This window comes from Streptomyces sp. NPDC020780, assembly GCF_044334475.1.
In the GTDB taxonomy this organism is placed as follows: domain Bacteria; phylum Actinomycetota; class Actinomycetes; order Streptomycetales; family Streptomycetaceae; genus Streptomyces.
This window is the reverse complement of the sequence record NZ_JBIRTB010000011.1, coordinates 169,449-226,809: the sequence shown is the minus strand read 5'-3', so window position 1 is coordinate 226,809 and position 57,361 is coordinate 169,449. Positions and strand designations below refer to the sequence as shown.

Annotated in this window: 46 protein-coding genes, 2 pseudogenes and 2 CRISPR repeat arrays (2 of these 50 only partly in view); of the genes and pseudogenes, 25 read left to right on the top strand and 23 right to left on the bottom strand. The window is 70.4% G+C overall.

What is annotated here, in order from left to right; genetic code table 11:
- From ACH4VO_RS22785 to ACH4VO_RS22750, 8 genes and pseudogenes are all read right to left on the bottom strand, one after another.
- Positions 1–898 carry the 5' portion of a LacI family DNA-binding transcriptional regulator gene (locus ACH4VO_RS22785; RefSeq protein ID WP_360995311.1) on the bottom strand. The gene continues 110 nt to the left of window position 1, outside the view, so only the first 898 of its 1,008 coding nucleotides appear in the window; its start codon is at positions 896–898; the stop codon falls past the left edge of the window.
- Positions 899–1,211: 313 nt separating this feature from the next.
- Positions 1,212–2,036 carry an ATP-grasp domain-containing protein gene (locus tag ACH4VO_RS22780; protein WP_360995314.1) on the bottom strand — a complete coding sequence of 275 codons (825 nt, stop codon included), beginning with the start codon at positions 2,034–2,036 and terminating at the stop codon, positions 1,212–1,214.
- Positions 2,037–2,118: 82 nt separating this feature from the next.
- A complete protein-coding gene (locus ACH4VO_RS22775) occupies positions 2,119–3,345 on the bottom strand; it encodes a cytochrome P450 (protein ID WP_398441254.1) in 1,227 nt (408 codons plus the stop codon).
- Positions 3,342–4,628 carry a cytochrome P450 gene (locus tag ACH4VO_RS22770; protein WP_360995317.1) on the bottom strand — a complete coding sequence of 429 codons (1,287 nt, stop codon included), beginning with the start codon at positions 4,626–4,628 and terminating at the stop codon, positions 3,342–3,344. Before ACH4VO_RS22770 ends, ACH4VO_RS22775 begins: the two co-directional genes overlap by 4 nt.
- Positions 4,629–4,960: 332 nt before the next feature.
- Positions 4,961–5,131, bottom strand: a complete 171-nt coding sequence (locus ACH4VO_RS22765) for a Clp protease N-terminal domain-containing protein (RefSeq protein ID WP_360995430.1) — start codon at positions 5,129–5,131, stop codon at positions 4,961–4,963.
- A gap of 186 nt (positions 5,132–5,317) precedes the next feature.
- Positions 5,318–5,506: pseudogene (locus ACH4VO_RS22760) on the bottom strand (Clp protease N-terminal domain-containing protein); the annotation flags it as partial.
- A 2-nt stretch (positions 5,507–5,508) separates the two neighbouring features.
- The gene (locus tag ACH4VO_RS22755; RefSeq protein WP_360995320.1) at positions 5,509–5,754 is read right to left on the bottom strand and encodes a hypothetical protein; all 246 of its coding nucleotides are present in this window, start codon (positions 5,752–5,754) and stop codon (positions 5,509–5,511) included.
- 529 nt (positions 5,755–6,283) lie between these two features.
- The gene (locus ACH4VO_RS22750) at positions 6,284–6,886 is read right to left on the bottom strand and encodes a hypothetical protein (RefSeq protein ID WP_360995323.1); all 603 of its coding nucleotides are present in this window, start codon (positions 6,884–6,886) and stop codon (positions 6,284–6,286) included.
- A 404-nt stretch (positions 6,887–7,290) separates the two neighbouring features.
- On the opposite strand from ACH4VO_RS22750, the gene ACH4VO_RS22745 reads away from it, so the two are divergent.
- Positions 7,291–8,148, top strand: coding sequence for a family 16 glycosylhydrolase (locus ACH4VO_RS22745; RefSeq protein ID WP_398441249.1), 858 nt, complete (start codon positions 7,291–7,293; stop codon positions 8,146–8,148).
- 189 nt (positions 8,149–8,337) lie between these two features.
- Here ACH4VO_RS22745 and ACH4VO_RS22740 read toward each other — a convergent pair whose 3' ends face one another.
- The gene (locus tag ACH4VO_RS22740; RefSeq protein WP_360995329.1) at positions 8,338–9,957 is read right to left on the bottom strand and encodes a M4 family metallopeptidase; all 1,620 of its coding nucleotides are present in this window, start codon (positions 9,955–9,957) and stop codon (positions 8,338–8,340) included.
- Between the two features lie 237 nt (positions 9,958–10,194).
- On the opposite strand from ACH4VO_RS22740, the gene ACH4VO_RS22735 reads away from it, so the two are divergent.
- The 9 genes from ACH4VO_RS22735 (at position 10,195) to cas2e (ending at position 21,797) form a co-directional block, all read left to right on the top strand.
- Positions 10,195–10,461 (top strand): hypothetical protein, encoded by a 267-nt coding sequence (locus ACH4VO_RS22735; protein ID WP_360995332.1) that lies wholly within the window; start codon positions 10,195–10,197, stop codon positions 10,459–10,461.
- Positions 10,462–10,548: 87 nt separating this feature from the next.
- Positions 10,549–12,163: a CRISPR direct-repeat array (repeat unit 29 nt; unit sequence CGGTTCACCTCCGCTCGCGCGGAGAGCAC).
- A gap of 172 nt (positions 12,164–12,335) precedes the next feature.
- Positions 12,336–15,200, top strand: coding sequence for a CRISPR-associated endonuclease Cas3'' (locus ACH4VO_RS22730; protein WP_360995335.1), 2,865 nt, complete (start codon positions 12,336–12,338; stop codon positions 15,198–15,200).
- Between the two features lie 160 nt (positions 15,201–15,360).
- Positions 15,361–16,971 (top strand): type I-E CRISPR-associated protein Cse1/CasA, encoded by a 1,611-nt coding sequence (casA, locus tag ACH4VO_RS22725; protein ID WP_360995339.1) that lies wholly within the window; start codon positions 15,361–15,363, stop codon positions 16,969–16,971.
- Entirely contained in the window at positions 16,968–17,708 is a 741-nt protein-coding gene (gene casB, locus ACH4VO_RS22720) for a type I-E CRISPR-associated protein Cse2/CasB (RefSeq protein WP_360995342.1), read from the top strand. Before casA ends, casB begins: the two co-directional genes overlap by 4 nt.
- 59 nt (positions 17,709–17,767) lie before the next feature.
- Complete coding sequence (gene cas7e, locus ACH4VO_RS22715; protein ID WP_360995345.1) at positions 17,768–18,955, top strand: type I-E CRISPR-associated protein Cas7/Cse4/CasC; 1,188 nt, start codon at positions 17,768–17,770, stop codon at positions 18,953–18,955.
- Positions 18,952–19,812, top strand: a complete 861-nt coding sequence (cas5e, locus tag ACH4VO_RS22710) for a type I-E CRISPR-associated protein Cas5/CasD (RefSeq protein WP_360995348.1) — start codon at positions 18,952–18,954, stop codon at positions 19,810–19,812. The genes cas7e and cas5e overlap by 4 nt, the downstream gene beginning before the upstream one ends.
- Positions 19,809–20,471 (top strand): type I-E CRISPR-associated protein Cas6/Cse3/CasE, encoded by a 663-nt coding sequence (gene cas6e, locus ACH4VO_RS22705; protein ID WP_360995351.1) that lies wholly within the window; start codon positions 19,809–19,811, stop codon positions 20,469–20,471. The genes cas5e and cas6e overlap by 4 nt, the downstream gene beginning before the upstream one ends.
- Positions 20,472–20,542: 71 nt before the next feature.
- Positions 20,543–21,460 carry a type I-E CRISPR-associated endonuclease Cas1e gene (gene cas1e, locus ACH4VO_RS22700; RefSeq protein WP_360995433.1) on the top strand — a complete coding sequence of 306 codons (918 nt, stop codon included), beginning with the start codon at positions 20,543–20,545 and terminating at the stop codon, positions 21,458–21,460.
- Positions 21,461–21,485: 25 nt separating this feature from the next.
- Complete coding sequence (cas2e, locus tag ACH4VO_RS22695; protein ID WP_360995354.1) at positions 21,486–21,797, top strand: type I-E CRISPR-associated endoribonuclease Cas2e; 312 nt, start codon at positions 21,486–21,488, stop codon at positions 21,795–21,797.
- Between the two features lie 18 nt (positions 21,798–21,815).
- A CRISPR array of direct repeats spans positions 21,816–23,499; the repeat unit is 22 nt; unit sequence CCGCGCGAGCGGAGGTGAACCG.
- A gap of 221 nt (positions 23,500–23,720) precedes the next feature.
- Here cas2e and ACH4VO_RS22690 read toward each other — a convergent pair.
- Positions 23,721–23,924 (bottom strand): DUF397 domain-containing protein, encoded by a 204-nt coding sequence (locus tag ACH4VO_RS22690; RefSeq protein ID WP_360995356.1) that lies wholly within the window; start codon positions 23,922–23,924, stop codon positions 23,721–23,723.
- Complete coding sequence (locus ACH4VO_RS22685) at positions 23,921–24,805, bottom strand: helix-turn-helix transcriptional regulator (protein ID WP_360995359.1); 885 nt, start codon at positions 24,803–24,805, stop codon at positions 23,921–23,923. The genes ACH4VO_RS22690 and ACH4VO_RS22685 overlap by 4 nt, the downstream gene beginning before the upstream one ends.
- Before the next feature lie 307 nt (positions 24,806–25,112).
- Here ACH4VO_RS22685 and ACH4VO_RS22680 point away from each other — a divergent pair, with 307 nt between their 5' ends.
- On the top strand, positions 25,113–25,412 hold the full coding sequence (locus tag ACH4VO_RS22680) for an NIPSNAP family protein (protein WP_360995362.1): 300 nt from the start codon (positions 25,113–25,115) through the stop codon (positions 25,410–25,412).
- Between the two features lie 93 nt (positions 25,413–25,505).
- Here ACH4VO_RS22680 and ACH4VO_RS22675 read toward each other — a convergent pair whose 3' ends face one another.
- Entirely contained in the window at positions 25,506–26,432 is a 927-nt protein-coding gene (locus tag ACH4VO_RS22675) for a serine aminopeptidase domain-containing protein (protein ID WP_360995436.1), read from the bottom strand.
- Positions 26,433–26,615: 183 nt separating this feature from the next.
- On the opposite strand from ACH4VO_RS22675, the gene ACH4VO_RS22670 reads away from it, so the two are divergent.
- Complete coding sequence (locus ACH4VO_RS22670) at positions 26,616–27,008, top strand: MerR family transcriptional regulator (protein ID WP_360995365.1); 393 nt, start codon at positions 26,616–26,618, stop codon at positions 27,006–27,008.
- Positions 27,009–27,488: 480 nt separating this feature from the next.
- Here ACH4VO_RS22670 and ACH4VO_RS22665 read toward each other — a convergent pair whose 3' ends face one another.
- A complete protein-coding gene (locus ACH4VO_RS22665) occupies positions 27,489–27,983 on the bottom strand; it encodes a GNAT family N-acetyltransferase (protein ID WP_360995368.1) in 495 nt (164 codons plus the stop codon).
- 71 nt (positions 27,984–28,054) lie between these two features.
- Between ACH4VO_RS22665 and ACH4VO_RS22660 the strand changes: the two are divergent.
- The 3 genes and pseudogenes from ACH4VO_RS22660 to ACH4VO_RS22650 form a co-directional block, all read left to right on the top strand.
- A pseudogene (locus ACH4VO_RS22660) lies at positions 28,055–28,252 on the top strand (VOC family protein); the annotation flags it as partial.
- A 458-nt stretch (positions 28,253–28,710) separates the two neighbouring features.
- Positions 28,711–29,814, top strand: a complete 1,104-nt coding sequence (locus ACH4VO_RS22655) for an FUSC family protein (protein WP_360995371.1) — start codon at positions 28,711–28,713, stop codon at positions 29,812–29,814.
- A gap of 522 nt (positions 29,815–30,336) precedes the next feature.
- Positions 30,337–31,482, top strand: coding sequence for a MarR family transcriptional regulator (locus tag ACH4VO_RS22650; RefSeq protein ID WP_360995373.1), 1,146 nt, complete (start codon positions 30,337–30,339; stop codon positions 31,480–31,482).
- Positions 31,483–31,642: 160 nt separating this feature from the next.
- Here ACH4VO_RS22650 and ACH4VO_RS22645 read toward each other — a convergent pair whose 3' ends face one another.
- Both ACH4VO_RS22645 and ACH4VO_RS22640 read right to left on the bottom strand, forming a co-directional pair.
- Entirely contained in the window at positions 31,643–32,665 is a 1,023-nt protein-coding gene (locus ACH4VO_RS22645) for a hypothetical protein (protein WP_360995376.1), read from the bottom strand.
- The gene (locus ACH4VO_RS22640; RefSeq protein ID WP_360995378.1) at positions 32,665–33,936 is read right to left on the bottom strand and encodes a hypothetical protein; all 1,272 of its coding nucleotides are present in this window, start codon (positions 33,934–33,936) and stop codon (positions 32,665–32,667) included. The genes ACH4VO_RS22645 and ACH4VO_RS22640 overlap by 1 nt, the downstream gene beginning before the upstream one ends.
- A 479-nt stretch (positions 33,937–34,415) precedes the next feature.
- Here ACH4VO_RS22640 and ACH4VO_RS22635 point away from each other — a divergent pair, with 479 nt between their 5' ends.
- Positions 34,416–34,892, top strand: coding sequence for an ATP-binding protein (locus ACH4VO_RS22635; protein ID WP_360995381.1), 477 nt, complete (start codon positions 34,416–34,418; stop codon positions 34,890–34,892).
- A gap of 393 nt (positions 34,893–35,285) precedes the next feature.
- On the opposite strand, the gene ACH4VO_RS22630 is transcribed toward ACH4VO_RS22635, so the two are convergent.
- The gene (locus tag ACH4VO_RS22630) at positions 35,286–35,885 is read right to left on the bottom strand and encodes a hypothetical protein (RefSeq protein ID WP_360995384.1); all 600 of its coding nucleotides are present in this window, start codon (positions 35,883–35,885) and stop codon (positions 35,286–35,288) included.
- Between the two features lie 679 nt (positions 35,886–36,564).
- Here ACH4VO_RS22630 and ACH4VO_RS22625 point away from each other — a divergent pair.
- On the top strand, positions 36,565–37,482 hold the full coding sequence (locus ACH4VO_RS22625; RefSeq protein ID WP_360995387.1) for a hypothetical protein: 918 nt from the start codon (positions 36,565–36,567) through the stop codon (positions 37,480–37,482).
- 345 nt (positions 37,483–37,827) lie between these two features.
- Here the strand turns inward: ACH4VO_RS22625 and ACH4VO_RS22620 are convergent, their stop codons facing one another.
- Both ACH4VO_RS22620 and ACH4VO_RS22615 read right to left on the bottom strand, forming a co-directional pair.
- Positions 37,828–43,641, bottom strand: coding sequence for a family 78 glycoside hydrolase catalytic domain (locus ACH4VO_RS22620; RefSeq protein WP_360995390.1), 5,814 nt, complete (start codon positions 43,639–43,641; stop codon positions 37,828–37,830).
- A 1,095-nt stretch (positions 43,642–44,736) separates the two neighbouring features.
- Entirely contained in the window at positions 44,737–45,117 is a 381-nt protein-coding gene (locus ACH4VO_RS22615) for a hypothetical protein (protein WP_360995393.1), read from the bottom strand.
- A gap of 532 nt (positions 45,118–45,649) precedes the next feature.
- Between ACH4VO_RS22615 and ACH4VO_RS22610 the strand changes: the two genes are divergently transcribed.
- A complete protein-coding gene (locus ACH4VO_RS22610) occupies positions 45,650–46,540 on the top strand; it encodes a septum formation family protein (RefSeq protein ID WP_360995396.1) in 891 nt (296 codons plus the stop codon).
- A gap of 375 nt (positions 46,541–46,915) precedes the next feature.
- A complete protein-coding gene (locus ACH4VO_RS22605; protein WP_360995398.1) occupies positions 46,916–47,557 on the top strand; it encodes a YceI family protein in 642 nt (213 codons plus the stop codon).
- 342 nt (positions 47,558–47,899) lie between these two features.
- Here the strand turns inward: ACH4VO_RS22605 and ACH4VO_RS22600 are convergent, their stop codons facing one another.
- Positions 47,900–49,411: a hypothetical protein gene (locus ACH4VO_RS22600; protein WP_360995401.1), complete on the bottom strand. Its 1,512-nt coding sequence runs from the start codon at positions 49,409–49,411 to the stop codon at positions 47,900–47,902.
- 382 nt (positions 49,412–49,793) lie between these two features.
- Here ACH4VO_RS22600 and ACH4VO_RS22595 point away from each other — a divergent pair, with 382 nt between their 5' ends.
- Positions 49,794–49,997 (top strand): hypothetical protein, encoded by a 204-nt coding sequence (locus ACH4VO_RS22595; protein WP_360995404.1) that lies wholly within the window; start codon positions 49,794–49,796, stop codon positions 49,995–49,997.
- A gap of 39 nt (positions 49,998–50,036) precedes the next feature.
- On the opposite strand, the gene ACH4VO_RS22590 is transcribed toward ACH4VO_RS22595, so the two are convergent.
- Positions 50,037–50,546 carry a DinB family protein gene (locus tag ACH4VO_RS22590; protein WP_360995406.1) on the bottom strand — a complete coding sequence of 170 codons (510 nt, stop codon included), beginning with the start codon at positions 50,544–50,546 and terminating at the stop codon, positions 50,037–50,039.
- Positions 50,547–50,717: 171 nt separating this feature from the next.
- Here ACH4VO_RS22590 and ACH4VO_RS22585 point away from each other — a divergent pair, with 171 nt between their 5' ends.
- The 5 genes from ACH4VO_RS22585 (at position 50,718) to ACH4VO_RS22565 (ending at position 55,226) form a co-directional block, all read left to right on the top strand.
- Positions 50,718–51,284 (top strand): hypothetical protein, encoded by a 567-nt coding sequence (locus ACH4VO_RS22585; RefSeq protein WP_360995409.1) that lies wholly within the window; start codon positions 50,718–50,720, stop codon positions 51,282–51,284.
- Complete coding sequence (locus ACH4VO_RS22580; protein ID WP_360995412.1) at positions 51,269–51,994, top strand: response regulator transcription factor; 726 nt, start codon at positions 51,269–51,271, stop codon at positions 51,992–51,994. Before ACH4VO_RS22585 ends, ACH4VO_RS22580 begins: the two co-directional genes overlap by 16 nt.
- Positions 51,978–54,023, top strand: a complete 2,046-nt coding sequence (locus ACH4VO_RS22575) for a HAMP domain-containing sensor histidine kinase (RefSeq protein ID WP_360995415.1) — start codon at positions 51,978–51,980, stop codon at positions 54,021–54,023. The genes ACH4VO_RS22580 and ACH4VO_RS22575 overlap by 17 nt, the downstream gene beginning before the upstream one ends.
- A gap of 101 nt (positions 54,024–54,124) precedes the next feature.
- The gene (locus tag ACH4VO_RS22570) at positions 54,125–54,490 is read left to right on the top strand and encodes an LPXTG cell wall anchor domain-containing protein (protein ID WP_360995417.1); all 366 of its coding nucleotides are present in this window, start codon (positions 54,125–54,127) and stop codon (positions 54,488–54,490) included.
- A gap of 79 nt (positions 54,491–54,569) precedes the next feature.
- A complete protein-coding gene (locus ACH4VO_RS22565) occupies positions 54,570–55,226 on the top strand; it encodes a class F sortase (RefSeq protein ID WP_360992160.1) in 657 nt (218 codons plus the stop codon).
- On the opposite strand, the gene ACH4VO_RS22560 is transcribed toward ACH4VO_RS22565, so the two are convergent.
- The 3 genes from ACH4VO_RS22560 to ACH4VO_RS22550 all read right to left on the bottom strand — a co-directional run.
- Complete coding sequence (locus tag ACH4VO_RS22560; RefSeq protein ID WP_360992162.1) at positions 55,201–56,001, bottom strand: alpha-L-glutamate ligase; 801 nt, start codon at positions 55,999–56,001, stop codon at positions 55,201–55,203. The genes ACH4VO_RS22565 and ACH4VO_RS22560 overlap by 26 nt on opposite strands.
- Complete coding sequence (locus ACH4VO_RS22555) at positions 55,998–56,936, bottom strand: hypothetical protein (protein WP_360992165.1); 939 nt, start codon at positions 56,934–56,936, stop codon at positions 55,998–56,000. The genes ACH4VO_RS22560 and ACH4VO_RS22555 overlap by 4 nt, the downstream gene beginning before the upstream one ends.
- A gap of 213 nt (positions 56,937–57,149) precedes the next feature.
- Positions 57,150–57,361 carry the end of a questin oxidase family protein gene (locus ACH4VO_RS22550; RefSeq protein WP_360992167.1) on the bottom strand. 799 nt of this gene lie beyond the right edge of the window, so only the last 212 of its 1,011 coding nucleotides appear in the window; the start codon falls outside the window, past its right edge; its stop codon occupies positions 57,150–57,152.

The following is a 57,361-nucleotide window of genomic DNA, read 5'->3' as shown; positions in this document are numbered from 1 at the left end:
GGCGGCCCATCTCCTGGGCGGGGATGGCCACGGAGGTGAGCCGCACCGAGGCCTGGGTGGCCACCTGCTCGGGACAGACGGCCACCACGGACACGTCCTCCGGAACCGCACGCCCCTGCTGCTGCAGCAGGTTGAGCAGAGGCTCGACCGCGGCCTCGTTCTGCACGACGAACCCGGTGGTGCCCGGCCGTTCGTCGAAGATCCGGGCCAGGGTGCCGGCCATCGCCGCGTACCCGCCCTCGCATGGCCGGTGCAGGACCCGGACGCCCGCCTCCTGCGCCTTGGCGCGGATGCCGTCGACGGTTCGTTCGGCGAAGCCGGTGTGCCGTTCGTAGACGGCGGCGGCTTCGCCGATCACCGCGATCTCCCGGTGTCCGAGGCCCGCGAGATGGTCGACGCAGAGCGCGCCGGTCGCCTCGAAGTCGAGGTCCACGCAGGTCAGTCCGGTCCGGTCGGCGGGCAGACCGATCAGGACCGCCGTGCGCCCCGACTCACGCAGCAGGGGCAGCCGCTCGTCGTGCAGTTCGACGTCCATGAGGATCATCGCGTCGGCGAGGGAACTCCCGGCGATCCGCCGTACGGCCGCGGGACCCTCCTCGCCGGTGAGGAGCAGCACGTCGTAGCCGTGTGTTCGGGCGGTCGTGGCGACGGCGATGGCGATCTCCATCATCACCGGCACGTACATGTCGGTGCGCAGGGGCACCATCAGCGCGATGATGTTGGACCGGCTGCTGGCAAGGGCCCGCGCCCCCGCGTTGGGGTGGTAGCCGAGTTGCTGGATGCTGTGCTCCACCCGTTCCCGGGTGGGGGCGGAGATCGACCGCTTCCCGCTGAGGACGTAGCTCACCGTGCTCGCGGAGACTCCGGCGTGCTGGGCGACCTCGGCAAGCGTGACCATTCAGCTCTCCCTTACGGATGAGAGGAGGAGGGGGAAGGGTGGGTGAAGTGGTGAAGCGCTTCAACAGGGCCTGTTGCCCACACCCTTACACTCTGACATGCACAGACATCGTGAACCTTAGACTCGCCCGCAGGCACTGTCCAGAGTGGCACCGAGCATGCAGTCGAAGCGCTTCGACCGAGGTCGGGCCCGCCCTCGCACGGCGCTCCGGTCGCCCCCCGGGGCCGGTGGAGCGGGCTACGCCGGCGCTTCGCTGCCATGTCCTGATCCATTCCGTGGGGGAAGTGCGGGGTCCGGGCAGTGGTCGCCGCCGTCACGGCAAAGGTTGCCGGGGTGCCGGCCCGCGGAACCGCGTGTCCCGCGCGCGCAGCGCCGTGCGGGGCCCGGCCGAACGGAGCACCACGTCCAGGGCGCGGGCGGGCTCGGCGGCGTACACGTTGCTGAACCACGCCATGTTGGCCTCGACGACCGCCCACTGCTCGGCGTCCGGGCTGCTCGGCCGGCGCAGGACCCCGATGTCCACGACGACCCCACTGGGCAGGTCCTCCCCTGCCGCGTCCCACAACCGGCGGGCGAAGTCCCGGACGGCGGGCTCGTCGCGGTGCCCGCTCAGCGGGGCGGCGTCCAGCCGTCCGAAGGTCGCGTACTGCGAGCCGGTCCGTATCCGTCCATCGAGGAGGAAGAGCCGGAATTCCCTGACCCAGACGACCACTTCGCTGAGCTGGACCAGCGGATCACCGGAAGGAGCCGGGAGGGCACGGTCTTCGGGGAGGGCGCTGCCGTTCTGGTACACCGCCGCCGGGAAGCTCTTGTCGGTGGGAGGCTTCGCGAAGAACGGGCCGTCGGCGCGGCGTGCCACGGAGAGGGAGACGCTCCCGATGCGGCGCCCCGTGAACGTGTGGGGCAGGCCGTCCAGCCAGTCCGCGTCCGGCTCCAGCAGGGCTGTGCCGAGAGGGCCGACGACGCCGGACGCGAAGTGCGGGCCGCCGAAGTAGTGAGCGCCGCCCCTCTCGCGCAACCGGTCGGGGACGCCGCGGCGCGGCAGAACCACGACGTCCATGCCGCGCTCCCGCGCCGCTCCGGCCAGCAGCCCGGCCGTGGTGGAGCGGTGGGGGGCGAGAGCCAGGAGGGGGCGCATGGCACCCCAGCGTACGGGGCCGTTGCCCGCACGCCGGGGTGTGCACACGCGACTCTGCCGCAGCGACCGCCGCATGACCGCCTCAGCCGTGCAGGAGCACGGGGAACGCCTCCATGTCGTTCTGCGTCATCACCGGCAGCCTGCGGATCTCCTCGTCGGGTATCGCGAGCTTGAGGCCGGGGAAGCGGCCGAACAGCGCGGGCAGCGCGATGCCGGCCTCCACCCGTGACAGGGCGGCTCCGGGGCAGATGTGGGGGCCGTGGCCGAAGGTCATGTGCCGGATGGGCGCCGGCCGGGTGACGTCGAAGACGTCGGCGTCCTCGCCGTGCTGGGCGGTGTCCCTGCCGATGGCCCGGTAGGAGATCACGACGCCTTCCCCCTCGGCGATCACCTGATCCCCGACCTGCACGTCCTCGGTGGCGAAACGCATCAGCAGGTGGGTGGTGGGGGTGTCCCAGCGCAGCGTCTCCTCGACCACCGACTCCCACGGCACCTCGCCGTCCAGAACCTTCTTCAACTGGTCGGGGTGGGTCAGCAGCGCGCGGACGGCGTTGAGGACGAGCCCGATCGTGGTCTCGTGTCCGGCGGCCACCATGGCCTTGAGGTTGCCGACGACCTCCTCCTCGGTGAGCGGCTCCCCGCCCTCCTCGGCGAGGATCAGGGCGCTGGTGAGGTCGTCCGTGGGATGCGCGGTCTTCTCCCGTACGAGTGCGGTGTAGAAGACGTCCAGCTCCGCGAGCAGTGCCAGCCGTTCCTCCTGCGGGGTGAGCATGGAGAAGAACGCCTTGTACTTCCGGGTCAGCATGGGGTGCAGGGTCTGGTCCACGCCCATCAGCAGGCCCACCACGCGCATGGGCAGCGGCTGCGCGAAGACGGCCTTGAGGTCGACGACGCCGTCCGCACCCTGCTCGTCGAGCGCGTCCAGCAGTTCCTCGGTGAACTTCTCGATCTCCGGGCGGATCGCCTGCAGCCGGCGCGGGGTGAGCGCCTGGGAGGTCTTTGTACGCAGTCGCCGGTGTTCCTCCCCGTCCACGGTGAACATGGAGCGTCCCGCGTCGATCATGCCGATCAGCGGCCAGTCGTGGGTCACGTCACCGCTCCGCCAGAGCCCCCAGGCATCGAGGTCCTTCACCAGCCGGCTGTCGACGAGGAGGTGCCTGGCCTCGGCGTGCCGGGTGACGGCCCAGGCGGGCACTCCGAGGAGGTCGATGCGGGTGAGCGGCTCGGCCCGGCGGAGCTGTTCGGTCTCACCGTCGAGGTCCCGGACCATGGGGTCGATGACCACGGGGGCGGCATGCGGGCAGTTCACAGCAGGTCTCCTGTCGTTCGTACGGGGGCGAACCGGACGGGCAGCGCGTTCATCCCGCGCAGGAAGGCGGACGGCCGACGCACCAACTCAGCGACAGGAACGGACAGTTCGAGGTCCGGCAACCGGTCGAGCAGGACCTCGATTCCGGTACGGGCGATCGTCTCGGCGATCTCCTGGGCGGGGAAGGGGCAGCGATACTCGCCGTGGCTGAACGCCAGGTGCGCGCCGTTGCTCGCGTGACGGCCGGCCCCCAGGTCCTGGCGTACCAACGGGTCGGTGTTGGCCGCTCCCAGTCCCAGCAGGAGCATGTCCCCGGCCCGGATCGCGCGCCCGCCGAGCTGGGTGTCGCGGACCGCCCAGCGGCCGGCGAGGATCTGGGTCGGGCTCTCCTCCCAGAGCACTTCGTTCATGGCGTCACCGACGCTGCGCCGGCCGCCGGAGAGCGAGTCGGCGAACTCGTCCTCGGTGAGCATGAGCCGCAGGGAGTTGCTGATCCAGTCGGCGGTGGTGAGGTGCCCGGCGGCGGTGACGGCCATCAGGTCGAGGGCGTACTCCTCGTCCGTGAAGGGTTCCGGATCGGCGAGCATGTGCGAGGTGACGTCGTCCCCGGGCACGGCCCGCTTGGCGGCCACCAGTCGCCGCATGTGCTCGCCGAACCGCCCGTACGCCTCCTGCGCCCCCGGCCCCCCGTCGGCCAGGTCCTTCAGGACCCGGGCGATGTCGGCGCCTTCCTCGTCGGGGAAGCCCACGAGGCGGGCGAGGACGAGGACGGGCAGCGGCTCCGCGAAGTCCGCGACGAGGTCGGCCGTGCCCCGGCTGCACATGTCGTCGACGAGCCGGTCGGCGAGCTGCTCGCAGTGGCCCCGGATCTCGAAGGGGTCCGCGCCCTCGAGGGCGGGCACCACCATGCGGGAGTGGCGCCGGTGCTCGGCGCCCGCGGTGAAGTAGATGGACGGCATGGGCCGTCCGACCATGGGGAGCAGCGGCCAGTCCTCCGGGATGTGCTCCCACTGGTTCCACAGCCCGACGTCCCTCGGGAACAACTCGCCGTCGCTGGTGACCTGGTGGAGTTCCCGGTAGCCGACGACGAGCCAGGCGGGGAAGCCGCCGGGGAGCTCGACGGGGACCACGGGCCCGTAGGTGTGGCGCATGGTGCGGTACAGGGCCTGCGGCGCGGTGTGGAACTCCGGCCCGCTGAGCGGCACGGGGCGGGTCGCGAGGTGCGCGGGGCAGCCACCACCGGGCGCGGGCACGGGCGCGGCGGGTAAGGAGGGGGTCGGCATCGTGCGGGCTCCAGGAAGACGGCTTCGCGCGTTGCGGCCATACGATCAACGCGTCTCAACTATAGGGAGGTTGGGTGAAGCTTTGGGGAAGGATCACCGTTCCGTTACCCGCCCGGAGATCCGCGCCCCGTCCGGGTACACGGCCGCGCGGATGGTGGCGGCGGCTGCCGCACGGGATGGCTGGAGCGGCCCCGCCGACGAACCCGGCTCAGCGCTCCGGCCGCGACCAGGCTTCGGGCATACGGAGTGGTCGGGGGACCCCGTACACGCAGGAGGACGACATGCGGCGCCGCCCGGCCTTTCCGGCCGGGCGGCGCCGCATCGGGTCGTGGCTACGGAGCCTCCCCGGCGACCTTGGTGAGTACCGCCCGGCGCAGGCCGGCGGGGTCCACCGCCAGGGCTGCCAGCACCTCCAGGCCCCGCCCCTCTCCCGCTGCCAGTAGGCCCAGCAGGATGTGTTCGGTTCCGAACTTCTCGTGGCCCAGCGCGCGTGCCTCGTGCAAGGTGTGTTCGAGGGCCTTCTTGGCGTGCGGCGTGTAGGCGGGCCTCGGGTACTGGAAGGCGCCGGGGCCGAAGGCGTCGTCGGCGCGGCGCTGGATCTCCTCGACGTCGATGCCGATGGTAGACAGGGCGTCCTTCGCGTGCTGTCCACCGGTCGCGACGATCCCGGCGGCCTCCAGGATCCGTACGGTCTCCTCCCGGGCCCGCGTCAGCTCGACCCCCTGCTCGCGCAGCACATCTGCGGCGGCGCTCCCGCCGGTGCCGATCAGTCCGAGCAGGATGTGCTCCGTACCGATGAAGTCATGTCCGAGGGCGATCGCCTCGTCCTGGGACTGCACCACGGCCTGCCTGGCGCGGTCGGTGAAGAACTCGAACACCTCTACTCCTCCGTCTTTCCTGTGGCTTTGCGCCTGCTCGCATGCTTCTCGTGCACCGACTGCCTGCTGACGTTCAGCGAGGTGGCGATGCTCTGCCACGACCAGCCCTGGTCGCGTGCGTTGTCGACGTGCATCCGCTCGAGTTCTTCCAGGAGTCGGCGCAGGGCGACGACGGCCTGGAGCCCGACAGCGGGGTCCTTGGCGGTGACTTGTCCGGCCAGCGAGGCCGGTGTGTCCTCAGCTCCCATGCATGTCAGGATGCCCTGACACAGTGACGCCTGTCAAGGAATCCTGACACGTCGTACCCCTGGTGCGGTCCCGGACCGGCAGCGGGCCGAACGCGGGGGCGCGCATGCGGATCCCGGTCGCGGGCGGTCCCGTTGCCGCTGGACGGCGGGCAAGGACAGCGGTGGGGCGCGCGGAACCTGTCAGCCGCAGCCCCCAGGGCGGGGCACAGTCCCGCCCGCCCACCCGGCACCGAGAGGGGCGCTCTCCCCCTCTCACCTGATGGCGCGTCAGGCCCACATGAACGCCGTGCCCTGCCCGTCAGCGGCGCGCCGCTGAAGTCCGACGGGGCGGAGGCCACCGCGGAGAAGGGGCGACCGTCCCGTCGGGCGGGGCGTCGTCCCAGGCACCTCAACGCAGCGGCCGGGACGGCCGATCGTCAGCTCCATGGAGCTGCGGACGTCCTCGGACAGCGAGGGAGTAGGGCGGGTCCGGCTCAGGCACCGCGTCCCAGGTTCCGCGTGTGGGTCGACGTCTCGGCTGCCTCCGCGTTCACTGCGGCGTTGTGATGAGCACGGAGTTCGACACGACGGGAGGGGGCGAGGGCAGCAGAACGTAGCCCGTCCGGGGGTCTGTCGTCTTTTTCACCGACTGGTACGTGTCGCTGTTCATCAGCAGTACGGAAACACTCCGCTCGGATCCTGGTGGCGTCGTACGGAGAACGGCGTCGTAGGTGTAGGTGCCCGGGCCGCTGCTCAGGTCGTCCCGCAGCGTGTACCGCGTGTGTGGGGCGGCGGCGGGACCGGTGACCTTCCGCACCACCCAGACGAGATGGTCACCGGGCGCGAGGACACAGGACACCGTGGCGACCACGGTCGCTGCCGAACGGTTCGGCCTCCCCTCCAGGCGGAGCATGACGTCCTTGCTCGAACGGCCGCAGTGGGACGGGGAACCGGTGGACGGACCCGCCGTGGTGGGCGGCGAGTCGGAGGCATGGGGCCGGGACGGCTTCGAGTCCCCGAATTGTTCCAGCAATTCTTTCCACACGCCCAGGAACTGCCCCACCACGCCTGCTACGAGCGCCAGGAGGGTGAGCGTGGCGGTCGCCGTCGTCGTCCACCGGCCGACCGCCCCGTCGACGTCACGTGCCGGCACACGTCGCCGAGGAGGGCGGACTCGGTTTCTGCCGGAGACCGGGGTCCTCTGTCGCCTGGCCATACTGGTGGCTTCCCTGCCCGGAACGGCTTCAATCCACCCGCCGGCCCCGCCCCGGGACCGGACCGGCGACCGGACCCCGTGGGACACGTCCGGAGATGAGGCGGGGTGCGTTCGGTCTCGCGGGCGGTCGAGGCCCGGCGCGGCAGCCCGGTCGGCGGATGTGTCGGCACTCCTGTGCCTGCCGAGAGCCCCCCGTGCCTCCGCGAGCCGCCGTTTTGTAGGGTTCGTGTCCTGGGCATCGCCTCGAGTTCGCCCTGGTGCCTCGCGCCCCACACCTGGGGACCGCGGACCGTGCTCAACGGTGCGGCTTCCCTACCCTTACCCCTTTCAGGAGCAGCGTGTTGAACCGACGTGCTCGCGTGGCGCTCGTGCCGGTGCTGGTCGGGCTGCTGGGCGGATGCGGTTCGGTTCCGGCCGAACCGCGCTCTGCCTCGGCCCGCGAAGCACCGTTCTGGCAGGCGGAGTTCGACGGAGCGGCGGGCGTCCGACCCTCGGAGAGGTTCTGGAACACCGAGACGGGCAACCGGGATGCCGAGGGATGGGGCAACAACGAGCTCCAGTACTACACGGACGAGGCGGCCAACTCCGCACTCGACGGTGCGGGGCACTTGGTGATCTCCGCCCGTCCGGCCCCCGACGGTTCTGAACTGCCGTGCTTCACGCAGGCTTTCTGTCCCTGGACGTCGGCCCGGCTGACGACCGAGGGAAAGGTGGCGCTCACCCATGGGCGCGTGGAGGTCCGCGCGAAGATGCCCACCGGCACCGGACTACTGCCCGCGATCTGGATGCTGGGCGACAACGGGGTCGAATGGCCCGGACAGGGGGAGATCGACATCTGCGAGGTGGTCGGCGAAGAACCGCGGACGGTCTACGGCACCGCGCACGGGCCGACCTACTTCAACGAGAACGGCCTTGGTGGCACCACCGACCTCCCGGCCGACGCGTCACAGGCGTTTCACACCTACGCCGTCGACAAGCAGCCACGCCGTATCACCTGGTCAGTCGACGGAGAGCCGTACTTCACCTTGACGCCTTCGGAGCTGCCCGCACCGAGCGACTGGGTCTTCGAGCAGGACATGCACCTGCTGCTCAACGTCGCCGTCGGAGGCGACTGGCCCGGCCCTCCCGACGCCTCGACGCCGTCCCCCGCGTCGATGACGGTCGACTATGTGCGCCTCTACGGCGAAGGCCGCGCGTGATCTCCACCTGCGTCGCGACACCCTCGCCCTCCGATCCCGCCACGAGGCGGAAGTCTCCTGAGGCTCTGCGCGCGGTGGACCCCCAGGACGAGCCCCACGACCTGAGCCGCGGGTCCGCTGTCGGCGCGACGACGCGCAGGGGCCACGCGGCGACCCACCACCGCGCGGCCCCTGCGACACGTACGGCTGTTACTTCACGTTGACCGCCGTCCAGGTGGCCGCGACCGCCTTGTACTCGGCGCTGCCCGCGCCGTAGAGGTCCGTCGCCGCCTGGAGGGTGGCGGTGCGGGCTCCGGCGTAGCTGGTGGAGGATGTCATGTAGGTGGAAAGGGCCTTGTACCAGATCTTGTACGCCTTGACGTTGCCGATGCCGGTGACGGCGGCACCGTCGTAGGTGGGCGAGTTGTAGCTGACCCCGTTGACGCTCTTGGCGCCGCTGCCCTCGGAGAGCAGGTAGAAGAAGTGGTTCGCCGGACCCGAGGAGTAGTGGACGTCGAGGTTGGCGAGGCTCTTGGACCAGTAGTCGGCGGAGCTGCCGTCCTTGCTGGGCTTGTCCATGTAACGGAGTGGCGCGCCGTTGCCGTTGATGTCGATCTTCTCGCCGATGAGGTAGTCGCCGACGTCCGAGGAGTTGTTGGCGTAGAACTCGACCGAGGTGCCGAAGATGTCCGAGGTGGCTTCGTTGAGGCCGCCCGACTCCCGGCTGTAGCGCAGGTTGGCGGTGGAGGCCGTCAGGCCGTGGGACATCTCGTGGGCGGCCACGTCGATCGAGGTGAGCGGCTTGACGTTGTTCGCGCCGTCCCCGTAGGTCATGCAGAAGCAGGTGTCGGACCAGAAGGCGTTGACGTACGCGTTGCCGTAGTGGACGCGCGAGTACGCGCCGACGCCGTCGCCGCGGATGCCGTTGCGGCCGAGCTCGTTCTTGTAGAAGTCCCAGGTGAGCGCGGCGCCGTAGTGGGCGTCGGCGGCCGCCGACGCGCGGTTGCCCGAGGTGCCGTCGCCCCAGATGTCGGTGCTGTTGGTGAAGAGCGTGCCGGTGCCGGAGGTGGCGCCGTTGAGGTCGTACGTCTTGTGGCCGCCGCGGCTGGCGTCCGTCAGCGTGAAGGAGCCGGTACCGCTGGTGCCGAGGGTGACCTGACCGCTGTACATGGCGTTGCCGGTGCCGGTTTCGATGGCCTCGTAGGAGTAGAGCTGCTTACCGGTGGCCGCGTCGGTGATGACGTGCAGCTCGCTCGGCGTGCCGTCGGCCTGGGCGCCGGTGACGACGGTCTCCCAGGCGAGGGTGGGCTTGCCGGTCGCGGCCCAGATCACCTTGCGGGCCGAGGAGGCCGCCGGGGCCTTGGCCTGCGAGGCGGCGACGGCCGACCGGTTGGCGGTGGTGGCGGCGACGGCAGGGGTCGTGGTCGGCACGGATATCCGCGCGTCGGTCGCCTTGGTGGTGGAGCGGGCGCCGTTGTTCCTCTTCTGGTGCACGACGAGGTCGCCGCCGAGGACCGGAAGGCCCTTGTAGTTGCGCTCGTAGCGGGTGTGGACCGTGCCGTCGGCGTCCTTGACGACGTCCCGGACGACCAGCTCCTCCTGGCTGGACAGGCCGATGGCCTCGGCAGTGCCGGCAGCGGCGGCCTGGGCCTCCTGGACGGCGGCGGCGCGCTGGCTGCCGGTGAACGCGACGGCGGTGGCCCCAGCCTCGCGCTGCGCGTCGGCGTTGGCCGATCCGGTCTGGACTCCGACGACGACCACGGCCGCCGAGGCGATCAGGGCGGCGGCACGGAGCGGGGTACGGCGCTGCGAGGACTGCTTGCGTGACACGCGGGCTCCTTGGCTGGAACAGGGGGATTGTGGAGGGAGGTGGTGCGGCTGAGAGCGTGCCAGCGAACAAGCCGTTTTGACAGTCCTGCAACAAGAATTTGACCATGAGTTGTCCGAAGGGCGGTCAACTCCATCCGCTATGCGACGAGCTGACCGCCCTTCGGGCAACTGGCCGGAGATGCGAGTCTTCTCTTGATCCAGACGTCTCACCGCGCCCGTACGGGGTACACGGGCAGCATGGCTCTCGTGAAGCGTGTTGCTCTTGCTCCCCGTGCGGTACGGCAGTTGAGGCGCGTCCGCTCGGTGTACGCGGCGGGGATGCTGCTGTCCGCCCTCGCCCTGCTCTCCTTCGACGAGTCGGCGGCCGGTGGCCGGCAGACGGTCATCGCGGGCGTCTTCCTCGTGGTGTTCGCCGCGCTCCTCACGCTGACGGCGGTCCAGCTGTGGCGGCACGGGCGGGCCGAGCACTGCAGTACGGCGCGGAAGCTGACTCCGCTCACCTGACAAGACGGCACACGCCGCCCGGAGTGGCAGCGTGTCGGCCGAGCGGCAGGATGCGGCGGCGGGGTCCGAACCCAGAGGTGGGGCAACCGGTTCGCCTCCGCGCGCGCGGAGAGCACCACGAGCCCACCGCCTGCCCGGCCGTGACGCGCGGTTCACCTCCGCTCGCGCGGAGAGCACACGCGGTTCGACCACAGGACCTCGGTCCGGGCCGGTTCACCTCCGCTCGCGCGGAGAGCACAAGACGGTCGCCCGCGCGGGCCTGCCCGGATACGGTTCACCTCCGCTCGCGCGGAGAGCACTGGGCGGAGTCCCTGGACGGCCCATGGACTGACGGTTCACCTCCGCTCGCGCGGAGAGCACAATCCGCCGGCCGCCGCGCCCGCGTTCGTGAACGGTTCACCTCCGCTCGCGCGGAGAGCACCAGAAACCGAACAATCTGCAAGCGCCATTCCGCGGTTCACCTCCGCTCGCGCGGAGAGCACGACCAGTTCCTCGTCGAGCAGGCCGTGCTCACCGGTTCACCTCCGCTCGCGCCGAGAGCACGAGGGTCCAGGGGGACTGCATGTGGAGTCGGGCGGTTCACCTCCGCTCGCGCGGAGAGCACCGAACACCCCCACCCCGCTCACCGTGACGGGCCGGTTCACCTCCGCTCGCGCGGAGAGCACTCGCGGTAGACCCAGCACGGCCCGCCCGACCGCGGTTCACCTCCGCTCGCGCGGAGAGCACCGCGGGGGCTGCGGGAGTGCCGGGACCCGGGACGGTTCACCTCCGCTCGCGCGGAGAGCACGGCACCATGAGCGCAATCACCATCGTTGGGAACGGTTCACCTCCGCTCGCGCGGAGAGCACGACTGAAGGCCCCGGGATTCCCGCCCCGGGGCCGGTTCACCTCCGCTCGCGCGGAGAGCACCGGTCGGGGTGCCAGGCGTATCCGGCGGCGTGCGGTTCACCTCCGCTCGCGCGGAGAGCACGCGCCCCCGCCGGTGGACCCTGATCGCGTCGCCGGTTCACCTCCGCTCGCGCGGAGAGCACTCGCCCCCGTTGAACGTCACGGCGGACACGGTCGGTTCACCTCCGCTCGCGCGGAGAGCACCCGGCGAGGCCGAGCCACGGGGGGAGGTGGGGCGGTTCACCTCCGCTCGCGCGGAGAGCACCATGGGGAGCGCCCCTTGCAGGTAGGGGACGGCGGTTCACCTCCGCTCGCGCGGAGAGCACGAAGAGGCTGACGGTCATGCCTTCGCCTCCGTCGGTTCACCTCCGCTCGCGCGGAGAGCACCAGCTCTCAGCCTCGACTGGGCTGATCGCCTCCGGTTCACCTCCGCTCGCGCGGAGAGCACTTGGCGATGCGAGAGACCCCGGCGGAGCCCTCCGGTTCACCTCCGCTCGCGCGGAGAGCACCGCGGCTCCTGACCTAGGCTCAGACAGTTCCACGGTTCACCTCCGCTCGCGCGGAGAGCACGGCCGGTGTCGCTCACGTCACCGACCGCGGGGCGGTTCACCTCCGCTCGCGCGGAGAGCACCGCATGAACAAAGGCGAGAACCCGGGCCCGAGCGGTTCACCTCCGCTCGCGCGGAGAGCACTTCGTCGGCGTTGATCCGGACGAGGTCGGGGCCGGTTCACCTCCGCTCGCGCGGAGAGCACAACATTCCGAGGGCACCGCCGATCAGAAGAGACGGTTCACCTCCGCTCGCGCGGAGAGCACCCTTCGCGACCTGGCACTATCTGAGCGCTTTGCCCGTTCTTTGCCCAACGTCGTCGCGCATGCATCTCGATTCGTTGTCGTCGCGCAGCGAGTGTACGGCTCGTCCTTCATGCCAGCACGATGCCAGCACGATTTGGGGCCGTTGTCAGTGGCAGGTGCTATCCCTGGGGCCATGATGAAGGGCGACGGGGCGGGGGCCTCAGGGGACTGCGTTCTGGATGTTCGGCTGTGGGGGAAGGAGAACGGGCTGCCGCGGCCATATCCGGTGATATGCCACCTCCTCGATACGGGCGCGGTGTTCCAGGAGCTGTGGGATGTCGTTCTGAGTGACGAGTCCAAGGCAGTTGTTGCGGATGCGCTCGGCCTGAGTGTGGTGGAGGCGCGCACGGTGGTCTCGTTCTGGGCCGGGCTGCATGACGTCGGCAAGATCACTCCCCCGTTCCAGGCACAAGTCCCCGACTGCTACAGGCCAATTCGTGACGACCCTGCCTACGTCAACGCACCGGGGGCCGAGGGTGAGAAGGGCTTTCGCCACGAGATCGCCTCTCACTGGGCTCTTTACCAGCTCTTCGAGGAAGCCGGTTATCCGGGCGGCGAGCGCCTGCTTCACAAGTCTGTGAGTCATCAGGTGGCGCAGTTGCTGGGCGGCCATCACGGCCTCTTCGGCGAGGTGCTGACGGCCAAGAAGGCGGCGCGGGCCGGTGACTACAACCCTGGTCTCGGGACGCATGGCTGGGCCGACCAGCGGCGGAAGCATTTCGAGGAGTTGCGGCGGGCCATGGGTGCGTTTGCGGTTCCTCGGGGTGGCCTGCCTCCAGGGTTGGCCGTGGTGGTGTCCGGGTTGGTTGTGGTGGCGGACTGGCTGGCGAGTCAGACATCTGCGATCGAGTCGCGGATCCCTGCTCCTGGCTGGTCGGGGACCGCCGAGGAGGTTGATGCCCACTGGCATGCTGCCGTGAGGGCAGCTCCGGCGTTGGTGCGGGCGGCGCGGCTGGGCCGGGCCCGGTTCTCCACCGGGGAGTTCGGTGAGATGTTCCCGTTCGCTCCGAACAGTTTGCAGCAGGATCTCGCCGAGCATCTTCCTGCGATGGTCGGTGAGCGCGGCCCCGGGCTGGTGTTGGTGACGGCTCCGACGGGTGACGGGAAGACGGAGGCTGCTTTGTTCGCGGCCTCGTTGCTGGGGCGGGCGGCGGGGGCCCGCGGGGTGTACTTCGCGCTGCCGACGATGGGAACGGCGGACGCGATGTTGCCGCGAGTGGAGGCATTCGCCGCGAGAGCGCTGTCCGGGGAGCGGGCATTGATGCTGCTTCACTCGATGGCGTGGCTGAGTGCCCCGAACAATGGGGACAAGGCGGCTGTGTTCGATGCTTCGGCCGGCGCGGGGTCCGTGAGTGCGGCCAAGGGCACGGCGGTTGAGGCTGACGGGTGGTTGCGGGGTGCGAAACGTGGGCTGCTCGCCCCGCTGGGTGTGGGCACCATCGATCAGGCTTTGAGCGCGGTGCTGCCTGTGCGGTACAACGCGCTGCGCCTGTTCGGGTTATCGGACAAGGTGTTCGTGGTCGACGAGGCGCACGCGTACGGGCCGTGGATGCACCAGCTTCTGGTGCGGCTGCTGGAGTGGCTGGGTGCGATGGGTGCCCCGGTGGTGCTGTTGTCGGCCACGCTGACGGGTCGTTCGGCCGGGTCGCTGGTGGACGCCTACCGGCATGGGGCGGGGTTCCGTGAGCCGTCGGGTGTGGTTCCGCGGTATCCGGGCTGGCTGTTCGCGAGCGGCGTCTCCGGTGAGGTGTCGGCCGCGCGGGGTACGGCGAGCAACCGTGCCCGGACGTTGAAGGTGACCCGTCGTCCGGTGGAGTGGGACGCCTCGGAGCCGGCTGGGGCGCCGGTACGGAAGGGCGGCCGGCGTGCTGCGCTGCGGAAGGTGCTGGCTCCCGTGGCCGCCGAGGGCGGTACGGCGCTGGTGTGCTGCACGACGGTGGCCGAGGCCCAGCAGACCTACCGGGATGTGCGTGCGGCCTTTCCTGAGCTTGCGGCACGCCCCGGTGGGGTGCGGCTGTTGCACTCCCGCTACCCGGCGGACGTACGAACGGCGATCACGGCCGAGTGCGAGGCCGCGTACGGGAAGCCGGGCGAGGAGACCGTTTCGGTGCGTCCCGGCTCGGTCCTGGTGGCAACTCAGGTGGTGGAGCAGTCCCTGGACTTCGACTTCGACCTGGTGGTGAGCGATCTGGCTCCACTGGCGCAGTTGTTGCAGCGTGCCGGGCGCGGGCGGCGGCACCCACGGGGGCCTCTCGGCCGGCCGGCGTGGGCGGCGACGGAGGACGCGCCGGAGCTGGTGGTCCTCGATCCTCTGGCCGCGCCCGACGGATCCGTCCCCCGCTCCTGGGGCACCGTCTACGACGCGGGACTGCTGGTGCGCACGTCACAGGCGATTGACCAGTGCGCCCTGGGCGGCATCGCGGTGCCTGATGCAGTGCAGCGGTTGGTCGATGAGGTGTACGAGGAGGAGTTCGTCGACCGGCTGGAGGGTGCGGCCCGTGAGGAGCTGGCGCGGCTGGACGAGGAGCGACTGGCGGGTGAGGCGGCTGAGCGGCATCTTGCGGCCTGGACGAGCATCTGCGCCCCGGCGGACGTGAAGGGCGATCTCAGCAAGCTGTCGGCCCGGGACGCGGGAGTGACCGAGGAGTTGCTGACGACGCGTCTGGGTGCCGACACGGGAAGGGTGCTCTGTCTGTACGCACAGGCCGACGGGAAGGCAACACTCGATCCCGCAGGCGATGTCCCGGGCCCTGCCGGAGGCCGGCACGGCCTCCGGGCGGCGGAACTGGCAGGCGTCGCGCGACGGGTGGCGCCGGTGCCGGGGCGGTGGCTGCGCGGCGCCGACCCAGGCGGAACGGTGCCGGAGAACTGGGGGACGCATCCCTCCCTCCGCGACCTCGTTGTACTGCGTATGAGCCCTGCGGGGGACGGGGTTTGGGCGTGCTCCCATGGGCGTTACACGGTCTCCATATCAGATGTCGGCCTAGAAGCTCAGTGATCTTCACGTTTAGATCACTTACCCTTCGCGTTTCCACTACGTTTCGGATGCGGCCTTCCGCAACCGGGGTGGCACGTAGTCGCCTCACGGGTGCGTGGCGAAGGGCCGCGCTCACCCATCCCGGCCTCCAGCGCTGTCTGAATGACGACAGGACACTTCCATGCCGACCGGCACGTTCAACCTGATCGACCAACCGTGTGTCCCCGTGCGCTGGAAGCCCGGCAGCACGGCCTCGGCCACGGGCACGCTCCCGGATCTGGTGGGGTTGCGTGAATTGATGCTGCGCAGTCACGAGATCGAGTCCCTGGCCGTCGCTGACGCGCCGGCACACGCAGCCCTGCTTCGCGTCCTGTACGCGCTCACGGCCGGAGTGGCTCACCTGACAGATCAGGGCCGCGAAGGTGACTGGGAGGAACGTCGCCTGGAGGCTCTGGACGCCGGCCAGTTCCCGCCCGGCGATGTCGATACGTACTTCGAGGCGTTCAGGGACCGGTTCTACCTGTTCGCACCGGGCGGGCGTCCGTGGATGCAGGATCCTCGCCTGGCTCATCAGTGCGACGCGACGAACACCGCCGGTGTCAACAAGCTCATCGTCACCCGCCCTTCGGGCAACAATCATTCCTGGTTCAGGCACGACACGGATGCCGCCCCCGAACTCCCGACCGCTCCCGAGGCCTTCCTCAGCCTTCTGGTATGGCACTACTACGGGCCGTCAGGGCGGTGTTCGTCCCGTGAGGTGAAGGGGGTGAAGACCGCGAGCGCCACCGCCGGACCGCTCCGCACAGCCCTGTCCTATCACCCTGAGGGCGACTCCCTCTTCGAGACACTGCTGGCCGGCCTGGTCCCGCCGGAGGACAGCGTGAACGGGCAGGATGACCTGTGCCCGTGGGAACAGGAGGATCTGCCGGACCCGGACCATCCGCCCAGGGAGTCCAGGGGGCCTCGTTCACGGCACACCGGCCGCTCGCAGCACGCGCTGCTCCTGCTGCCGGACGAGACCCACACCCATGTGCGCGACGCGTTCATCACCTGGGCGTACCGGGGTGAGCGGATGCCGCGGGAGGACGACTACCTGATCTGGCAGACCAGCCAGCAGGGCAACCGCTACCCGCGTCCCGCTGACGCCGGGCGCGCGCTGTGGCGGGACCTGGACGCTCTGCTGCTGCAGCACCCACCGGAGGGCAGCGCGCACCCGCAGCAGCCCCGTGTCTTCCGCACAGCGGTCCAGGTCTCGGAGGACCTGCGGGTGCGCGCGCTCGGCTTCGACCAGGAGGGCCAGGCCAAGGACACCCAGTTCGTCGACGCGAGCACTCCGGCGGTCCTCGGCTACGCCGAGAGGAACGACCCCCGTACCGTTCCCGCCGTCGGCCGCCTGCGGCAGTGCGGGGAACTGTACGGACGCCGTCTGGACCGGGCGGTCAAGCGTGCTTGGGCCGCCTATGTCAGGGACGCCAAAGCGGACGGTGGGGCCTGGGCGGCGGAGGCCGGGGCCCGGTACTGGCCGCGTGCAGAGGCGGAGTTCTGGGCACGGTTCCGTCTCCTGGACCGCAGCGGTGACGTGGCCGACGGCGGCTTCGACCCCGTGGCGACCCGTCGAGCCTTCCTGCGCCTGGCCGAGGAGGCGTACGACACGGTGACCGCGCCCGTCACCCGCACGCTACGGGGCGCGAAGGCCGTCTCGCAGGCCCGCATCGACCTCTACGGCGGAACCCCGAAACCCCGGGCGGCCTCACCCGGACCGCGTTCGAAGACCAAGGAGCCCACTACATGACGACCACTCCCCCACCGGCCGCCTCAGCCACCACCGACCCGCAGGAAGCAGCCGGCAAGATCCCGCAGCAGAACCGTGCCCCCCGGGCGGGCCGCTCACGTGCGTTCACCGACTGGATCGTGCAGGTCAGCGGCGAGGACCCCGGCGCCCGCAGCGCACTGCGCAGCGGGCTTCGGAAGGATCTCGATTCGGTGCGGCGCATGCACCGCCTGGTCTCCCCGTGGCTGCCGGAGCAGCGCTCCGAGGATGTGGAGCGCGCGTACTACACGGTCGCTGCGATGATCGCCGCCCAGCCACGCGGCGCTGTCGCCGTGCCGCAAGGAACCGCCGGCGGGCAGGCCCGATCGGACGGGCAGGAACCGGCCCCTGCCCGGCGGCGGCGCGCCAGTCTCGGCACGGCATTCGCGGCCGCCGTCACCGAAGGGCCTGGCCGCGAGAAGGAGATGCGGGCAGGAACCGCGGAGAGCCGCCTCAACCTCCTCACTCGTCAGAGCGTCAACGGCTTGCACCGGCACCTGCCCGCCTCCGTCGGATACCTGCGCTCGCTGGGCGTGGACATCGACTGGGCGCAGCTCCTGGACGACCTGGGCAACTGGCGTAAGCAGTCCGGGCGGATCTCCCGTATGTGGCTCCAGGACTTCTACCGGGCGCGAGACACCAACCTTGTCCAGCAGGCGGACGTTGCGGACGAGAGAGAGCTCACGGCCGAGGCGACAGCCGGCCCCGCCGCTCCCTGACCCCACGCATCCGATCCATCACATACCTCACGCACTTCCGTACGAAGGAGTCACACACCATGGCCATGGCCGCCCGCTTCATCGACATCCACATCATCCAGAGCGTCCCGTTCGCCAACCTGAACCGTGACGACACGAACTCGGTCAAGACGGTGCAGTACGGCAGCGTGCTCCGCACCCGGGTGAGCAGCCAGTCCTGGAAGCGGGCCGTCCGTGGTGTGTTCGAGGACCGCATCGGCCAGGCGGCGCTGCGTACCCGCCGCATCGGCGAGCGCGTCACCCGTCTCCTCACAGAGGACCGCGGATGGCCGCTGGATCTCGCGGAGAGGGCGGGGGCGCACACGGCAGCGGCCAGCAGCATCAAGTTCGAACTCGCGAAGGACCCGAAGGACTCCAAGCAGTCCCTCACGAACAAGGTCCTCACCAACGCGATGGTCTACGTCCCCGAGACCGCGGTAGCCGAACTCGCCAACCTGGCCGAGGAACACCGCGAGGCGCTGCAGGGCGCGAAGGACATCAGGAAGCCCGCCGACAAGAGCGTCCTGCCGGCGGACAAGGTCGAGGCGGTGCTGCGCTCCCGCAACGGCGTCATCAACCTCTTCGGCCGCATGCTCGCCGAGGTCGACAACGCCGGCGTCGACGGCGCCGTCCAGGTCGCCCACGCCCTCACCACCCACGAGACCGACGTCGAGCTCGACTATTTCTCCGCCGTCGACGACATCACCGCCACCTGGGGCGACCAGACCGGCAGCGGACATATGGGCCACACCGAGTTCAGCGCCGGCACCTTCTACCGGTATGCCACCGTGGACCTGCGCGACCTCGCCCGCAACGTCGGAGAGAACCCCGCCGAGCTCCGCGAACTCACCGCCGCCTTCCTCAGCGCGTTCATCCTCTCCCTGCCCCAGGCGAAGAAGAACTCCACCGCCCCGCACACCATCCCCGACCTCGTCCACGTCTCCGTCCGCACCGACCGGCCCCTGTCCTACGCCGCCGCGTTCGAGAGCCCCGTCGCCGCAGCCGGCCAGGGCGGCTACGCCGCCCCCTCCCGCACCACCCTGTCCGAGTACGCCGAGGCCGCCAACCGTCTCCTGGGCACCAACGGCATCCTCACCTCCGGCTGGGCCGGGGTCGACGCCAAGGGCCTCGACGGACTCGGCACCCGCCACACCGGCTTCGACACCCTCATCGACGCTTCCCTCGAGAAGGCCCTCGCCACCACGCTGTCCTCCGGCGGCGCCGCATGACCGCCCCTTTCCCGGCCCCCGAGCCGGGACTCCTGCTCCGCCTGACCGGGCCCCTGCAGTCCTGGGGGCTGCACAGCCACTTCAACGAACGTGACACCGCCGCCTTCCCGACCCGCTCCGGCGTCGTCGGCATGCTCGCATCCGCCCTCGGACGACACCGCGACCAACCCATCGACGACCTCACCGCGCTGCGGCTGACCGTGCGCACCGACCGGCCCGGCGTACTGCTGCGTGACCTGCACACCGTCGGCGGCGGCCTCCCCGGCAAAGCGACCGTGACCACGGCCGAACGCAAGAAGCGCCCCGGCGACACCGGCACGCTGCTCACCCACCGCGACTACCTTGCCGACGCCGCCTTCACCGTCGCCCTCACCACCCCGCAGACCACCGCCGAGACCCACGTGCTCCTGGAGCGTTGCGCTGACGCCCTACGCGCCCCCCGGTGGTCCCTGCACCTCGGGCGCCGCTCATGCCCGCCCGAAGGCCCCGTGCTGCTCGCACGCAGCGACGACGCACTGCACCACCTCATCCACCTGCCGCTCGCCGCACGACCGGCCCGCCAACGTGCTGCCGAGGGCTCCCCGGTCGAATTCCTTGCAGACCGCCCGCTGACACACCTGCCCGCTCCGGCCCACACGGTCGGCGAGACCAACGAAGACGGCACCCACTCGTCGGGCGAACTCAACGACCAGCCTGTCAGCTACCACCCCAGCCGACGCGCCTACCGCGCCCGGCCGCTGTACCGGCGCACCCTGCTCCTGCCCCACACCCAATTCGCCGGTCTCGGAAGAGACCAGCTCGCAGCCCTGGGCCGCTACCTCGACACCCGGCTGGACACCGAAGGGAGCCGACGATGACACTCTGGCTCACCCGCATCGTTCCCGACGCCCGCTCCCAGGACGCCCGCCGCGATCTCGCGGGGGCCATCGGCATGCACCGCCGCGTCATGAGCCTCTTCCCGTCAGACGCCGGCCCCGACCCTCGTGCCCGGTTCGGCGTCCTTTTCCGCACCGAGGACACCCCCGCCGGCCCGCACCTGCTCATCCAGTCCGCCCACGAACCCGACACCGCACTCCTCCCCCACGGTTACGGCACAGCCCTCTCCCGTCCCCTCGACGCACTCATCGACGCCATCCGCCCCGGACTCACCGTCCGTTACCGGTGCGTCGCAAGCCCTGTACGCAAACCCGGCGCTACCACCCGAACCCTTTACAACCTCCCGCCCGTCGTCCCTCTCACCGGCGCGGCAGCCGACGAATGGTGGCTCCGCCAAGCCGACCAAGGCGGACTCAAGCCCCTCACCCACCACTCCCACCCGCTGGACGCCGTACGCGGCGAACGCCGCCCCGGCGACGCCCCACCCCAGCGCATCCGCCACGCCCGCACCCAGTTCGACGGCACCGCCGCCATCATCGACACCGACAGGCTCCGAACAGCCGTCCTCAACGGCATCGGACGCGGCAAGGCTTATGGATGCGGTCTTCTCAGCATCGCCCCCGCGAGGCAACCTCAGTGACTCCACGCTCCGCGGCCAAGCCCCTCACCACCAACAACGCCCGCCGCAAACTCGCCGCACCCACCGTCGCCATGCTCCCCCGCTTCGCCGACTCCCTGTCCTTCCTCTACGTCGACATCGTCCGCATCCACCAGGACGACACCGGAGTCTGCGCCGAAGTCACCAGCGAACAACGAGGACCCGAAACCGTCTACCTGCCGACCGCAGCCCTCAGCTGCGTCCTCCTCGGCCCCGGCACCTCCATCACCGCACGCGCCCTCACCACCTTTGCCAGAAACGGCACCACCGTCATCACCGCCGGATCAGGAGGCGTCCGCTGCTACTCCGCAGCCGTCCCCGAATCCCTCACCACCCTCTGGCTCGAACGCCAGACCCGCGCCTGGGCCAATGACACCCACCGCCTCGCGATCGCCCAGGCCATGTACGAACTCCGCTTCGGGGACGGCACCGCCACCGGCGGAACCAACCTCGAAAAGCTCCGCGGCATGGAGGGCCAACGCGTCAAAGCCCACTATCAACTCCTGGCCCGCCAGTACAAGATCGGGCGCTTCCGGCGCGCCTACGACCCCGCATCCTGGGACAGCCAGGACCCCGTCAACCTGGCCCTGTCCTCGGCCAACACCTGCCTCTACGGCATCGCCCATGCCGCGATCACCGCCCTCGGCTGCTCGCCCGCCCTGGGCTTTGTCCACAGCGGCAACCAGCAAGCCTTCGTCTACGACATCGCAGACCTCTACAAAGCCGAACTCACCATCCCCCTCGCGTTCTCCCTCCACGCATCGTCCAACCCGGAGGGCGAAGCCCGCCGCTCCTTCCGCCACGAGCTTCGCCTCTTCCAGCTTCTCCCTCGCATCGTCACCGACATCCAGCAGCTCCTCGACCCCGGCCACACCTACGAACGCCCCGACCCCGAAGAGCAGATGGTCGATCTTTGGGACCCGGTCTCCGGATCAGTCCCCGCCGGCGTCAACCACGGGAATCAACTGTGAACCGTCCACCGGAAGGACACGACGCATGTCCTCCATGATCGTCATCTCGGCAACTGCCGTCCCTGACCACCTCCGCGGCGCTCTCACCCGCTGGCTCCTCGAAGTCACGCCCGAGCTCTACGTCGGCACCGTCTCCGCCAAGGTCCGCGATGAGCTCTGGGCAGCCGTCACCGCCTGCACCAACGACGGCATCGCAGTCCTCGCCCACCCCGCATACAACGAACAAGGCTTCCAACTACGCACAACTGGCACCCGCCGCCGAGAACCCGTCAACTTCGACGGCCTCACCCTGATCGCCTTCCAGCGAGAAAGTCAAGAAATGGCAAACCCCCACTAACGTGCCAGGTCAAAAAGGGTCCTCTCCGCGCGAGCGGAGGTGAACCGGACGGCCTTTCCCATGACGGCCAATGGTCCGAGTCCTCTCCGCGCGAGCGGAGGTGAACCGGCTCGACGAACGAACGAACGCCCAGGACGCGGGTCCTCTCCGCGCGAGCGGAGGTGAACCGAGTGAAGGGTAGTGAAGGGTTTTCCGTTAATCGTCCTCTCCGCGCGAGCGGAGGTGAACCGGCCAACGCGCTGGACGGGCTCGACTCCATCGCGTCCTCTCCGCGCGAGCGGAGGTGAACCGGTCCGCGAGTTCCAGGTGCGCCAGGACCTCACGTCCTCTCCGCGCGAGCGGAGGTGAACCGTCCGGGGGCGTCGGTCGGGGTGCGGTCCCGTCGTCCTCTCCGCGCGAGCGGAGGTGAACCGTCCTCGTCCTGGTCCGGCTTCGGCGGTCAGGAGTCCTCTCCGCGCGAGCGGAGGTGAACCGCCGTCCTGCGGGGCGACTCCGCGCCGGTACTGGGTCCTCTCCGCGCGAGCGGAGGTGAACCGGAAGGGTCCGCCGGGATCTCCCGCGTCGCCAAGTCCTCTCCGCGCGAGCGGAGGTGAACCGCGACGGGAGTTGGGGAATGAGGCTTTCCAGTAGTCCTCTCCGCGCGAGCGGAGGTGAACCGCCAGTCTGCGACATCCTGTGTCATGGTCTGCCGTCCTCTCCGCGCGAGCGGAGGTGAACCGTGGCCGGTACGGAGAGCGCGGCCAAGGATGCCGTCCTCTCCGCGCGAGCGGAGGTGAACCGGCCCGGCGCATGAAGCAAGATCCGGTGGAGTGGTCCTCTCCGCGCGAGCGGAGGTGAACCGCCGTGTCCACCGATCCACCGCCCACCCCCGTCGTCCTCTCCGCGCGAGCGGAGGTGAACCGCCTGCGCAGCTGTCGCATGCGGAGAACCGGGCGTCCTCTCCGCGCGAGCGGAGGTGAACCGACGTCGAGGTGGTCACCACGGTGGCCTCGGCCGTCCTCTCCGCGCGAGCGGAGGTGAACCGCTGATGCGGGTCATGTGTGGACCTTTCGGTAGGTCCTCTCCGCGCGAGCGGAGGTGAACCGTTGTAGGCGATGTCGGAGTAGTTCTCCTTGACGTCCTCTCCGCGCGAGCGGAGGTGAACCGGCCCCCAAGGGCCTGGAATGGTGCGCGAAGCGGTCCTCTCCGCGCGAGCGGAGGTGAACCGCGCTGGGCCGCCGAGGAAGCCGCCGCTGAGACGTCCTCTCCGCGCGAGCGGAGGTGAACCGCCCTACGCCATCGACCCTGCCTCTCTGCGTGTGTCCTCTCCGCGCGAGCGGAGGTGAACCGCCGGCCGCGGAGTAGCCGGAGCATGCGGAAGCGTCCTCTCCGCGCGAGCGGAGGTGAACCGTCCGCGTCCCCGCCCCCACCCCGGCCGCCGGAGCGCCGGCGTCCTCTCCGCGCGAGCGGAGGTGACCGGGCCGCCGCAGCGAACTCTTCGGTATCGCCCGGTCCTCTCCGCGCGAGCGGAGGTAAACCGTGGCCCGTGCCCTAGGAGTGAGCGAGACAGTGGTCCTCTCCGCGCGAGCGGAGGTGAACCGTCAGGCGACTACGGCAAAAAGCTGCTCGGGCTGTCCTCTCCGCGCGAGCGGAGGTGAACCGTGCTGTTCCACCCATGGCCAGAAGGCGGGGTAGTCCTCCCCGCGCGAGCGGAGGTGAACCGGCGATCCGCGCGGTGCACACCGGGATCATCGAGTCCTCTCCGCGCGAGTGGATGCACAGGGCGCCAGTACTTCGACCCCGACAAGAGCTTCCGGTCCAACCTGGACCGCAGCGCACACCCGGCCGCGCGGAGGACGTGGACGAGTAGTCCCCGCACGTATGCGGGAGGGCCCCGCCGCAACGCCGGATCGGCGTGCGGCGGGGCCCTCCCGCGTAGGTTGCTCAGCCGGCGACGAGCCCGACGAACCCGGCCCACGCGTCCGGGGTGACGGTCAGGACGGGGCCGCCGGACTGCTTCGAGTCCCGGATGTGCACGTGGGCGGCCGCGGCGGCGAACTCGACGCACTCGCCGCCGTCGCCGCTGCTGTAACTGCTCTTGAACCAAGCGCTCTCAGGCACTGGGCGGGCAGTGGTTTGTGCGCTCATGTCTCCCCAATCAGCTTCACGATCAACGCTGACGACTCAGCGGGCGTCAAAGCCTGCGATCGGAGAATGCCATAGCGGGCTTCGAGCACGCGAACTTTTCGGCTGCCAGTGTAGAGACGACTGTCACTCTGGACCTCAGCGTACGCGATGCGTTGTCCGTTGTCCGTGTCGATCAGAGCGAACGGCCCGCCAAGGCCTGCGCTGTCCTCACGGTCAGTAGGCATGACTTGAACCTCCACACTGCGCAATTGCCCGGTCAACAGAATCTGCTCCAGAGTGTTCCGCATCATCTGCTTCCCGCCGATCGGCCGACGAAGAACGGCTTCCTCGATTACGAAACTCAGCAGGGGAACGGGGGTCCGGTTGAAGACGTCCTGCCTCACCATTCGCGCTTCCAAACGCTGCTCGATCACGTCATCCTCCAGGAGCGGGCGCTCCATCTGGAAGACAGCACGTGCGTACTCCTCCGTCTGAAGCAACCCTGGCACGGCGTTCACTGCGTACACGCTCATGGCGGCAGCACGCGCCTCCAGCCGCGCCATGTCCCGAAAGAACGCCGGATACTGCGACCGCGCCAGCTCCTCCTTCAACGCCACCAGCAGCCCACCCGCCTCCAGCACCCGGTCCGCCTTGTCGACGAACTCCGGCTGCGGGATGCGCCGTCCCTGCTCGAACGAGGCCACCGACTGCGCCGCGTACCCCACCCGCTTGCCGAACTCCACCCGGTCCAGCCCCGACCGCACCCGCAGCAGCTTCAACTGCCGCCCGAACGCGACCGCAACCCCGTTCTCCGACCTGCCCTCCGAGCGTCCCCCGGAATCCGAAGAGGACTCGGCCCCATCCCCCACGCCCACGCCCACGCCCGACTCGTCCTGCGTCATCCGCCACCACCTGTCCCCGTACGTACACACCCCACGTCCGTCGCGCCCCACCGTCACACAACGGACAGCCCTTCACGGCTCACCCACCAGGACGACAACATCCGCGTCCGCGTCCCCCGGACCGCAGCGCCCGCCTTGGCCCGCCCCGCTCGGGCACCGTAATCACGCGCTCATCCGCCCGCACGGCGTCTGCCGGTGGTTCCCTCCAAAGAGTGGGTGGCCGCGAGCCGTATCGCGCCCGTCCCGCCACCGTTGGTCCCGCAGTCTCTGCGCGGCTCACCGGTCGACCCCACGAGAGGATTCCCACATGGTCAGGACCACCCAACTTCGCACCTACACCGTCCGCGACGGCCTGCTGGACGCATGGGTGCAACGGTGGAAGGCCGACATCCTGCCGCTGCGGCTCGAGTGGGGGTTCACGATCGGCGGCGCCTGGATCGACCGGGAGCACAATCAGTTCGTCTGGCTGGTCTCCTACGACGGCCCGGAGACGTTCGCCGAGCGCAACGCGACGTACTGGGCGTCGCCGGCCCGCAAGGCCATGGACCTCGATCCGGACGACTACCTCGTCAGCACCGACGAGCGGACGGTGGAACAGTGGTACTGACGTCCTGGTGGACGCCCAGGAACGGCCACCTCTCCTCTCGTAGGTGTCGGCTCTCCGGTCACGCACGGTCCCTGCAGCAGCCCGGTGGGATGGTTACTTCGATTCCAGCCGTCCCAGCGGGTGCGAGTCACCGGAGAGCGCGACGTGCGCCGTTTCCCAGTCGGTGTGGTCGATCCCGGTGACGTGACGGAGGTAGGCGAGGGTGACGTGCTGGACGAGGGCTACGCGCCCCGGATGTTCGTCGGTCGTTTCTGCCGCTTCGTAGCCGACGATGCCGCCGAGGGAGTGCTGGCCGCCGTGGACCGTCAGCAGGCTCTTGCCGCTGGGGCTGAGGGTGTACGGGTCGGTCGTCCAGGATGGCCCTCGGGTGGAGAGCGGAAGTTCGTCCTCGTCCCCGGCGACAACGAGTCCGGGCGCGGTCATGTGGGAAAAGTCCTGGCCGCTCAGCCAGGGAGCGTTCTCGATGGCGAAAGGGGTCAATTCGTCTCCGCCCCTGCCTGCGGTGGCCAGCTGGATGCTCGCCGTGATCCGTCGGTCGGACATCTCCTGCGCGATACCCGTCACCGGGTCCGTGACGCGCAGGCCGACGAGGGTACCCGCGGTCTGTCCGCCGAAGGAATGCCCCGCCGCGACGATGCGGCTGCGGTCCACCCGGTGGGCCAGGGCAGGTACGGACGCCTCCAGGTGATCCAGTTCGTCGAGGATCTGCTTCATGTCCTGCACGCGGTAGCGCCACATGTGCGGTGTGCGGGGATCGTCGGCGAGGATGCCGAAGCGCCTGGAGTCGAGGTGTGTGGCCTGGATCACCACGAAGCCATGGGAGGCCCAGTGGTCGATCAGCGGCGCGTAGCCGTCCAGATGCGAACCGAATCCGTGCGCGAAGAGCACGATCGGCAGATTCGTTCCGGTGACCGGCGCGGAGACCCGTACGTGCAGGTCCTCGCCGCGATACGGCGCGGGAAGCACGACCGGTGCCACCGACACGGTCGGGGTGGACGGGGTGCGGGTGAGGCCGGTCATCTGGCTCGCGTTCGTTCTCGCGTTCGCTCTCGCGTTCATTCTCGCGTTCTCCTTGCATTCAGGTCTTCGTACGCCAGGAGACGGACCGGAGAGGAGTCCCCTGGTGAGGTGCACTCGCGTTACGCTAAAACCTGACGTCGACGTCAGAGGCAAGTCGCGTGACGGAAGTCGCACAGGAGAGAGATGCGCGTCGGAGAACTCGCCGCCCGGACCGGTGTCAGCGTCCGGGCGCTTCGCTACTACGAAGAGCAGAACCTGCTCGGCGCCGAGCGCAGCCGTAGCGGCCAGCGCCACTACCCCGAGAGCGCTGTCGACCGGGTCCAGCTCATCCAGCAGCTCTACGCCGCCGGGCTGGCCAGTAGGACCATCGCCGAACTCCTGCCGTGCGTCGTCGACGGCCGGGCCACACCCGCCCTGCTCAAGCGGCTGGCAACCGAGCGCGAGCATGTCGACCAGCGCATCACCGATCTTCTGCAAGCCCGGGACCGGCTCGACTCGGTCATCACCGCCGCCGGCAGCAACATGCTCACGGGCATCTCCTGCCAGAAGGAGACCGGAGTGCACGTCGAGCACTGACGGCGACCGGGACGACGGGCCGGCCGCGCGTCGCGCTACGACGCGAGGGGCGTCCCCGGGGGCGGCAGCCCGCGGTGCGTCCTGCCGAAACGGGTGACGGGTAGTCTGCAGCCCCCTGCGCTTCCGCGGGCGGCGAACTCCGGCGCCGTCATCCCCTGCACCACCGCGCGGGACGCCACGCCCGATCTGCGGGGGACGCCTCCTCGGCGCCGCTCCAGGGGTCTTGCGTGACGCCGCTCCGCGAGCAGGCCCGCATCAGATCCCTGACCCGGCGCCGGGCTTCGACCCGGGCGATCGGGCCCGCTGTCCCGCTCTCCAGGCCCTCGAACGCCTCCTGCCGACGGGCAGGTCGTACGCCTGTGTCCCGGGGTCGCCGCCACATCATCAGTCTGCGCCCGCCGATGGTCAACGACGGCCGCAACCTTCCCGCAGCCGACCCACGAGCAGGAGCAGGAGCGGGAGCGGGAGCGGGAGCACGGTCTATGACTGCAGGTCGCGCTCGTACCAGGCGCCTGACTTGCCGCCGAGATCGGGCGGGGAGGCAGGACCGACCGGGACGAACCCGGCCTTGGTCAGGACTTTTCGGGACGCGAGGTTGTCGTGGGAGGCCGCCGCCCGCAGAGTGCGCAGGCCGTGCGTCACTGTCGCCGTCCGGCACAGCTCCCGGACGGTCGCGGTCGCCACGCCGCGGCCGGCGACCCGCTCCGCGACTCGGTAGCCGAGTCTGGCGGTGCCGTCCTCCAAGTCGTACAGGTTGAACCTGCCGAGTACTGAGCCGTCCTCGGCGACGAGGACGTAGAAGGCGCAGACGCCGGCCTCCTGCTCGGCCAGCGCGGCGCTGTGCCGGTCGGGGAACCGGTCGAAGAATTCGTCGCCGCGGTCGGAGATCGAGGCTGCGAAGTAGGCGCGGTTCGCCAGCTCGAAAGCAAGGACCGCCGGGGCGTGGTCGGCATGCAGCCGTCTCAGCTCGGGCATTGCCCGACTGTATCCAGATCATGCGCCGCGGCCACCTGGATTTCGGCCGGGGGCGGACAGCGCGGGACCAGGGAACACATCTCGCATCCGCCCAGCCCGGCATCGGGGCCGCGATCTGGTTCCACGCCACCGATGTCCAAGCCGTCCACGATGCGCTCGCCGCCGATGGTCACACCGTCGTCTCCGCCCCGATCGACGGCCCCTTCGGCCGGACGTTCACCTTCGCCGACCCCGACGGCTACCACGTCACTCTCCACGACCGCGCCTGAGAGGACGGTACGTGCAGTTGTGCCCCGCCTTCTTCAAGGTGGGTGAGGAGCAGACCGGCGCGATCGGGAACGCTCCGGATTCCGGCGAGTTCGGGAGCTATCCGCGACCCGTCGGGGCGAGCGCCGCCGCACCGGTCCCGAGGGCGCGTCCCCACAGGAACCACGAGCCGCCCGGGATTCCCGCCTACGGATCGCGCCCTGACACCGGAACAGCCCGGGTGAGCGCCACCCCGATTCCCGTGGCCGCGCGTCGGCCGGCCCGGAGGATCGGGCACGGTGACCGGAAGGGCCGGGCTGCGCCGTACGGCTGGACGGGACGGCGTGATCCGGGGGGATCTGCGGGTCGCGTCACGTCGACTGCGGCCGGGAGTCGCAGAATGCGGCGAAGCCGCATACCCGGGCGGACGAGGTGAGCGAGGGCGGCCATGGCCAGTGCGAGCGGACGCGTAGGAGAGCCGGTGGGCAAGGCCACACCCACGAGCTGGCTGTCGAGCATCTTCCGGCTCGACCCGGCCGGGCTCAACTGGCCGCGGGCCGTGCTGTTCCTGGACATCGCCTTGGTGGTGCTGGTGGTCTTCAGGGCGATCGGGCACGGGCAGTACCTGCTCAGCGCACTGTTCGGCCTGCTCTTCGCCTGGCTGGACGACCCGGGCGGCAGTTTCGCGAACCGCGCCCGGCACATCGCGGTCTTCGCCCTGGTCGGCGCCGGGCTCACCGCGCTGGGATTCGGTATCGGCGGCGACGCCTGGGGCTGGCTGGTCCTCGCGGCCTTCGCGGTCACGCTGGTGGCCGGACTGACGGCCGCGTTCGGCGTGCGCAGGTTCGTGACCGCCATGCTGCTGAACCTCTGGTTCGTCATCACCCTCGGGGTCGCGTCCGGTTTCCACCACCACGCCCGCATCACCAGCTACACCTGGGCCCAGACCCTCGCCTGGGCCGGCGGAGCGGCCCTGTGGATCGCGGCGACGTTCATCGCCTGGCTGATTCGCGGACGCGGCGACCGGCCCCAACCGGTCCCGGAAATCCCCGGCGACACCGCGCGAAAGCCGCTCACCCGGCCCCTGGTCATGTTCGCGCTCCTGCGCGCCCTGGTCATCGCCGGAACCGTGGCGCTCGCCTTCGGCCTCAACCTCTCCCACGGCTACTGGATGCCGATCGCAGCCCTCGTCGCGATGAAACCGAGCCTGGAACAAAGCACCCTGACCGCCGCGCAACGCCTCGCCGGCGCGCTGATCGGCGCCGTCACGGCCGCCCTGCTGTTGCTGATCCCGACCGGCGAACACGGACTGAGGCTGTTCGCGGTCGAGCGCGCACTGGAGATGGTGGCTCTCGTCCTGTTCACGCACGCGGCGGCGATCCGCTTCTGGAACTACGCCCTCTACTGCGCGGCCATCGCCGCGGGCGTGCTGATCCTGGTCGACCTGCCCCAGCCCACCGAATACACCGCCGAGGGTTACCGCGTGCTCTGGACCCTCTGCGGTGTCGGGGCCGGGCTGCTCGTCATGCTGCTCGGCGGCCTGCTGGCCAAGCACACCGCCGAGGAACCAGCACAATCAGCCTGAACGCGCGCCGCGCCGGTCCCGCCGAGGGAAGGCCGATCCCGGCCTCGACATACGACCGTCATGGTCCGGTGGGCCCGGGACTCGGCCAAGGCGGTGCGATGCTCGTAGTCGCGCACCAGCCTGCGGTGGAGCATCAAGACCCCATGCCTCTGTCGCCTGCACGAGGTGGCTCCGACGCTCGGATCTCGGGACCCAGGCTCCGAGATCCGAGCTTCGGAGGGAGGCCCCACTCGTTCGGGGGACGTACTCATGGGCCGAACCCGGCGCTTGAGCGTCGGGATTCGGGGGTCGGGACGCGAGGTCCGGGATTCGAGCGCTGTTGTTCACCCGGTAGGTGAAAGAAGGGGTGGGGAAAGACCTTCCCATCCTCCCTGACCCGTCACGGCCAGCTGATATGACTAAAGGTGATCAGCTTGCGGCGCAACGTCACGGCTGCTTACGGTGCCCCCGACGAAACGACCCCGACGCGGTGCAGCAAACACCGGGCCGGGGTCTCACCCCAAGATCGAAACGGACGATCTCGTGGCTACCGAGCACCTTAGCCCTGCCCTTCGCGCACCCGCATCCTCGCGCCCGTACGCGAAGGCCCGCCCCGGCTACGGCAAACGCACCGCAGCAGGCCAACGCCCGTCCCGCCCGGACGACTTCGCCCTGATGCCGGAGCGCGAGCGCTACATCGCCGCCTACGTCGACCGGCTCCCCGACGGCGCCGCGATGGACATCAAGTCCCTGGCCAGACACCTGCCCCTGTACGGGCAGATGGCCGTCTCCAGCGCCCTCAAGGCCCTCGGCGTGGCAGGTCACCTTCGGCGCGTACGCTGCCTCGCCGGCGAGCGCAATGAGGTCCGCTGGGTCTCCCGCACCTACTGGTCCCGCACCGCCCGCGACAACGAATGGTGGGACACCTTCCTGACCACCGAGAGCGGCCACCCAGCACCCGAAGCGACGACACCCGCTCCCCCACCGCCCGATGCCGACACCGACACCCACACCCACACCGGTCCACGGCCGGTGTCCCCCCAGCCTGCGCACGCGTCACCGGCCGCCCCGCCCGGGCCCGCACCACAGCCCACCGGGGTCCCCGGAGCAACCCCCGAGACAGTCCCCGCAAGCGTGGCGCACCCCGCACCCGCAACGCCCGCCGTACCCGGTGCACCCGCCGTGCCCGCGCAGGGCACCCCGGTGGCAGTCCCGGCCGCGCCCTCCCCCGCCTACCTCGCCCTGGCCCGACTCGGCCGCGCGGACACGCGTCTGGCCCTCTCCGCAGCCGACTGCCGCGTCCTGGAACCCCTGGCCGCCGCATGGTTCGCACGCGGCGTGGACACCGACTACCTCACCCGGGCCGTGTCGTCGGGCCTCCCCGCACAGGTCGGCTCCCCCGTCGGCTTCGTACGCCGCCGCCTCACCGACAAACTCCCGCCCCACCAGCCCAGCAACCCCACCCCCACCACAACCATCACGCCCGCCGCCACCCCAGCACGCCGCCTCATGGCCGAATGCACCGAATGCGGCCGCCCCGGCCCACCCGAAGCACTCCCCGACGGCCTCTGCCGCACCTGCCGCCCCACCACCCCGGACACCACCCCGGCACCCCTTGCCGAGCCACCAGCCGCACGCGACGTCCACACCCTGGTCAGCCAACTCCGCGACCTCACACGCCTTCCCTGACCACCCCCCACCACCGAAGCCCACGAGGCCCAAGGCCACAGGCGGTCTTCCCTGGTGACGCGCGTCGGACGTCGCGTGCCCCACGGGCGTCCGCGCCGCGCCCCGACGGCGGTCGTCTCCGCAGCCCGCGATACGCCGAAGCCGCATCACGCGTTCCCCTTCAGCGACCGCCCCGCGCGCTCGGCGCCGGCGTCTTCCACTTCTTCCGGATCGCATCCGCCATCTCGAAGCACGTGACCGGAATATCGGAGTTCTTCTCCGCTGACGCCCTCTCCTCCAGGGCCCGTTTCACCCTGTCTCCGGTGAAGTAGTCGTTCACCTGCTGCGGGAAGCAGTCGTACACGGCCCCGAACAACAGGGCGGAGAAGGCGCGGGCACTCGGATCGGTGTCCCTCTCGCTGCATTCCAGGAGGACGTTCGTCGGCCACACGGGCGGATCCCCGCCGTGGCACCACCAGTCCCTGTCCCGGGACGTCAGCATCGTCCCCATCGCCATCAGGATGTTCTCCTTCACCAGGTGGCGCTTCTTGGCCCGGCGCAACCCGTCCAGGCGGTACCGCGGGAAGGCCCATCCGATCTGGAAGTCTCCGGGGAAGCTGTAGTCCAGCCTCTTCGACTGCATGAGGTCGGCGGCGTGTTTCCACAGCAGTACCGACGCTTCGTTCATCGCGGTCTCGTCCGGGCGGTCGGCATCCATCTGGCTACGGTCGGTCCTGTCGCTGATGAGGACCTGGTTGATGAGCCAGGTGGCCGTCTGGGGGTCCACGACCCCCTTGTTCCAGGCCGGCCCGAGGATGCGTATGGCGATGCGCTGCTGCCCCAGCAGCACCATGGTCGCCAGGACGGCGGGAACACGCTGCGGGGATTCCGCCGGCAGGAACTCCAGGCTCTTGACCACGGTCTCCAGCTGCAGACGCCGCCGCTCGCGCGCGTTGTGTTCACGCGTGAGCAGTGCACCGACCAGTGTCACCGCCGTCGCGAGACCGCCCCCGATGAACACCTTGAACATCTCGACCTGATCGGAACCCGGTTTCCCCACTCCCTTGACCGGCCAGAACAGGTCGGCGCGGAACGCCAGGGAAGCCGCCATCCAGAGCATGGGGAGGAAGACGCAGACAACGAGCGCCAGATAGGGCCAGTTGTGGACCAGCCACTTGCCGACGAGTACGGCGCGGCCACGCATCAGACCTGGCCGTCCTCCGCGCGCCAGTCACTCTCTCCCCTACGGGCCCGACCGCGCGACATCTGCTGAGTCCGCCCGTCCTCCGCCAGGACGGGTTCCCGGGGAGCGGACGAGCCCCGGCCCGCCGAGGCCGGCCGGTCGGCGCGGCGCGCCTCGGCCTCCTTCTCGGCCTCGGCCCCGCTGAGGAAGCCGACGAAGTTCTTGCCCTTGCAGGAGGCCAGGACATTGAGCGCTTCTTCGTAGACCTCCTTCTTCATCTGTCGGACATTGAACCCGAGACGCCCCGCCTCGTAGTAATCGATCGGGAACGGGTGGTGCGTATACCCGTAAACGAGCTGCTCGGCGATACGGTCGATGCGCTGCGGGTCGACTTTCTCGCCCGCAGTCCCGGCCCCGGTCTCGCCGTCGGCCCCTGCTACGGATTCCCGGACCATGGCTTCGCGCGCTTTTGCCTCCAGGAGCTTCCGTGCGTACTGCTCGCCGATCCTGAGGCTGCGCCCCCACCCACCGAAGTCCAGGGCCTTGACACCCTCAAGGATCGAGCGGATGGAACCGAGGGAGAAATCGGAGGCGGTGTTGATCAGGTCGCTGATGGGAATCCGTCGCTCCGTCCACTTGACGATTTCCGGCAGTACCGAGGAGAAGGTCGCGAAGCCGAATTTCCGGACGTAGTCGACGCTCTGGTAGCAGTCGAGCGCGGATACCGTGTTCGCGGGATTGCGTGGGTCGGGAATCTGGGTGTCCAGCGGCCCGAGTTCGCCGAACGGGGACATGTACACCTGATGCGCGCCCAACGCGAGAAGCGTGCTGGCACTCTTGGCCCGTCCCGGCACATGGACGTTGATCCTCGTGGCGTACGCGGACAGGTACAGGGCCGTCGTGTACGCGCCGTCGAGATTGCCGCCCGGAGAGTCGAGCAGGACGTTGAGTGTGCGCCCCGGGCTGTCCGCCTCCTGGCTGTCGGGGCTCGACGTCTGCGCGTCCTCCAGCGTCACCTTGGGCCTCGGGTAGTCGAAGGCGCTGTACAGCATCTTTCTGATCTGACCGTCGGTGCTCTCGCCGTCGCCCCAGGTGAACTCACCGTTGATCAGAAGCCAGACGCCCTCGATGCCGGCTTCCTCGGCCTGCTTCGTGAGGTCTTCCCCGGCCCTGACGACAGCCTGGCGTTCGGCCTCCGTGATCTCGTCGGCGTCGAGCCGGAAGCCGGGATCGAGTGCTTTGGCCTCCTCCTTGTCGGCGAAGAGCTGGCCGGAGCTGTTCTTCTCACTCATCGGGAGTTACTCCTTCACCTGGAACTCGCGTCCGATGCCCTGCGCGTCTCGGGCCTCAGGCACACGTGTTCGTCGGTCCATGGTCAGGGCCGAAGAGAACTCCCGACCCGGTGACGCGGAGCCGGGAACACGGGCCGGCGCCCCACCTCTTGGCACCCTCCGCGAGATGCCGGAGGCGCAGGGCCCACCGCCCCCGCAGCACGCGCCCGGGCCCTGTGCCCCGCTCCCCGCTCCCCGCTCCCCGCTCCCCGGCGGAGTGCACACGCGGTTTGTACTCCCAGCGTGACGCCGGACGGCGATGCACGCATCTCCCGCGCCCTCCGCGCCGGCGGGCTCCCGTCCACCGCCCCACGGCACGGGACCGCCGCCCCTGCGGCCTGCCCCTTCTGCGTACGCGCCCCGCCCCGGTCGCGTACACCCGCCTGGCGACAGCGCGTCACCCATGGTCACGCACGGCCACGATGCGTCAGCGTCGGGGCATGACCAGCAAGAAGCCGCCTCTCCCTGTGCGCCCGGTGCTTTCGGCCCGCACCGCCCACGCCCGTTTCCCCTGGCACCGGTTCGCGATGCGTTTCAGCTCGACCCCGCGCGGAGCCCGCCTCGCCCGACGCCTGGCCGGTGAACGCCTCGACGCCTGGGGCATCGCGTACGGGAGCGATCCACACGACGCGCTGACCCTGGCCGTCGCCGAGCTGAGCAGCAACGCCGTGCGCCACGGCCGCGTGTACGGCCGTGACTTCCGCCTCCGGCTCACCGCCGAAGGCGCGGCCATCCGCATCGAGGTCACCGACAGCCGGGGCGAATGCCTCCCCGGCTCGGCCGAACCCGCCTCGCCCGACGAGGACGGCGGCCGCGGCCTGCTCCTCGTCGCCGCCCTCACCGACCGCTGGGGCTGGTACCCCAGCCCGGACGGGCCGGGCAAGACGGTATGGGCGGTCCTGGAGATCACCCCGTGATGACCCAGGGCCCGCCACCAGGTCGTCGATGCGGAACAGCCCCAGGGCAGGGCGGGAGTACCGGCCGGTTCGGTGAGCCGGAACGGGAGGACGAGGTGGGGATCGGGCGATCGACCGGCCCCGCCCGGCCCTCCTCCCCCTTCATGCGACACCGAGCTTCGTGCGACACCGAGAGCTGCCCTCGCCAGGAGCGGGACGAGGGGGCCGACGCGCCTCGGGACACAGACCGACCGGACCTCGCCACCACAGCAGAACGCTCGGCTGGAGTTCTCCAGCCGAGCGTCTTACCGGGCACTGACAGCAGGCCTGACCAGGAGAGCGCCAGACCCTCCCGCTCTTCCTTCCGGGGCTCGACGCCCGTTCGGCCGGCGTGGCCCCCGGGCCTGCGTCAGGTCAGATCGTCGGCGTCTCGTCGACTATCTCCTTGTGCGGTTCGACGACGAACTTCCAGCCCTCGCTGGGCTCCAGGAACCGCACGCGGGTCGGGTAGATGTCCAGGGCGCGGCGGTCGCGGTTCTGGGCGCTCGTGCCCTTCCGCGCCCGGGCCGGCTCCTCGTACAGGTCGATCTTGACGTCCGGTACCGCGACGACTTCCTCGCTCCAGCGCTGCACGACCCCCGCACCGAACGCGTCACGCGCGGCGGAGTAGAGCGACTCCAGGGATTCCATGTTCCCTTCGGGCACGAAGAGGGCAAGGTTCAGAAGAACGCCGGCGGCCTGGAGGACCTCGATCTCCTCCCCCTCCGCGTCGGCAACCCAGATCCCGCTCTCTTCGGCGTTACCGGGGAGGACATGAACTTCCTCACCGAAGACGGTCCGCGCGGTATAGGCCCCTCCCTCGAAATTCTTGCCCGGCTGCGTGAGGAAAGCCGGGGCGTAGCAGTCGAGAGGAAGACCGTCCATTCCAGCCGAGACGAAGATGCCGTCCTGGAGGCCCAACTCTGCAATGTCCTCGGCCGTAAGACGTCGAGCCGTGACCTTCTCGGTTTTCACGCCGCTCCCCTTTTAATCGTGGCGTCCTGTGAATTCATTCGAAACTCTACCACGGAAACGATCAACCATTTCCTGATACCAAAGGACCCCGCACTCATGGACGTCCGGGTCCACCCTCGGATAATACCTTCCAAGAGAACGGCGGTTGACACTCCACCCGCACCACCGGAACGCGGCACTCATCAAGGAATGCGGCGACATCCAGGAGACAGCCCTCTCGCGCTGTGGCTCGACTTCCGGTAACGGCGTCAGCGGTCGAGGTGAAGCCGATCGGGCTTTCATGTGGAGCAGCGGACGAGAGAGATAAACGCGAGCAAAATACGCATTCACCGTCTCCTGTGTTCACATCGCGACGAAGCAAGCGCATTGCGCGCGACGGATGAAAGAGGGCACCGGCGGCCTGAGACCACGGTGTTCGCACCGGCCGACGCCGCGTTCGGGAAGGTCCCGATGACGGACCTCGGCTCCGGGCCGCTGGGCCGGCCATGCGGCCGAAGGGCAGTCGGAGGCAGCGCACCGGGTGCCGGGCCCCGAAGCACGCGCCCGTGGGGGTGCGTCGGGGCGCCCCTGTGACCGCATGGCCCCGTGACCGCGTGACCCCGTAGCCCCGTGACCGCGTGGCCGACACCCGACTCGGCGGCCGAACCCTCCGCCCGAGGGCGGTATACGCTGCCTGGTCATGCGAATAACAGCACGCGGACCGGCCGTCGGTGTCGCCGTTCTTGCCCCTGTCCTTCTGCTCGCCGTCACCGGCTGCTCGTCCGGCTCCGACGACGGGGGTGACAGCGGTTCCGAGCTGCTCACGGGCCTGGGGTCCCTGGCCGGCGACACCGGTACGAAGCGGGTGACCTTCCTCGACGCCGCCGCCGTCCGGAAACTGAGCAAGGACGACGCGGAGCGGTTCGCCTCCGTCTCCCAGCCGAGCAGCGTCCTGCTGAGTCCGTACGAGCCGGGGCTGTTGGGGAAGGACTTCGAGGTCTCCCATATCGCCACCGCTGTCGACACCGACGAGGCCGGTCACTGGGAAGGTTCGTTCGACACGCGGGCCGTCATCACGTCGTTGAAGTCCAAGGGGTACAAGCAGAGCGGCAGCGACGACGAGGAGGTCTGGTCGCATCCCGGGAACAAGGGTGTGTCGCTCCAGGTGTCGGAGGACGAGATCTCCTACTCGGCGCGGGAGTCCGACCCCATGGCGGCCGTCGCACCGAAGAAGGGGTCCTCCCTGGCCGACGACAAGGACTTCGGCCGCGCGGCTGCTTGCCTGGGGGACGACGTCTACCGCGCGGACTTCAGCCCGTCCAGCGACCCGGGGCCGGTACTCATGGCAGCTGCGGGCCAGCGGGCCGCCTCCGCGGCCGAGCACACCGAGGTGCTGTGTTTCGTGGTCGAGGACGACGCGGCTGCCAAGAGCCTGGAGTCGAAGCTGCGGGAGGTGGTCCGCGCCGAGGCACCGAAGTTCGACGGTGCGAAGGTGACCGTGCAGAAGGGCGACCGGCCCGTCGTGCGGGCCGTCGTCCCTGACACCGCTACCCAGCGGCCGGGCCGGCTGATCCTCACCGACATGGAGCTGTGGACGACCGCGACCACTGCGGAGTAGCTGATGGGAACAGGCCGCCACAGCGGCCTCGGCCCGCCGGCCTGCAGACCCCGCAGGCAACAAACTCGCGAACGTCACCGCCGGCTGGCTCCTGGGTGCCCCCATCGGCGCCCGTTCGGAACGTCGAGAGGGAACAAGGGCCGGAAGCCCGCCGAGCCGGCGTCCCCACGGGACGTCGGCTCGGCGGACGCGGCTCGCGCCACGTGCGTCACGCCGGGAAACACCGCCACGCCCAAGGCCCTTGTCGCAGTGAAGGTGACAAGCCGGGCACGCAGGGGATCCTCACGGGGACCCCTCGGCTCGGTCGGCGGTCGGCGGTTGGCGGGGGGTCGGGTGGCCCCTGGATCAGACCACGCGAACGTGCACCTGGGAGGAGGACCCCTCGACCGACGCGTCGCCGGCGTAGACCACCTTCAGGGTGCGCAGGCCCCGTTGCTTCATCGTGAGCGCAGTCGAGGCCGTGCCGCCGCCCGAGAGGGTGAGGGTCTTGGCCCTGTGCCCGTTCTCGTAGACCAGCACGCTCCCGCCCGGTGTGCCGGCCGTGGCCGAGACCTTGACCGTGAGCGTCACCGAGTGCTTCTTCTTCACCGACGTCGCGGAGAGCCCGACGACGACCTGGGACTTCGCCGCGGTCACCCTGGCGGTCTCGGCCGAGGTCGAGGACGCCGGAGTCTTTCCGGCCTTGGACGCGGTCACCGTCACCGACAGCCGATGCCCCAGGTCGGCCCGGACCAGCCGGTAGGTCGAGGCGTTCGCGGCGCCGCCGATCGGACGCCCGTCGCGGCGCCACTGGTAGGCGAACGACAGCCCCTTGGTGTTCCACGAACCCGTGGTCGCGGTCAGCACCGAGCCGTACGTCGGTGTCCCGGTGATCTGGGGGGCTACCAGGGCCTTGACGGTGTCCACGTCCGCCAGGTCGACGACCACCGAGTGCACCGGCTCGGGGTTCCCGGCCACGTCGGTGGAGAAGAAGTCGACCGTGTGCCGGCCGAAGCCCTCGACCGCGGGAGTCTCGCCGGCCAGCACCTTCCAGGCGCTCCCGTCGATCCGGTAGGTCGTCGTCGCGACGCCGCTGAGCGTGTCCCGGGCGGTGAAGCCGACCGTGGCCCGGTCTGCCTCCGCCGTCCCGGCCCCGCGGGTGACCGCGAGCTGGGTGACGGGAGCGGTCCCGTCGATCCAGACGTGCGCGGTGCGCTGACCGGTGGAGTTGCCGGCCGTGTCCTTCGCCCGGTAGTGGACCTCGTGCTTGCCCTCACCGCTGACCACGAACGGAGCGACGTAGGCCTGCCAGCCGGCGGACCGGCCGACCTCGACCGAGGGAGCGGTGTCCCGGTTGTCGACGGCGGTGACGGCCACGGAGGCGTCACCCCGGTACCAGCCGTTGTCGCCGGGCGCGGCGGCACTGGTCACCGTCGCGGAGGCCAGCGGAGCCAGGCTGTCGTCGGGCACCGGCAGCACCCAGCTGTCAGCGATCGACGGGTCGTAGTAGCCCGAGGCGTCGAGCGGGAACTCGTACTTGATCCGTACGGTGCCGTCGTTGTCGATCGCGGCGGGATCGTCGATGACCGTCTGATAGGTCTTCGTGCCCATACCGGACTCGGTGCGCTTCAGCATGTACGTCTTCACCAGGGTGTCGTCGACGTAGATGTTGTACTTCTTCGTCCTGGCGGCGTCGAACGTCTCCCGGTTGCGGAGCATGAATGGCTTACCCGGCGTCACATGCACCACGGCCGAGTACCACGAGCCCGGGGTGGCCGAGTTCGCATAGCGTCGGTCGAGGCCGGCTTCGTTGTTCGTCCCGCTGGCCGGTGCAGCCATGATCGCGTGGGCGTTCTCCGAAGCTGCGTTGCCGAAGTCGACGTGGTCGAGGACGTCCTGCGTCGGCGGTACCGCGAGGTCGACCCCGATCGTCGCGTTCTCGGCGGCGAGCGTCGCACCCTCATCGACGAACTCGACCTCGACCTTCCGATCACCCGCGACGGTCTCGAGTCCGGGGAACAGCGGGAGTACGACGACCTTGCTCGCCCCGGGCTCGATCGTGACCCGGTCGGAGGCGGGCGGGGTCTTCCATCCTTCCGGCAGGACCGCCGTGACCTGCCCCGACACGGCGGAGCGACCGTTGTTCCTGACAGTCGCGGTCAGCGTGGCCTTCTCGTCGGAGCCGTCGACCGGGTTGGCCGACGTCACGCTGGTGATGTCGACGCCCGACGTCACCGAGACCCACGGCGTCGAGTCGTCCAGGGTGAACGTCCCGTACGTGCTGGTGAAGGTCAGCTCGACCGAGGCGTCATACTTGCCGGGCTTCTGGTGCTTCGGCACACCGACCGTGAACGGCAGTTGTGCGCTGTCACCCGCTCCGACCGTGTCCTTGGTCGAGCCGGCCGGTTCGGCATCCCAGCCGTCGACCGTCACGACGGCCTTCAGATCGCTGATCGCGACATCACCGGCGTTCGCGATCCCGATCGTTCCGGGGACACTCGCTCCGGGCAGCCCCGGCTCGGCGACGGGCGGGACGACGACCGAGATTCCGAGACTCGCGGCGACCGCCTTGCCGAACAGGGCCTCGATCGACTCCAGACGGGTCGTCAGGTCGTTCTTGACCGGTCCGTCGACGGACGAGTCGGCCAGCCAGGCCGTGAGGGTCCGGACGGTCGCCACGCCGTCGCTCAGCCGCTGCGCCGCCTGACCCGAATCGCCCGCGACGTCCGCAGCGAGGGCATCCTCGACCTTGCCGCGTGCGGTGTCGAGTGCGCCACCGATGTGGGTGCGGCTCGCCGCACCGAGGTCACCCGCTGTCGCCAGGTCGCCGGCGTGGTCGTCGGTCTTGTGGATCGCGGAGACGATGTCGCCGAACAGGGCGCGCCTGGTGTCGGAGTGGATCAAGTACGAACCCGAGCCGACGGTGAACGTCACGATGCCCTTGCCGACCGATACATCGCTGACACCCTCGGCCTTCGTGATCGGCGTGCCGCCCTCGGTCACGGCCTCGACGTTTCGCGCCGGGATGCTGACCTTCGAGGTCGTGTTGACGGGGACCGTGATGTCCAGGGACATGCCCTGATCGGTCTTCTCCCAGTTGGAGCCGATCGTCCCGTACACGGATTCGTAGGTTCCATGGCCGCTGCTCAGGTCGCCGCCCATGGCCGGGGCGATCTTCGACTCCTTGTAGCCGGCCTTGATCGCCGAGATGCCGCCGATGTTCTGATACATCCAGTCACCGACCGCGCCATAGGCGTAGTGGTTGAAGGAGTTCATGCCGGCATCGCCGAAACTGCCATCGGGGTTGATCGAGTTCCAGCGTTCCCACATCGTGGTGGCCCCGTGCTCGATCTCGTAGCCCCACGACGGGTAGTCCTTCTTGAGGATCATCGTGTACGCCAGGTCGGACCGCCCGATGCTGCTGAGCGCCGGCAGGAGCCACGGTGTTCCGAGGAACCCGGTCGTGAGGTGGTAGTCACTGGTCCTGAGCTTGGCGACGAACTTCACGCCGACCTTCTCGCGCAGCGCCGGATCGGTCACGAGGTTCATGCCGAGCGCCATGGCGTAGGCCGTCTGGCTCCCGCCTCGGACCGTGCCGTCGGCCGCCACGAGCTTCGAGGTGAAGGCCTCGCGCACATCGGCTGAGAGCTGCGCATAGGTCGCCGCGTCGGCGTCCTCACCGATGGCCTTCGCCATCTCCGACAGCATGCGCGCGTCCTCGGCGTAGTACGCGGTGCCGAGGACATCGGTGCCGGTGTTGTCGTCGAGGTTGAGCCAGTCGTTCCAGTTGCCACGCGCCGAGTCGATGAGGTCGTCGCCCGCGCCGTTCTTCACGAAGCCGAGGAACTTCTTCATCGACGCGTAGTTGGCCCGCACGATGGCGTTGTCACCCTGCGCGTGCCACACCGCGTACGGCACCGTGACCGCCGCGTCGGACCAACCGAGGCCACTGCCCAAGTCGATCGTCGGCACCGAGGGAGCGATACCCGGGTAGTTGCCATCGCTGTAGGCCGAGTCACGCAGGTCGGTCGTCCACTTGCCGAGGAAGGCGCGGGTGTCGCGCAGGTAACTCGCGGTCGGCGAGAAGACGTTGATGTCGCCGGTCCAGCCGAGGCGCTCGTCACGGGCCGGGGTGTCGGTCGGGATCGACAGGAAGTTGCCTCGCTGTCCCCACGAGATGTTGCTCTGGAGCTGATTGAGCATCGTGTCGGAGGTCGTCAGCGTTCCGGTCGCCGTGAGATCGGAGCCCCAGACGACGCCGGTGACATCGCGGAGTCCGGGTGCGCTCGTGACATTCGAGATCTCGAGGTAGCGGTAGCCGTGCTGGGTGAACTTCGGTTCGTAGACGACCGTGCCGCTCGTGCTGAACGTGTAGTGGTCGGTGACCTTGGCCGCGCGGAGGTTGGCGGTGTAGAGGCTCCCGTCCTTGTTGAGGACCTCGCCGTAGCGGATCCTGACCGTCTGTCCCGCGACGCCCTGCAGGCGCATCCGGGCGACGCCGACCATGTTCTGGCCGAGGTCGTAGATGTAGGTACCGGCGGAAGGACTGGTCCTGGTGAGTGCCGGGAGCTCGCCGGTCGCGCGCACGGGCTCATCGGGCTGCGGCACCAGCTTGGCGGTGTCGGAGGGGCCGACCGTGGCGGGGTTCCACGCCGCGTCGTCGTAGGCGGGGCGGTCCCAGCCGGGCTGCTCGGCCCCTGCGTCGTACGTCTCGCCGTCGATGTTGTCGGCAGCCGCGTACGGACCCGAGTGGCTCTTCCACGTGGCGTCGGTCTTGATGACCTGACGGGTGCCGTCGGTGTAGTCGATGCGCATCTGCGCGATCAGGCCGACCGAGTTACCGAACATGCCCGGGCCCCACATGCCGACCTTGCCCGCCCACCAGCCGTCTCCGAGCTCCGCGCCGATCGCGTTCCGGCCGTCGGCGAGCTGATCGGTGACGTCATAGGTCTGGTACTGGATGCGCTTCCTGTAGTCGGTGTCGCCAGGGGCCAGGAACTGGTCGCCGACCTTCTTGCCGTTGAGCTGCAGCTCGTAGACGCCGTGCGCGGACGCGTACACCCTGGCCCGGGCGACCGTCTTGCCGGGGGCGGTGGTGAACTCCTTGCGCAGAAGCGGCAGATTGCTGTCGCTGGTCCGCAGGATCGCGTCGAGCTTCTTCTCCACGAGCAGGCCGTCCGGCGTCGGGGTGCCGCCGGTGAACGGGTTCGTGGGACCGGAGAAGTCGGTCCGGAACAGCACGTCGCCGGCCTTCGCGGTGACCTTGACCGCATGGACGTGCGCTGTCTCGGGTCCCTCGTTGGCGAGGTCCTGGCGGAAACCGATGAAACCCTTGGCGAACGTGGCGTCGGTGCGGCTGTCGATCTCGGCGCCATCGAGCTTCGTGGTGATCGTGGAGCCGTCGAGGGTGATCGACAGGCGGTGTGTGCCGGTGAGCAGTTGGGCGGATGTCAGGGTCGTGATCGGGATGTTCCCGAGCAGGGAGTAGCCGCCGTTGACCTTCTTGTGCGGCCGGAACTTCGGGACCGCGGTCCCGTCGGCGGTGCTGACCTGCCACATGTACGCGTTCGCGGTGTCCGACGCGCGCAGGTAGACGCCGAACGCCAGGTTGTCCAGGGTGAAGTCGACATCCGTGGTGTAGTCGGTCCACTTGTCCATCTCGCCGCCGGCGGACTTGCCGATCCAGTCGCCGGTCCACTCGGCGGCGTCCAGGATGCCGGTCTCGAACCAGCTCGGGGCACTCCAGTCGCCGGCCTCGTCCTCACCGTCCCAGACCCTGGCCTGCCAGTAGTAGCGGGTCTGCGAGGCCAAGTCCGGCCCGGCGTACCGCACGTCGAGCTGGTCGCTCGACCCGACCTTCCCCGAGGACCACACGTCGTCGGCGGCTGCGCGCGTGCCGACCCGGACCTCGTACGCGCTCTGCACCATGCCACGGGCGCTCGACGTCGTCTTCCAACTGAACGTCGGGGCGTTGCCCGCGATGCCGAGCGGTTCGGTTCGGGCGTTGGTCTGGAGAGAGCCGACCGCGAGGCCGTTCTCCTTCGTTGCACCGGCTGCCGGGTCCGCGACCAGGAAGGCGGCGGCCACCATGACGAGGGCCACGAGCAGCGCGAAGAACCGGCGCCCCGCTGGGGCGGCGGGTGGGACTGGGTGTGCGGCAACTGGTCTGGAAGGCATCATGCCGACGGACCTTTCGTGGCAAGAGGGGGCCCTCGCGGCTCCCCGCCGCAAGGTGAAACGTTCCAAAAATGATGTGGCGGCCGTCACAAGTCAAGGGTTCGGACAACATCGGCCACCACACTCAGCCCAGCCCAGGTGGGCATCCATGCCGCCGAGCCCCTAGGCACCACCGATTGAAACGACACATTGTCGAGACGTGGCGGCGGCGATCTCAGCTGAGCTCACCACGAACCGCTCGAAACGACCACCCCGATCGGCGTCCCGCGCCGAGGAGGTCGCACAGGGCCCGCAACCTGCGGCGCCGGCCCACTCGCCGGTGCCGGGTTCGCGTGTCGGCGCCTCGGGCGCTCGCCCAGCCGCGCGCCGGACGGCGCGGTTCGACGGTGGTCCTCAAGGCGGCGAAACGGGGCGGCTCGGCGTACATGGTCGGGGTCGATCCGCCGGCCGGAGCCGAAGGACTGTCCCGCACTTCCCGGGGGATCAGCGCGCGGCGTCGGATGCGGTGCATCGCACGGCGGAGGAGCATCCGCATACGGGATGTGCGGGGACGTTCCGACAACGCGGCGATGTGCCGTTGCTGTCGTCGGGCGCCCGCCGGAAATTGCCGGACACCCCTCAGGATCAGGCGCCCGCACCCGGAGGCCTCGGACCTGGCGGTGGGCCCGGAGCCCACGCCCTCGCCGCCGATCCGCAGGTGCACCGCCTTTCGGACACTGCCGGCCCAGCCCAGGTGCGGCACGCCCACGGAACGGGTCAGCGCCGTGGTCGGAAGCGGCTGAACCGTTCCGGGTCTGATCGAGGCCCGATTCTTCGGCGGATTAAGCCCGTTACGGCGGAGCACTTCCCGAAGGAGCTCGATGAGCGGGCCGTGCCTCCGGTCCTGAAGACCCGTCATCCGTACGCGACCGCTTCCGCGGCGATCCGGTCGATGGGCGCGAAGCTCGACATCCGGCCGGATTCCCCGCGGACGGGGTGCGGCAGACCGAGACCGACGGCGCCCGGACCGGGACCACGACTGAGTTATCCGCCCAGCTCAAGGCCCTCAAGAAGGAGGTCAGGGAGCTGAAGCGGGCAACGCGTTCTTCGAACGCCCGCTCAGAGGGAGTCCAGCTCGGCCGCGAGGTCCGCGTCGCGCATGCCGGGGAAGGCGTAGCCCTCGGACCCGTCCCAGGGGACGTCGAGGTCGTCCATGTGCACGTGCCACTCCGCTCCCGGCAGCGCACGGCGCAACTCGCTGACAGAACCCAGCACATGGTCGAGGACGGGCAGGATCCGGTCCGGTTCGAAGGGCACCTTGGTGGACCCGGCCAGGACCTCGGACGGCTCCCGGCCATCACCGTCGTACAGGTACAGACTCTCCTCGTCCTCGTACGGGAAGGCCGACCTGTGGGCGGCGACGATGCGCGCCACAGCGGCTGCCTCTGCAGCCGTCAGGGGCACCGCCCGGCTCGCGCGGTAGTAGAGAGAGACGCTCATGGTCCGAGCGTAGCGAGCGGGTACGGCAGAACGGCCGGGCACCGCGTCCGGCCGGCGCCCGGCCAGCCCGGGCCGGTGCGCGCGGTACCCGAGGTATCCAAGGTGCGCGAGGTACGCAAGGTACCCGAGGTACGCGGAGCCGTGGGTGGGCCGGTGCCGGGAGCCGCCCCGCGGAAGAGGCCGACCGCCGTATGCTCCCCGGCCCAGGGACGCGTGGGACCGTACCTGCGCGCAGCCGCTGGACGTCCCGGCCCCGGCACGGATCGCCCCCGTGTCCGCTTCACCCAGCTGAAGGTCTGAGAACGGGGGCCCGGCGGCCCGTTCCGCAGGGATGGTGACGCCATCGGCACCGTACGCCCCGCTCCTGCGGCCGGTCGTCCGCCGCCTGCCCTTCGTGGGTTTCGCCCTCCCCGGCGGGAGCCGCGTGGGAGGAGGTCCCAGGCCTCGCAGCGCCCGTGCACCGGACTGTCACAGGGGTGCCATACGATGCGCACATTCATTCGTAAGATCTCTGTTTGAGGATGCACACGTCATGTCTCTGGGTGTCATGTCCCTTTCTCTGCGCCGCATATCCGTTCTGGTCGCCCTTGTCGCGGTCGGCGCCACGGGATGCTCCGACGTCTCCGATGCCATCGACGGTGCCAAGGACGGGGCCAAGAAGGTTGCTCGTCAGCGGTCGGTCTTCTCGCTCGAGACCGGCGACTGCTACAACCCGAACACCAAGCCGGCCGGGGAGGGCGTGCAGGAGGAAGCCGCGATCGAGATCGTGCCCTGCGAGGAAGCGCACCAGGGCCAGGTCGTCGGCGAGTTCTCGATCGACAAGAAGGAATTCCCGGGCGACGACGCGGTCTCGGTGATCGCCGACGAGCGCTGCCCGGTCGAGGCGCAGAAGTTCACCCCTGACACCTGGGCTCTGCCCAAGGGCGTTTCCGTCTTCTACTACCACCCGACCAAGGAGAGCTGGGCGACCGGTGACCGCGCTGTGAGCTGCGCGTACACCAAGGAGTCGGGCACGTTCTCCGGCACCCTGAAGAGCAAGCCCCTGACCGCCGACCAGACCGCGTACCTGAAGGGCGCGAACGCCGTCTACGACGCTCTCTGGATGACCCAGCCCGAAGGGGAGGTCGAGGACGACCTCCCCGGTTACAAGGCGCAGGCGAAGGCCGTCGCCGACGCACTCGCCACCCACGTCACGGCCCTGGAGGGCATCCAGCAGCCGGAGACCACCAAGCTCCGTTCGACGCTGGAGAAGGCCGCGGACAACTGGAAGAAGGCCTCGACCGCCGGAGATTCGGACGCCTTCTTCCTCGCCTACGACCCGGCCTTCACCGGCATCGACCCGAACGGCACGGTCGCCGCCCGCAAGGAACTGAAGCTCGCCACCACCGTCCCGGCCGACGAGGCCGAGGTCTGGGCCGGCTGACCTCACCGGTCGTGGCCAGGGGGCGGTGCACCTGTCCCCCTGGCCCGTCCCGTTCTCGCCGACCGGCGCGCCGCCGCTTCTCCTTGACCGCCCTCGGCAGACCCACGCGAGCGCCGGGCGTCAGGTGACCCGCGCGAGGCGACCTGGGCGGCGCGAACCGATGTCAGCCCTGGCGTGCCGCTGTCGCCCCCGCCGAGGCGGGGCAGTACCGGCGGTCACCGGTCGCCCGGCCCCGGGCTCCCCCCTCCGGGTTCTCACTCTCCGTGACGCATGCCCGCACCCGGTCTGCCGACATGTGAAGGTGTGACCCCGTTTGGTCGGGTCTTCTGGTGAGGCCTTGCGAGTGATTCTTACGCGGGGGTACCTACTTGCCTCATGAACTTTTTCAGCCGCAACTCCTCACCCCGGCGGGCGGGGCTGTCCACAGCTCCTGCGGCCTCCGGGGCCGCTGTGCTGCCGGACCCCGGCCTGGCGGCTCTCACGGGTGAGTGGGTGATCGACCCTGCGCACAGCAGGATCGGGTTCTCCGTGCGGCATGCCATGGTGACGACGGTGCGCGGCTGTTTCCCGGAGTACGAGAGCCGCCTCCACTTCGACGGGCTCGACCCCGAGCGGTCCACCGCCGAGATCAAGCTGTCCACGGCCAGCGTCGACACCGGGGTGGAACAACGCGACGCGCACCTCGTCGGCCGGGACTTCCTGGACGCCGCCAGGTATCCGCGGATGGTGTTCACGAGCACCGGTGTCGAACTCGCCGGCAAGGACGTCTACCGCATGACCGGCGCCCTCACCATCCGGGACGTGACCCGCCCCGTGGTCCTGGAACTCACCTACATCGGTCATGTGACCGACCCGTTCGGTTACGAGCGGGTCGGATTCGACGGCACCACCACCATCAACCGCTCCGACTGGGGCCTGACCTACAACGCCAGACTGGCGGAAGGCGGGGCCATGGTGAGCGAGAAGCTCCGGCTGCAGTTCGACATAGCCGCCATCCGTATGCCCCCGTCCGGCTGACCGAGCGCCCGGCCACCCTGGCGAGTACGCCGACCGCGCCCCCCGGGAAACGGCGGGCGGCCGGTACGCTCGGGCCCGACGGCCCGACCGGAGCCGGTGTCCTGCCGGACGCCTCCGGGCCCGTGTCAGGGCCCGCACCCGGGCGGGCCGACAGAGACCCGGAGGACGCAGTCATGGTGGGGAAGCAGCACGGCGCAACGGCCGCTGCGCGGCGTACGGGACCGGGTACCGAGTCCCTTCAGGGGCGTCGGCCCGGACGACGCGGGACGAGCCCGCTGGGATGGGCCCTGGTCGTTCTCGTCATGCTCGTACTCCTCGTGGTGGAACCCTTGTTCAGGTTGTTCAGGGCAGGGTGACCGCCCGCGCCGAGCGGTACCTCCCCCGGTCGTCCCCGGTGGCTCCGGGGCGGGCCGACAGCAGGTAGCCGCGGAGATCCCCCGCGCCGCGTAAGCCGGGCAAAGAGACGGGGCGACGGCCGGCGACGAGGTCGGGCGGCGTGGCGCCACCGGACACGAGGACGACCGTGGGGACTTCACGCGCCGCCTCGCGGAGGGCTTCGGGGGTGACACTCGCGTCGTGGCCACCGGTCTGGCGGGAGGCGCAGCCGGCGTAGTAGGCGATCGGGACGGCCTGGTCGCCGCTGACCACACAGGGCGGACGTACCCCCTGCCGGTTCAGCGCGCCGGCGACCGCGGCGAAGCCGGCCGTGGTGGCACGGCTCGTGCGGACCACATGGCTGAGGACGGAGAGCTGCACGGTGAGGTGCCCCGCCAGGACGAGCGAGAGCACGACGAGGCCCGCCGGCCGCCGCGCCCGTCGCCCCCGGGTGAACAGGCAGACCACGCCCTCGGCCACCGGTACGGCCAGCAACGCGTAGGCGGGGAGCAGGAAGCGCGGTGCGGCGTAGTCGACCAGGAGCAGGTAGGGCACCGCCGACGACACCCCCGCCGCCGCCGCTGTGAGGGCGACGGAACCCCGCCCGGCCCGGCGGGCCGCGACGACCCCGCCGACTGCGGCCAGGGGCAGTAGGGCCCACCACACCGCCGTGACCGGACTCTCCCACGGAATATCGCAGGGCCGGCACAGGGTCCGCCCCGCCAGCGCGCGCAGGTGGTCCTCCACGGCGACGTTCCAGCCGAGCCCGCCCTGGATCTCTCCGGCCCGGCGCAGCCGGGAACTCAGGCCGCCGTACCGTGCGTACGCCTCGGCCACCCAGGGCGCGCACCCCGCCACGAGTCCCCCGACGAGCGCCGCGCACACGTCCGGTCGGCGCCGCCCGGGGACCAGCACGGCGAGGGCGAGCGGCAGCACCAGCCAGAAGCCGTCGGCGGGCCGCATCAGCGCGACCAGGGCGACGGCCACTCCCGCACCGGCCGGCTCCGCGCGCCCGCCCGCACCGCGCAGGGCCCGGACGGTCCAGCCCGCAGCGGCCAGGGCGCCGAGGGCGCACCACAGGTTCGGCATGGCGGCGGGGCCGTAGTACAGGGTGGGCCACAGCCCGGCGAACAGCGCGCCCGCGCAGGCGAGTACGGGCACGGGCAGCACCCCGCGCCAGATCCACAGGGCGCCGGCCAGGGCGAGGGCGGACAGCAGCGCGAGGTAGACCCGCAGCAGCGTGGTGGACGCGGTGAGGGCCGCCACGGGTGCGACCAGGTACGAGATGCCACGGGCGCGGGGGGCGCTGAAGAAGGCGGGCGGGGCGTTGCCGCCGACCTGGCTGACGTAGACGGTCTCGTCCCAGGCCAGGCCCGACCCCGGTACGACGAAAGCCAGTTGGACGGCGAGAGAGACCACGGCGACGGCCGCGAGCCACGGCAGCGGTCCGGCGGCCCGGCCGGTCGGCCGGGTGTCCACGCCGGTCGGGTCCGGGTGGAGCGGCCCGTCAGCACGCGCACCGGTCCCCCGGCGCCGCCCGTCTGCGTCGTGGATGCCGTGCACCCTGTCACCGGTCCGCACTGCCTGCCCCCTCGCGCCGCCCGGTGCAGCACCACGCGGAGTGGGCGGACGCCTGGTCAACGACAGGAGGCGGACGGGGTCACGGCCCGGTCGGTCCAGCGCCACCGGCCACTTCACGTGGCGCCCTGCGCCGGCCGCGGAAACGAGCGGCCGAACGAGTCCCGGCAGCCGGACGGAACAGTCGCAGGACGGCCCAGCAGGACGTCAGTCAGCCCCTGAGCCACGACCACCGGAACCCGCTACGCGTATCAATGTCAGACCCCCGTCCTACAGTTCCCGTATGGACATGAAGGACGGGGACGACCCGCAGCAGGTAGGTATCGCGTTCGCCGAGATCGTTCTCGGTGTCACGGTGAGCGAGGACGCTCCGGACCCGGCTTCCCCTCTGGGCAGGGTCCGCGCGTTCACCGAGAAGTACGGCGAGGACGCGCTCGGACCCGAGCACTTCGCGGCGGCACGGGAGGGGCGCCCCTTGCTGCCGTGACGGCCGACGACCGCACACGGCACACGGCACACCAAGGGCTCAGGCTCCCACGACGCCGTCGACGCCCTCGCGCAGAAGGTCGGCGTGTCCGTTGTGACGGCCGTACTCGAGGAGCACGTGCACCATCACCATCCGCAGGGACACCTCCTGGCCCCACCTCGGCTGGTGTCCGGCCCTGTCCAGGGACTCGGACTCCCGCTCGATGCGGCGCGAACGGTCCACCTCGGCCTCCCACGCGGTGAAGGCCTCGGCCCTGGTCGACGCGCTCGCGTCGTAAGCCGCCTGGAAGTCGACCTCGTCGGACCAGACCATGGGCGCGTCGTTGTCCTCGAACACTCGACGGAACCACGCACGCTCCACCTCCGCCATGTGCCGTACGAGCCCGAGCAGCGACAACGAGGACGGTGGCATCGACTGCTGTCGCAGTTCGCCGTCGGTCAGCCCCTCACACTTCATGGCGAGGGTCGCGCGGTGGTAGTCGAGGAACGCGCGCAGCGTCTCGCGTTCGCTGCCGAAACTGGGCGGTCCGGTGCGGTTGTCGCCGGTCACTCGTCGTGCTCCCTCGTCGGTGTCTGGATCGCGGGCCGGGATCCGCTCCCCTCGCCCCTTGGGTGATGCCCCTCAGGGAAGTCGGGGACGGGCCGGGTCGTGCGGATGATGTGCGGTGGTGGGCTGTGCGGTGGAATCAAGGCATCGTTCCAGATCCCCGGAGGCTCTTCCGTGACCGCCCCTGCACAGCGACCCCACGACCGGCCCCCACCCACGGCCCACTCGCTCGTCGCGGCCTTCACGCGCTTCGCCGTCTGCGGCGGCGGAGTGGGTCTGGCCGCGAGCGGGATACTCGTGCTGCTCAGTGGTCCCGTACCGATGGTGGTCGCCAACGCCCTCGTCACGGTGGTGTCCACGGTCGTGGCGACCGAGTTGCACAGCCGGATCTCGTTCCGGAGCGGGCGCGGGGGCTGGGGCGTGCACCTGCAGTCCGGGCTGACCGTGGCCTTGAGCTACGCCTTCACGACGGGTGCTCTCCTCACCCTGCTCACCCTACGGCCCGCCTCCTCGGCTCTCGTCCAGCAGGGCGTCTACCTGTCGGCCTCGGCGCTCGCCGGAGTCGGGCGGTTCGCGCTGCTCCGGCTCGTGGTCTTCGCCCGGCCCGTGGCGCGGGCGGCGCCCACCGCGGGGACGTGGACGGAGCGGGCGGCGGACACGCCGGCGATGACCGCTCGCGCGCACGGGGAAGCGGGCCGCCGGCCGGACTCCTCTACGATCGCGGCGTGTGCGCACATGTGATGGTCGCGGAAGACGACGTGAAACAAGCCGAGCTCGTACGCCGTTACCTCGAACGCGAGGGGCATGCGGTGACCGTGGTCGGTGACGGCCTCACCGCGCTGGAGCAGGTCCGGCAGGAGGCGCCCGACCTGCTCATCCTCGACGTGATGATGCCGCGGGCCGACGGGCTGGACGTGGTGCGTGTCCTGCGGTCCGAGGAGCGGGAGCTGGCGGTCCTGATGCTGACCGCCCGGTCCACGGAGGACGATCTGCTGCTAGGGCTGGACCTGGGCGCCGACGACTACATGACGAAGCCGTACAGTCCACGCGAATTGATGGCCCGCGTGCGCACCCTGTTGCGGCGCAGCCGCCGGGGGCAGGACCCGGTGCGGGAGGACGGGACGCTGCGGGTGGGGGCGCTGGCCGTCGATCCCGTACGTCACGAGGTGTCCGTCGACGGCGTCCATGTCGACTGCACACCGGGGGAGTTCAGGCTCCTCGCCGCACTGGCCGCCGAACCCGACCGGGTCTTCACCCGTGAGCAACTTCTCGCGGAACTGCACGGCTTCGGCCGATACATCAGCAGCCGTACCGTCGACGTGCACATCATGAACCTGCGCAAGAAGATAGAACCCGCGCCCCGGCGGCCGGTACGGCTGCTGACCGTCTTCGGCGTCGGATACAAGCTGACGGACCCCGGGAAGGGGCATTCCCGTGCGTCGGCGCGCTGAGGGCGGCGGGGCGGACGGCCGCCGACTGCCGCTGCGCAAGAGCCTGCTGGGCCGGATGCTGGCCGTCTCGGCGCTGGTGGCCTCCTGCTCGGTCGCCGCGACCGCCTGGCTGGCCGTGCAGACGACGTCCGGGGCGATCGAACAGGAGCAGGGCGAGAACCTCACCGCGGGGGCCCGGATCCACGACACCCTGCTCGGTTACGCGGCGCAGCACCCGACCTGGGACGGCGTCGGGGCGACGGTGCGCGCGCTGGCCGACGCCTCGGACCGCCGGATCACGCTGACCACGCAGAGGCGGGAGATCCTCGCCGATTCCGCCGCCCCCTCCCCTTCCCCGCCGGACCTGCCACCGCAGGCGTCGGCGGTGGTGGACCCCCTCTCGGTGGACACGGCCCCGACGGCCGGTACACCGGTGGCCGTCTCACTGTCCGGCCCCGGCGGGGCGTTCACTTCGAGGAACGACCGTGTCGACCCCCGGGCTGTCGGCCCTTTCCGCCTTCCCCGGGCGGAGAGGACGTCGCTGCGCCGCACCGCCGAGGAGACCGTGCGGTGCCTCAACGGCAACGGGATCGCCTCGGACGTCGTCGAGACCACGAGCGGGCGCCCCCGCATCCAGCTCGTGGGGAACGACCCCGGGCGGCTGGAGGGCACCCGGTGTGCGACCGAGGCGCTGGACAGTCCGACCGGCACGGAGGAGAGGGCGCTCACCGCTCTCAACGCCCTCGTCGACGCCTGCCTGGACCGCCAGGGCCGCGAACCCGTGCGGCTCGGCCTGGACCTGGCGTGGGGCACGGACCACGGATCGGCCACCGCGGAACCGGTCGCCAGGGACGAGGCGGACCAGCCGGTCCAGGCGCCCCGGGAGGCGGCCACCCGGGGCTCCCTGCTCCGGCCGACTCCCGTGCCCGCGCCCGCGCCCACGACGGTCCCCACGGCGCCCACGGTCCGCGACAGTGCCGACGAGCGGGCCGTCGACTCGTGCGTCGGTACGGCACGGCGCGAACAGCTCGGCTCCTACGTCGCCGCGCCCGCCCTGCTGTTCGTCAGCGACCCGGGCGGGACGTCGGTCCCCGGCCTGGACCTCTCCCCGGCGAACACGGCCAGGATCGCCGGTGTCGCCGCGCTCGTCCTGGCCCTGACCGTCGGCGCCTCGTTCTTCGCCGGGATCCGGCTCGTACGGCCGCTGCGGGCGCTGACGGGCGCCGCCCAGCGCATGCGGGACGGCGTGGCCGCCGCACCCGAACCGGTCGTCGTCACCTCGGACAACGAGATCGGGCGGCTCGCCACCGCCTTCAACGACATGTCCGCGCACCGCGCGCGGCTGGAGGAACAGCGCAAGGTGATGGTCAGTGACGTCGCCCACGAGCTGCGGACGCCGTTGAGCAACATCCGGGGCTGGCTCGAAGGGGCGCAGGACGGAGTCGCCGCCCCCGACGCGGCGTTCGTCTCCTCGCTGCTGGAGGAGGCCGTCCAGCTCCAGCACATCATCGACGACCTCCAGGACCTGTCGGCGGCGGACGCCGGCGTACTGCGCCTGCATCCGGAACCGGTACGGATCCTGGGCCTGCTCGCCCATGTCGCGGCGGCCCACCAGGCACAGGCGGAGGCGGCGGAGAAGACCTTGACGGTCGCCGCCGACACGCCGGCGCTCACGCTCACCGCCGATCCCGTGCGGCTGCGGCAGGCCGTGGGCAACCTGGTCTCCAACGCCGTGCGCCACACCCCGGCGGGCGGTCGCGTCACGTTGCGCGCGTACGCCGACGAGGACGGCGGGGTGGCGGTGGAGGTCGCCGACACCGGCTCCGGAATCCCGCCCGAGAACCTGCCGTACGTCTTCGACCGGTTCTGGCGGGCCGAGAAGTCCCGCAGCCGCCGCACCGGCGGAAGCGGTCTGGGCCTTTCGATCGTCCGCAAGCTCACCGAGGCACACGGCGGGACCGCCGGCGTGGTCAGCACGGTGGGCGAGGGGTCGGTGTTCACCCTGCGGCTGCCGGCCTCCGGCCCTGATGCGACGGACACAGCGCTCTGACAGTTTCCTCATAACTCCGGTCCAGGCTGTCGGCGTGCCCGGCGCCCGCCGCGCATCGGCGTGGCGGGCACCATCGACGCCGGGCCGGAATCGGAGTATCCATGTCGTCCCGTTCCTTCCTGCGCACCGCACTGCTCGGCCTCGTCGCCACGGGCGCGGTCCTCGCTCCCGCCGCCGCGGCGGTCGCCGACGACGCGCCCAAGCCGGCCGCCCCGGCCGCCGACCGTCAGGCCACTTCCTCGCCCGCGCCCAGGACGTCCGCGCCGACGGCGGTTCCCTCACAGGCCGCGACCGACACGGACACCACGCGCCCGATGCCGCGCGGCGGTGTCGCCGCCGGTGAGCGTCCGGTCGCGGACACCGGCTCCGCCACCGCGCTCTACGGCTCGGCCGCCGGCGCCGTCCTGCTCGCCGGCGCGGGCACGATCGTGCTGCGCCGCCGTTCCGCCACGCACCACAACGGCTGATCCGCCACGGGTGGCGCCGCCCCACGCGTGGGGCGGCGCCACCTGCCGTTCCCCCGCCTGCCCGACGCACGGAGCCCTCATGTCCCGTACCACGCACGTCCTGAGCACGGCCGTCCTGCCCACGCTGACCGCCCTGGTGATGCTCGCCCCGGTCGCCGGCTGCTCGTCACCCGACGCGGCACGGCCGGCCGCCGCTTCGCCGTCCGCCTCCACCGGTCGGACCGCCGGAACGGACGGCACCGGCAAGAGCGACGGGCCGGCGCAAGCCGGCGCCCCGGCGAAAGACACGAAGACGGCGACCCCGGTCGAGGTGTCCGTCCCTTCCCTCTCGGTGACCGCTCCGCTGATGCGGCTCGGCCTGAACCAGGACGGGACGGTGGAGGTACCGCCAGCCGAGAAGGGCATGACGGCCGGCTGGTACACGGGCGGAGCCGTCCCCGGTGAGCCCGGGGCCGCCGTCATCATCGGCCACAACGACACCCGGTTCGGCAAGGCCGTCTTCCACGACCTGAAGAAGATCACCCGGGGCGCGGACATCGTCGTCCGCGACGGGAACGGCGGGCGGACCCGCTTCACGGTCACCGGGACCGAGACCGTGAGGAAGAACGCCTTCCCCACCGAGAAGGTCTACGGGGCCACCCGCGAGCCCGTGCTCCGGCTCGTCACGTGCGACGGCGGTTTCGACGCGGCCGGGCACCCCGTCGACAATCTCATCGTGTACGCGTCGGTCCGCTGACCAGGCCGGCCAGTGCCCGGGGCGCCCCCTCGGGACCCCGGATGCCCGGGAAGGCGTTGACGTCCACCACGACGGGCGCGCCCACGCGGTCCGGAAGGTCGATGCCGTAGACCTCCAGGCCGAAGACCTCCCCCGCGCGCAGGGCGAGTTCGGCCCAGGCCGGGGGCAGGTCGGTGACCACGGGGCCGGCCGGTGGCCGGGGCGTACCGGGCGACGGCCGCAGCTGTGTGAACAGGCGTCCGTCGACCACCCACACCTTGTGGTCCCAGCCGCTGTTGTCCACGAACTCCTGCACGACGACGGGTTCGTCCGGCCACGTCCCGATGAGTGCGCGCAGACGGTCGGGGCCGTCCACCCGGGCGACGAGGTCTCCCCGCCTGCTGTGGCGGCTCTTGACCATGAACGGGTACGCGGTCCGCGCCGGTGCGTCGCCCGGCCGGAGCAGGGACAGCGAGCGCAGGGTGCGGGTGGCGGGCATCGGAACGCCCGCGCGCTCGGCCACCTCGGCGATCCGGCCCCGGTCCTGGCAGAGCGCGGTCGCCGAGGCGGAGTTGACCACCCGGGCGCCCCTCGCCTCCAGGCACCGGGCCAGGGCCAGCGCGGCGGGGGTGTGCGCCTTGAGGAGGTAGACGTCCGCGAGGTCCCCGCCGGCCGGAGCCGCCGCGGGGGCGTCCGGGTCCAGCCACACCACCTCGTGCCCTCTCCCGGCAAGGAGGGAGGTCGCGGCGGCGAGCGTCGGGTGGTCCGGCTTGTCGGTCAGCAGGCAGACCTTCACCGGAGCGTCTCGCCCGGTACGTGCGTCAGTCCCGCCGGATCCGGCGGAAGCGCCTGGGCGGGGACGAGCGGTTCCGGGCGGACGGGTCCCGCCCAGGCGCTCCGGCCGCTGCGGGCCAGAGCGAGGACGGCGTCGGCGACCCTGGCCACGGAGTCGGGAACCCGCCGGAAGCTGGGGAAGTCGTTGATGTCCACGATCACGGGGCCGTCGGGGCCGAGGACGATGTCGACGCCGTACAGGTCGAGCCCGAAGACCTCACCGACCCGCGTCACCACCGAGGCCACTTCCGCCTGGAGCGGGACGGCCCGCTCCTCGACCTCGCGGTGCGGGTGCAGCGGTGACCGGCGCCGGGTCGCGTGGAGTTCGCCCGCGAGGCAGTACACCTTCAGGTCGGCGCCCGAGTTCGGGACGTAGGGCTGCGCGATGAGCCGTACGCCCCTGTCCCGGCCGTCCGCTCCTACTCCCGCGTCCTCGCCGTCGTGCGCCAGCCGGGCCGGGTCCGCGACCAGGCGTACCCCCCGGCCCGCGCTGCCCTCGGCGGGCTTGACGACCAGTGGGAAGAGCTCCTGCGGGACGCCGGCGAAGAGAGTGGCTCTCGGCGCGGTGTACGTCACCGGGACCGGCAGTCCGTGCCGCCGTGCGATGACGGAGGTGAGGGCCTTGTCGCGTACGGAACGGATGGACCGTGCGTCGTTCACCGTGGTGAGGCCGACGGCGGCGGCCGCTTCGAGCAGGGTGAGCCCCGGACCTCCGGACACGGTCTTCAGGACCCAGGCGTCGTGCGTGCCGGCCTGGATGTCCTCGGAGACGCGCGTCAGCGAATCGCCCGGCCGGACGACGTCCACCTCGTGCCCCAGGGCCTTGAGCCTTCGGACCACATCACGTGGCATGCCGTCATGCCGGTACAGCTCTTCGACGAGGAAGCAGAGCTTCATCCAGGAACTCCTCGGCGCCCCACCGCATTTCGGTGTCGGCGCGCAACGATCCATGCGGCGCCCACCTGCGAACGCCCCCCAAGATGGATACGCTACGTCACATCCACCCCCCGGCTTGAGCGGGTGGCCCACCTTCCTGCGGGAGTCCCGCCGGGCCTGCCCCACGCGCGCACCCGGAGGACCGGACCGGGGCACGGTGTGACCGGCAGCCGGCTACCGCAGCGGTTCGCTCAGCTCGATCGCGCGCAGGGCCGCCGCGAGGGCCTGTCCGTCGCCGGTGTCCAGGGCGGTGTCCGTCAGCTTGATGACGTGCTCGTCCCCATGCGCCAGGGCGCGTTCGACGACCTCTTCGGCGGTGAGGGTGCCGGGCGGCGTGACGGGCACCGGCACATCCGGCGCATACATCGCGGTGACCGCGGCGGAGG

What these genes read in the sequence shown, in the direction of transcription:
- ACH4VO_RS22780 (WP_360995314.1), bottom strand. Translation starts at nt 2,036, where the DNA reads ATGCGCCCCCTCCTGGCTCTCGCCCCCCACCGCTCCACCACGGCCGGG.
- ACH4VO_RS22770 (WP_360995317.1), bottom strand. Translation starts at nt 4,628, where the DNA reads ATGCCGACCCCCTCCTTACCCGCCGCGCCCGTGCCCGCGCCCGGTGGT.
- ACH4VO_RS22755 (WP_360995320.1), bottom strand. Translation starts at nt 5,754, where the DNA reads ATGGGAGCTGAGGACACACCGGCCTCGCTGGCCGGACAAGTCACCGCC.
- ACH4VO_RS22735 (WP_360995332.1), top strand. Translation starts at nt 10,195, where the DNA reads ATGGCTCTCGTGAAGCGTGTTGCTCTTGCTCCCCGTGCGGTACGGCAG.
- ACH4VO_RS22730 (WP_360995335.1), top strand. Translation starts at nt 12,336, where the DNA reads ATGATGAAGGGCGACGGGGCGGGGGCCTCAGGGGACTGCGTTCTGGAT.
- casA (WP_360995339.1), top strand. Translation starts at nt 15,361, where the DNA reads ATGCCGACCGGCACGTTCAACCTGATCGACCAACCGTGTGTCCCCGTG.
- casB (WP_360995342.1), top strand. Translation starts at nt 16,968, where the DNA reads ATGACGACCACTCCCCCACCGGCCGCCTCAGCCACCACCGACCCGCAG.
- cas7e (WP_360995345.1), top strand. Translation starts at nt 17,768, where the DNA reads ATGGCCATGGCCGCCCGCTTCATCGACATCCACATCATCCAGAGCGTC.
- cas5e (WP_360995348.1), top strand. Translation starts at nt 18,952, where the DNA reads ATGACCGCCCCTTTCCCGGCCCCCGAGCCGGGACTCCTGCTCCGCCTG.
- cas6e (WP_360995351.1), top strand. Translation starts at nt 19,809, where the DNA reads ATGACACTCTGGCTCACCCGCATCGTTCCCGACGCCCGCTCCCAGGAC.
- cas1e (WP_360995433.1), top strand. Translation starts at nt 20,543, where the DNA reads ATGCTCCCCCGCTTCGCCGACTCCCTGTCCTTCCTCTACGTCGACATC.
- cas2e (WP_360995354.1), top strand. Translation starts at nt 21,486, where the DNA reads ATGTCCTCCATGATCGTCATCTCGGCAACTGCCGTCCCTGACCACCTC.
- ACH4VO_RS22690 (WP_360995356.1), bottom strand. Translation starts at nt 23,924, where the DNA reads ATGAGCGCACAAACCACTGCCCGCCCAGTGCCTGAGAGCGCTTGGTTC.
- ACH4VO_RS22685 (WP_360995359.1), bottom strand. Translation starts at nt 24,805, where the DNA reads ATGACGCAGGACGAGTCGGGCGTGGGCGTGGGCGTGGGGGATGGGGCC.
- ACH4VO_RS22680 (WP_360995362.1), top strand. Translation starts at nt 25,113, where the DNA reads ATGGTCAGGACCACCCAACTTCGCACCTACACCGTCCGCGACGGCCTG.
- ACH4VO_RS22675 (WP_360995436.1), bottom strand. Translation starts at nt 26,432, where the DNA reads ATGACCGGCCTCACCCGCACCCCGTCCACCCCGACCGTGTCGGTGGCA.
- ACH4VO_RS22670 (WP_360995365.1), top strand. Translation starts at nt 26,616, where the DNA reads ATGCGCGTCGGAGAACTCGCCGCCCGGACCGGTGTCAGCGTCCGGGCG.
- ACH4VO_RS22665 (WP_360995368.1), bottom strand. Translation starts at nt 27,983, where the DNA reads ATGCCCGAGCTGAGACGGCTGCATGCCGACCACGCCCCGGCGGTCCTT.
- ACH4VO_RS22645 (WP_360995376.1), bottom strand. Translation starts at nt 32,665, where the DNA reads ATGCGTGGCCGCGCCGTACTCGTCGGCAAGTGGCTGGTCCACAACTGG.
- ACH4VO_RS22640 (WP_360995378.1), bottom strand. Translation starts at nt 33,936, where the DNA reads ATGAGTGAGAAGAACAGCTCCGGCCAGCTCTTCGCCGACAAGGAGGAG.
- ACH4VO_RS22635 (WP_360995381.1), top strand. Translation starts at nt 34,416, where the DNA reads ATGACCAGCAAGAAGCCGCCTCTCCCTGTGCGCCCGGTGCTTTCGGCC.
- ACH4VO_RS22625 (WP_360995387.1), top strand. Translation starts at nt 36,565, where the DNA reads ATGCGAATAACAGCACGCGGACCGGCCGTCGGTGTCGCCGTTCTTGCC.
- ACH4VO_RS22620 (WP_360995390.1), bottom strand. Translation starts at nt 43,641, where the DNA reads ATGATGCCTTCCAGACCAGTTGCCGCACACCCAGTCCCACCCGCCGCC.
- ACH4VO_RS22615 (WP_360995393.1), bottom strand. Translation starts at nt 45,117, where the DNA reads ATGAGCGTCTCTCTCTACTACCGCGCGAGCCGGGCGGTGCCCCTGACG.
- ACH4VO_RS22610 (WP_360995396.1), top strand. Translation starts at nt 45,650, where the DNA reads ATGTCTCTGGGTGTCATGTCCCTTTCTCTGCGCCGCATATCCGTTCTG.
- ACH4VO_RS22605 (WP_360995398.1), top strand. Translation starts at nt 46,916, where the DNA reads ATGAACTTTTTCAGCCGCAACTCCTCACCCCGGCGGGCGGGGCTGTCC.
- ACH4VO_RS22595 (WP_360995404.1), top strand. Translation starts at nt 49,794, where the DNA reads ATGGACATGAAGGACGGGGACGACCCGCAGCAGGTAGGTATCGCGTTC.
- ACH4VO_RS22570 (WP_360995417.1), top strand. Translation starts at nt 54,125, where the DNA reads ATGTCGTCCCGTTCCTTCCTGCGCACCGCACTGCTCGGCCTCGTCGCC.
- ACH4VO_RS22565 (WP_360992160.1), top strand. Translation starts at nt 54,570, where the DNA reads ATGTCCCGTACCACGCACGTCCTGAGCACGGCCGTCCTGCCCACGCTG.
- ACH4VO_RS22555 (WP_360992165.1), bottom strand. Translation starts at nt 56,936, where the DNA reads ATGAAGCTCTGCTTCCTCGTCGAAGAGCTGTACCGGCATGACGGCATG.